This is a genomic window from Serratia sp. Ser99, from assembly GCF_024519545.1.
In the GTDB taxonomy this organism is placed as follows: domain Bacteria; phylum Pseudomonadota; class Gammaproteobacteria; order Enterobacterales; family Enterobacteriaceae; genus Serratia; species Serratia liquefaciens.
The window spans coordinates 340,338-397,171 of sequence record NZ_JALJRT010000004.1; the positions used below are offsets into that span (position 1 = coordinate 340,338).

53 protein-coding genes, 2 tRNA genes and 1 pseudogene (2 of these 56 cut by a window edge) are annotated in these 56,834 nt (G+C 54.6%); 29 read left to right on the plus strand and 27 right to left on the minus strand.

The features are described 5' to 3' along the window. From paaI to NR114_RS11420, 6 genes are all read left to right on the plus strand, one after another. Window positions 1-71: the end of a hydroxyphenylacetyl-CoA thioesterase PaaI gene (paaI, locus tag NR114_RS11395; protein WP_020827603.1), read on the plus strand. Its footprint begins 370 nt before the window's first position; 71 of the gene's 441 nt are visible here — the last part of the coding sequence; its start codon lies beyond the left edge, outside the window; it ends in the stop codon at window positions 69-71. Beyond that, a complete protein-coding gene (pcaF, locus tag NR114_RS11400; RefSeq protein WP_234530344.1) occupies window positions 68-1,273 on the plus strand; it encodes a 3-oxoadipyl-CoA thiolase in 1,206 nt (401 codons plus the stop codon). The genes paaI and pcaF overlap by 4 nt, the downstream gene beginning before the upstream one ends. Before the next feature lie 15 nt (window positions 1,274-1,288). Beyond that, window positions 1,289-2,596, plus strand: a complete 1,308-nt coding sequence (paaK, locus tag NR114_RS11405; protein WP_041414726.1) for a phenylacetate--CoA ligase PaaK — start codon at window positions 1,289-1,291, stop codon at window positions 2,594-2,596. Window positions 2,597-2,674: 78 nt separating this feature from the next. After that, complete coding sequence (gene paaX, locus NR114_RS11410) at window positions 2,675-3,613, plus strand: phenylacetic acid degradation operon negative regulatory protein PaaX (protein ID WP_020827606.1); 939 nt, start codon at window positions 2,675-2,677, stop codon at window positions 3,611-3,613. Between the two features lie 12 nt (window positions 3,614-3,625). Next, window positions 3,626-4,222: a phenylacetic acid degradation protein PaaY gene (paaY, locus tag NR114_RS11415; protein WP_020827607.1), complete on the plus strand. Its 597-nt coding sequence runs from the start codon at window positions 3,626-3,628 to the stop codon at window positions 4,220-4,222. Window positions 4,223-4,303: 81 nt separating this feature from the next. Then, window positions 4,304-5,785, plus strand: a complete 1,482-nt coding sequence (locus tag NR114_RS11420; RefSeq protein ID WP_234530343.1) for a PLP-dependent aminotransferase family protein — start codon at window positions 4,304-4,306, stop codon at window positions 5,783-5,785. 25 nt (window positions 5,786-5,810) lie between these two features. Here NR114_RS11420 and NR114_RS11425 read toward each other — a convergent pair whose 3' ends face one another. From NR114_RS11425 to NR114_RS11450, 6 genes are all read right to left on the minus strand, one after another. Beyond that, window positions 5,811-6,683, minus strand: a complete 873-nt coding sequence (locus tag NR114_RS11425) for a DMT family transporter (RefSeq protein WP_256813832.1) — start codon at window positions 6,681-6,683, stop codon at window positions 5,811-5,813. Window positions 6,684-6,823: 140 nt separating this feature from the next. Further along, window positions 6,824-8,224, minus strand: a complete 1,401-nt coding sequence (locus NR114_RS11430) for an amino acid permease (protein WP_234530342.1) — start codon at window positions 8,222-8,224, stop codon at window positions 6,824-6,826. A 17-nt stretch (window positions 8,225-8,241) separates the two neighbouring features. Beyond that, entirely contained in the window at window positions 8,242-9,429 is a 1,188-nt protein-coding gene (locus NR114_RS11435; protein WP_256813529.1) for an amino acid aminotransferase, read from the minus strand. 59 nt (window positions 9,430-9,488) lie between these two features. Then, a complete protein-coding gene (locus tag NR114_RS11440) occupies window positions 9,489-9,860 on the minus strand; it encodes a RidA family protein (protein ID WP_020827612.1) in 372 nt (123 codons plus the stop codon). Window positions 9,861-9,863: 3 nt separating this feature from the next. Then, window positions 9,864-10,658 (minus strand): alpha/beta hydrolase, encoded by a 795-nt coding sequence (locus NR114_RS11445; RefSeq protein WP_256813527.1) that lies wholly within the window; start codon window positions 10,656-10,658, stop codon window positions 9,864-9,866. Window positions 10,659-10,819: 161 nt separating this feature from the next. Beyond that, window positions 10,820-11,719 (minus strand): LysR family transcriptional regulator, encoded by a 900-nt coding sequence (locus tag NR114_RS11450; RefSeq protein WP_129940817.1) that lies wholly within the window; start codon window positions 11,717-11,719, stop codon window positions 10,820-10,822. Between the two features lie 98 nt (window positions 11,720-11,817). Between NR114_RS11450 and NR114_RS11455 the strand changes: the two genes are divergently transcribed. Beyond that, a complete protein-coding gene (locus tag NR114_RS11455) occupies window positions 11,818-12,435 on the plus strand; it encodes a glutathione S-transferase (protein WP_234530337.1) in 618 nt (205 codons plus the stop codon). A gap of 5 nt (window positions 12,436-12,440) precedes the next feature. Next, a complete protein-coding gene (locus NR114_RS11460; RefSeq protein WP_046373194.1) occupies window positions 12,441-13,361 on the plus strand; it encodes a pyridoxamine 5'-phosphate oxidase family protein in 921 nt (306 codons plus the stop codon). Window positions 13,362-13,391: 30 nt separating this feature from the next. Here NR114_RS11460 and NR114_RS11465 read toward each other — a convergent pair whose 3' ends face one another. Then, window positions 13,392-13,607 (minus strand): glycogen synthase, encoded by a 216-nt coding sequence (locus tag NR114_RS11465; protein ID WP_020827617.1) that lies wholly within the window; start codon window positions 13,605-13,607, stop codon window positions 13,392-13,394. A gap of 228 nt (window positions 13,608-13,835) precedes the next feature. Here NR114_RS11465 and gabD point away from each other — a divergent pair, with 228 nt between their 5' ends. Continuing rightward, complete coding sequence (gabD, locus tag NR114_RS11470) at window positions 13,836-15,311, plus strand: NADP-dependent succinate-semialdehyde dehydrogenase (protein ID WP_234530335.1); 1,476 nt, start codon at window positions 13,836-13,838, stop codon at window positions 15,309-15,311. Window positions 15,312-15,384: 73 nt separating this feature from the next. Further along, window positions 15,385-15,762: pseudogene (locus NR114_RS11475) on the plus strand (glyoxalase superfamily protein); the annotation flags it as partial. A gap of 12 nt (window positions 15,763-15,774) precedes the next feature. Here the strand turns inward: NR114_RS11475 and NR114_RS11480 are convergent. Together NR114_RS11480 and NR114_RS11485 are read right to left on the minus strand one after the other, a co-directional pair. Beyond that, a complete protein-coding gene (locus NR114_RS11480; RefSeq protein ID WP_041415485.1) occupies window positions 15,775-16,185 on the minus strand; it encodes a cupin domain-containing protein in 411 nt (136 codons plus the stop codon). A gap of 120 nt (window positions 16,186-16,305) precedes the next feature. Then, window positions 16,306-17,295 (minus strand): aldo/keto reductase, encoded by a 990-nt coding sequence (locus NR114_RS11485; protein WP_046373192.1) that lies wholly within the window; start codon window positions 17,293-17,295, stop codon window positions 16,306-16,308. A gap of 459 nt (window positions 17,296-17,754) precedes the next feature. Here NR114_RS11485 and NR114_RS11490 point away from each other — a divergent pair, with 459 nt between their 5' ends. Both NR114_RS11490 and NR114_RS11495 read left to right on the plus strand, forming a co-directional pair. Further along, complete coding sequence (locus tag NR114_RS11490) at window positions 17,755-20,130, plus strand: glucose/quinate/shikimate family membrane-bound PQQ-dependent dehydrogenase (protein ID WP_020827622.1); 2,376 nt, start codon at window positions 17,755-17,757, stop codon at window positions 20,128-20,130. Between the two features lie 321 nt (window positions 20,131-20,451). Next, window positions 20,452-20,646, plus strand: coding sequence for a hypothetical protein (locus NR114_RS11495; RefSeq protein WP_044552266.1), 195 nt, complete (start codon window positions 20,452-20,454; stop codon window positions 20,644-20,646). A gap of 12 nt (window positions 20,647-20,658) precedes the next feature. Here NR114_RS11495 and NR114_RS11500 read toward each other — a convergent pair whose 3' ends face one another. Both NR114_RS11500 and NR114_RS11505 read right to left on the minus strand, forming a co-directional pair. Next, on the minus strand, window positions 20,659-21,915 hold the full coding sequence (locus tag NR114_RS11500) for an MFS transporter (protein WP_256813524.1): 1,257 nt from the start codon (window positions 21,913-21,915) through the stop codon (window positions 20,659-20,661). A gap of 81 nt (window positions 21,916-21,996) precedes the next feature. After that, complete coding sequence (locus NR114_RS11505; protein ID WP_234530331.1) at window positions 21,997-23,304, minus strand: alpha-glucosidase/alpha-galactosidase; 1,308 nt, start codon at window positions 23,302-23,304, stop codon at window positions 21,997-21,999. 200 nt (window positions 23,305-23,504) lie between these two features. On the opposite strand from NR114_RS11505, the gene NR114_RS11510 reads away from it, so the two are divergent. Further along, window positions 23,505-24,362, plus strand: a complete 858-nt coding sequence (locus NR114_RS11510; protein ID WP_234530330.1) for an AraC family transcriptional regulator — start codon at window positions 23,505-23,507, stop codon at window positions 24,360-24,362. A gap of 3 nt (window positions 24,363-24,365) precedes the next feature. On the opposite strand, the gene NR114_RS11515 is transcribed toward NR114_RS11510, so the two are convergent. The 3 genes from NR114_RS11515 to NR114_RS11525 form a co-directional block, all read right to left on the minus strand. Then, on the minus strand, window positions 24,366-25,829 hold the full coding sequence (locus NR114_RS11515) for an EmmdR/YeeO family multidrug/toxin efflux MATE transporter (protein ID WP_234530329.1): 1,464 nt from the start codon (window positions 25,827-25,829) through the stop codon (window positions 24,366-24,368). A 145-nt stretch (window positions 25,830-25,974) separates the two neighbouring features. Further along, complete coding sequence (locus NR114_RS11520) at window positions 25,975-26,337, minus strand: diacylglycerol kinase (RefSeq protein ID WP_020827628.1); 363 nt, start codon at window positions 26,335-26,337, stop codon at window positions 25,975-25,977. A 228-nt stretch (window positions 26,338-26,565) separates the two neighbouring features. Beyond that, entirely contained in the window at window positions 26,566-27,690 is a 1,125-nt protein-coding gene (locus NR114_RS11525; RefSeq protein WP_116690213.1) for an N-acetyltransferase, read from the minus strand. A gap of 790 nt (window positions 27,691-28,480) precedes the next feature. Between NR114_RS11525 and NR114_RS11530 the strand changes: the two genes are divergently transcribed. Genes NR114_RS11530 through NR114_RS11545 form a run of 4 tightly spaced genes read left to right on the plus strand, consistent with a single transcriptional unit; the run spans window position 28,481 to window position 32,583 of the window. Beyond that, a complete protein-coding gene (locus NR114_RS11530) occupies window positions 28,481-30,220 on the plus strand; it encodes a fatty acyl-AMP ligase (protein WP_234530328.1) in 1,740 nt (579 codons plus the stop codon). Next, window positions 30,217-31,131 (plus strand): NAD(P)-dependent oxidoreductase, encoded by a 915-nt coding sequence (locus NR114_RS11535; RefSeq protein ID WP_129940822.1) that lies wholly within the window; start codon window positions 30,217-30,219, stop codon window positions 31,129-31,131. The genes NR114_RS11530 and NR114_RS11535 overlap by 4 nt, the downstream gene beginning before the upstream one ends. A gap of 32 nt (window positions 31,132-31,163) precedes the next feature. Next, window positions 31,164-31,424, plus strand: a complete 261-nt coding sequence (locus tag NR114_RS11540) for an acyl carrier protein (protein ID WP_020827632.1) — start codon at window positions 31,164-31,166, stop codon at window positions 31,422-31,424. Then, window positions 31,411-32,583: a pyridoxal phosphate-dependent aminotransferase family protein gene (locus tag NR114_RS11545; RefSeq protein WP_116690211.1), complete on the plus strand. Its 1,173-nt coding sequence runs from the start codon at window positions 31,411-31,413 to the stop codon at window positions 32,581-32,583. The genes NR114_RS11540 and NR114_RS11545 overlap by 14 nt, the downstream gene beginning before the upstream one ends. A gap of 127 nt (window positions 32,584-32,710) precedes the next feature. On the opposite strand, the gene NR114_RS11550 is transcribed toward NR114_RS11545, so the two are convergent. Then, window positions 32,711-33,442, minus strand: a complete 732-nt coding sequence (locus NR114_RS11550; protein WP_129983846.1) for a thymidylate kinase — start codon at window positions 33,440-33,442, stop codon at window positions 32,711-32,713. A gap of 373 nt (window positions 33,443-33,815) precedes the next feature. Here NR114_RS11550 and NR114_RS11555 point away from each other — a divergent pair, with 373 nt between their 5' ends. The 7 genes from NR114_RS11555 to lptG all read left to right on the plus strand — a co-directional run bounded on the left by NR114_RS11555 (window position 33,816) and on the right by lptG (window position 40,774). Further along, the gene (locus NR114_RS11555; protein ID WP_218167484.1) at window positions 33,816-34,526 is read left to right on the plus strand and encodes a hypothetical protein; all 711 of its coding nucleotides are present in this window, start codon (window positions 33,816-33,818) and stop codon (window positions 34,524-34,526) included. Between the two features lie 30 nt (window positions 34,527-34,556). Continuing rightward, the gene (locus NR114_RS11560; protein ID WP_046373183.1) at window positions 34,557-35,312 is read left to right on the plus strand and encodes a hypothetical protein; all 756 of its coding nucleotides are present in this window, start codon (window positions 34,557-34,559) and stop codon (window positions 35,310-35,312) included. A gap of 445 nt (window positions 35,313-35,757) precedes the next feature. Then, complete coding sequence (locus tag NR114_RS11565) at window positions 35,758-37,095, plus strand: lipopolysaccharide biosynthesis protein (RefSeq protein ID WP_046375017.1); 1,338 nt, start codon at window positions 35,758-35,760, stop codon at window positions 37,093-37,095. After that, a complete protein-coding gene (locus tag NR114_RS11570; protein ID WP_115058539.1) occupies window positions 37,092-37,928 on the plus strand; it encodes a hypothetical protein in 837 nt (278 codons plus the stop codon). Before NR114_RS11565 ends, NR114_RS11570 begins: the two co-directional genes overlap by 4 nt. A gap of 62 nt (window positions 37,929-37,990) precedes the next feature. Continuing rightward, window positions 37,991-38,557, plus strand: a complete 567-nt coding sequence (locus NR114_RS11575) for a YtfJ family protein (RefSeq protein WP_048762312.1) — start codon at window positions 37,991-37,993, stop codon at window positions 38,555-38,557. A 70-nt stretch (window positions 38,558-38,627) separates the two neighbouring features. Next, complete coding sequence (gene lptF, locus NR114_RS11580; RefSeq protein WP_020827640.1) at window positions 38,628-39,698, plus strand: LPS export ABC transporter permease LptF; 1,071 nt, start codon at window positions 38,628-38,630, stop codon at window positions 39,696-39,698. Further along, on the plus strand, window positions 39,695-40,774 hold the full coding sequence (gene lptG / locus NR114_RS11585; protein ID WP_234530327.1) for an LPS export ABC transporter permease LptG: 1,080 nt from the start codon (window positions 39,695-39,697) through the stop codon (window positions 40,772-40,774). Before lptF ends, lptG begins: the two co-directional genes overlap by 4 nt. A 59-nt stretch (window positions 40,775-40,833) precedes the next feature. On the opposite strand, the gene NR114_RS11590 is transcribed toward lptG, so the two are convergent. The 6 genes from NR114_RS11590 to NR114_RS11615 form a co-directional block, all read right to left on the minus strand. After that, on the minus strand, window positions 40,834-41,703 hold the full coding sequence (locus tag NR114_RS11590; protein WP_256813522.1) for a MipA/OmpV family protein: 870 nt from the start codon (window positions 41,701-41,703) through the stop codon (window positions 40,834-40,836). A gap of 435 nt (window positions 41,704-42,138) precedes the next feature. After that, window positions 42,139-42,723: a hypothetical protein gene (locus tag NR114_RS11595; protein ID WP_230090324.1), complete on the minus strand. Its 585-nt coding sequence runs from the start codon at window positions 42,721-42,723 to the stop codon at window positions 42,139-42,141. A 229-nt stretch (window positions 42,724-42,952) separates the two neighbouring features. Further along, window positions 42,953-43,780 (minus strand): phosphatase PAP2 family protein, encoded by an 828-nt coding sequence (locus NR114_RS11600; protein WP_234529481.1) that lies wholly within the window; start codon window positions 43,778-43,780, stop codon window positions 42,953-42,955. Between the two features lie 217 nt (window positions 43,781-43,997). Next, complete coding sequence (locus NR114_RS11605; RefSeq protein WP_115058534.1) at window positions 43,998-45,020, minus strand: DUF1254 domain-containing protein; 1,023 nt, start codon at window positions 45,018-45,020, stop codon at window positions 43,998-44,000. Between the two features lie 331 nt (window positions 45,021-45,351). Next, complete coding sequence (locus NR114_RS11610; protein ID WP_041414736.1) at window positions 45,352-46,332, minus strand: AraC family transcriptional regulator; 981 nt, start codon at window positions 46,330-46,332, stop codon at window positions 45,352-45,354. 270 nt (window positions 46,333-46,602) lie between these two features. Beyond that, complete coding sequence (locus NR114_RS11615; RefSeq protein ID WP_256813518.1) at window positions 46,603-47,289, minus strand: cysteine hydrolase family protein; 687 nt, start codon at window positions 47,287-47,289, stop codon at window positions 46,603-46,605. Between the two features lie 162 nt (window positions 47,290-47,451). On the opposite strand from NR114_RS11615, the gene NR114_RS11620 reads away from it, so the two are divergent. Continuing rightward, entirely contained in the window at window positions 47,452-48,414 is a 963-nt protein-coding gene (locus NR114_RS11620) for a GlxA family transcriptional regulator (RefSeq protein ID WP_256813517.1), read from the plus strand. 85 nt (window positions 48,415-48,499) lie between these two features. On the opposite strand, the gene NR114_RS11625 is transcribed toward NR114_RS11620, so the two are convergent. Continuing rightward, window positions 48,500-48,589 (minus strand) — tRNA-Ser (locus NR114_RS11625). A gap of 92 nt (window positions 48,590-48,681) precedes the next feature. On the opposite strand from NR114_RS11625, the gene mtfA reads away from it, so the two are divergent. After that, window positions 48,682-49,470: a DgsA anti-repressor MtfA gene (gene mtfA, locus NR114_RS11630; protein WP_130016389.1), complete on the plus strand. Its 789-nt coding sequence runs from the start codon at window positions 48,682-48,684 to the stop codon at window positions 49,468-49,470. A gap of 101 nt (window positions 49,471-49,571) precedes the next feature. Next, a tRNA-Asn gene (locus tag NR114_RS11635) sits at window positions 49,572-49,647 on the plus strand. A 198-nt stretch (window positions 49,648-49,845) separates the two neighbouring features. Here NR114_RS11635 and NR114_RS11640 read toward each other — a convergent pair. Beyond that, a complete protein-coding gene (locus tag NR114_RS11640; RefSeq protein WP_197821115.1) occupies window positions 49,846-50,463 on the minus strand; it encodes a dTMP kinase in 618 nt (205 codons plus the stop codon). 408 nt (window positions 50,464-50,871) lie between these two features. Next, window positions 50,872-51,789: a LysR family transcriptional regulator gene (locus NR114_RS11645; protein ID WP_234531077.1), complete on the minus strand. Its 918-nt coding sequence runs from the start codon at window positions 51,787-51,789 to the stop codon at window positions 50,872-50,874. Between the two features lie 103 nt (window positions 51,790-51,892). Here NR114_RS11645 and NR114_RS11650 point away from each other — a divergent pair, with 103 nt between their 5' ends. Next, window positions 51,893-53,089, plus strand: a complete 1,197-nt coding sequence (locus tag NR114_RS11650; RefSeq protein ID WP_256813515.1) for an MFS transporter — start codon at window positions 51,893-51,895, stop codon at window positions 53,087-53,089. Window positions 53,090-53,186: 97 nt separating this feature from the next. Here NR114_RS11650 and NR114_RS11655 read toward each other — a convergent pair whose 3' ends face one another. From NR114_RS11655 to NR114_RS11665, 3 genes are all read right to left on the minus strand, one after another. Next, window positions 53,187-53,561: a cell envelope integrity TolA C-terminal domain-containing protein gene (locus NR114_RS11655; protein WP_071888909.1), complete on the minus strand. Its 375-nt coding sequence runs from the start codon at window positions 53,559-53,561 to the stop codon at window positions 53,187-53,189. A gap of 333 nt (window positions 53,562-53,894) precedes the next feature. Beyond that, the gene (locus NR114_RS11660) at window positions 53,895-55,088 is read right to left on the minus strand and encodes an MFS transporter (protein ID WP_041415494.1); all 1,194 of its coding nucleotides are present in this window, start codon (window positions 55,086-55,088) and stop codon (window positions 53,895-53,897) included. A gap of 143 nt (window positions 55,089-55,231) precedes the next feature. Continuing rightward, window positions 55,232-56,368, minus strand: a complete 1,137-nt coding sequence (locus NR114_RS11665) for an alpha/beta hydrolase (RefSeq protein WP_234530960.1) — start codon at window positions 56,366-56,368, stop codon at window positions 55,232-55,234. A 174-nt stretch (window positions 56,369-56,542) separates the two neighbouring features. Here NR114_RS11665 and NR114_RS11670 point away from each other — a divergent pair, with 174 nt between their 5' ends. Beyond that, window positions 56,543-56,834: the 5' portion of a LysR family transcriptional regulator gene (locus NR114_RS11670; protein ID WP_020827655.1), read on the plus strand. It continues 593 nt past the right edge of the window; the window shows 292 of its 885 coding nt (coding positions 1-292); it begins with the start codon at window positions 56,543-56,545; its stop codon lies beyond the right edge, outside the window.

Consider the following 56,834-nt stretch of genomic DNA (forward strand, 5'->3'; position numbering starts at 1 on the left):
GCAAGACCGTCGCCTGGTTTCGCGGCCGCGCACATCGGCTCGGTCACGCCATTTTAGGGGAGCAAGCATGAACCAGGCTTTTATCTGCGACGGCGTCCGCACGCCGATTGGCCGTTACGGCGGCGCCCTGGCCAACGTCCGCGCCGATGACTTGGCCGCACTGCCGCTGCGCGCCCTGTTGGCCCGCCACTCGCAGGTGGACTGGTCAAGGGTAGACGACGTGATCCTCGGCTGCGCCAATCAGGCCGGGGAAGACAACCGCAATTTGGCCCGTATGGCAGCATTGCTGGCGGGCCTGCCGGTTAACGTTTCCGGCACCACCCTCAACCGCCTGTGCGGCTCGGGATTGGACGCGCTGGCGACGGCGGCCCGCAGCATCAAGGCCGGTGAAGCCGGTTTGGTATTGGCCGGCGGCGCAGAATCGATGACCCGGGCCCCGTTGGTGATGGGTAAGGCCGACAGCGCCTTCAGCCGTCAGACACAGCTGTATGACACCACGCTCGGCTGGCGGTTTATCAACCCGCTGATGCAGGCGCAATACGGCACCGAATCCATGCCCGAAACCGCCGAAAACGTAGCGGAAAAATTCAACGTCAGCCGCGCCGATCAGGACGCCTTCGCTCTGCGCAGCCAGCAACGGGCCGCGCGAGCGCAAGCGTTGGGGATATTCGCGCAGGAGATCGTGCCGGTCAGCCTCAGCGGCAAGAAAGGCGCGGTCACCCTGTTTGACCAGGACGAACACCCGCGTGCAGATACGCGGCTGGAACAGCTGCAGGCGCTGAAAACCCCGTTCCGCCAACCCGGCACGGTGACCGCCGGCAACGCCTCTGGCCTGAACGACGGCGCAGCGGCGCTGCTCGTCGCCTCGGAGGCAATGGCAGTGAGTCAGGGATTAACACCGCGTGCGCGCATCGTCGCGACGGCAACCTGCGGGGTCGAACCCGGTTTAATGGGCATAGGTCCGCTACCGGCCACCCGTAAAGTGCTGGAACTGGCCGGGCTGAGCCTGGCGCAAATGGATGTCATTGAACTGAACGAGGCTTTTGCCGCCCAGGCGCTGGCAGTATTGCGCCAGCTTGGGTTGCCTGACGACGCCCCGCAGGTGAACCCCAACGGCGGCGCGATTGCCCTTGGCCATCCGCTGGGCATGAGCGGCGCGCGTCTGGCGTTAGCTGCCCTGTTCGAACTGGAACGGCGTTCCGGCCACTACGCGCTTTGCACCATGTGCATCGGCGTCGGCCAGGGCATCGCCATGATTATTGAGCGAGTCTGACCCCCGAGGCTAACTATGACAATGAATCCACAGCCACTCGACGCCATTGAGTTCGCCTCGCGCGATGAGATTGAGGCGCTGCAACTGGAGCGCCTTAAATGGACGCTGCACCACGCCTACAACAATGTGCCGATGTACCGACGCAAGTTCGATCAGGCGGGCGTCCATCCCGACGATCTCAAACAGCTGAGCGATCTGGCTCGCTTCCCCTATACCACCAAGCAGGATCTGCGCGACAACTACCCGTTCGACACCTTCGCCGTGCCGATGGAACAGGTGGTGCGTATTCATGCCTCGTCAGGGACCACCGGCCGACCGACGGTGGTCGGCTACACCCAGCGGGATATCGATAATTGGGCCGATATCGTCGCGCGCAGCCTGCGTGCCGCCGGCGCTACCGCCAAAGACAAGGTGCACGTGGCATACGGCTATGGCCTGTTCACCGGCGGGCTGGGGGCTCACTACGGCGCGGAGCGACTCGGGGCGACGGTGATCCCGATGTCCGGTGGGCAAACCGAAAGGCAGGCGCAGCTGATCCTGGATTTCAAACCCGATGTGATCATGGTGACACCGTCCTACTGCCTGACGCTGATCGACGAGCTAGAGCGCAAAATGGGCGGCGACGCCCGTGGCTGCTCGCTGCGCCTCGGCGTCTTTGGTGCCGAACCCTGGACCGAAGCGCTGCGGCATGAAATTGAAAGCCGCATGGGCATCAAGGCGCTGGATATTTATGGCCTGTCCGAAGTGATGGGGCCGGGCGTGGCGATGGAATGCGCCGAAAGCGGCGGCGGCCCGACCATCTGGGAAGACCATTTCCTGCCGGAAATCATCTGTCCGGAAACCGGCGTGACGCTGCAGGACGGCCAACACGGCGAGCTGGTGTTTACCACGCTGACCAAAGAAGCGCTGCCGGTGATCCGCTACCGTACCCGCGACCTCACCCGCCTGCTGCCGGGCGACGCACGCCAGATGCGTCGCATGGGGAAAATTACCGGCCGTTCCGACGACATGCTGATCATCCGCGGCGTCAACGTGTTCCCGTCGCAGGTGGAAGAGCAAATCATGCAGTTCGAACAGCTGTCGCCACACTATCAGCTACAGGTCAGCCGCAGCGGGCACCTGGATACCCTGGCGGTGCGCGTTGAATTGAAGGAAGCGGCGCTCAGCCTCAGCCACCAGCAACGCTGTGAGATTTGCCACCAGTTACGCCACCATATCAAGTCGATTATCGGCGTCAGCACCGATGTCAGCATCGCCAACTGCGGCGATATCCCGCGTTCAGAAGGCAAGGCCCAGCGCGTGGTCGATCTGCGGCCTCGCTGATTGCCCCGGCGTCACGGATGACGCCCGAATGATTTGTGGTAATGTTGTGCTTCACCGTCGGCTAACCCATGGAAAAATATGGAACATAAACTGGATGAGTTTATCCGCCATGCTATAGAGGCTCAGCCGATCAGCGGCACCTCGCTGATTATCTCCCTCTACGGCGATGCGCTGAGCCACCGGGGCGGCGAAGTCTGGCTTGGCAGCCTGAGCGCGCTGCTGGAGGCCCTGGGTTTTGGTGACCGCTTCGTGCGTACCTCGGTATTTCGCCTGCAGAAAGAGGGCTGGCTGGAGGTTGAAAAAATCGGCCGTCGCAGCTTCTATCGGGTGACCGATCAGGGTATGCGTCAGTTCCGCCATGCCGAGTCGAAAATCTATCTCAGCGAACCGCCCGCCTGGGACGGGAAATGGGATTTGCTGTTGCTGGAAAGCGCGGAAAAGGAGGAGCGGGCACGGTTGAAAAAAGAGCTGGGTTGGCTGGGCTTCGGCCAAATAGCCAGCAATCTGATGGCGGCCCCCACCCACGCGCAAACCGACGTCACCGCCCTGCTCGGCGAACTTAACGCCAGCGAACAGGTGATCTACTTCCGCGCCGACTATCCCTATAACCGCTCGGAGAAAACCCTGCAACAGCTGGTGGCCAACTGCTGGGCGCTGGCTGACGTCGCTGCCGATTATCACGAATTTATCGTCTCTTTCCGCCCGCTGATGGCGCTGCTGCGCGAAGCCGATGAAGCGCTGCTGACGCCCCAGCGCTGTTTCCAGATTAAGCTATTATTGATCCACTTCTTCCGGCGCGTGGTGCTCAAAGATCCTCTGCTGCCGGACGCCCTGCTGCCGGCGCAGTGGGAAGGACAGATTGCCCGTAACCTGTGCATCAATATTTATCAGCGGGTAGACCGCGCAGCGACCGAGTATGTCAGCGCCATGGCCGAGACCACTATCGGTGCTCTGCCTGCCCCGGCAGCCGGCTATTATCGGCGCTTCGGCGGTCTGCCGCGCGACCCTACAGTATAAGGAAACTTTGCTATGCCCGTGTATCAGATTGACGGCCTGACGCCAGTGATCGATCCCAGCAGTTACGTACACCCTACCGCCGTACTGATTGGCGATGTGATCGTCGGCAAACGGGTTTATATCGGCCCCAACGCCAGCCTGCGCGGCGATTTTGGCCGGCTGGTGATTAGCGATGGCGCCAATATTCAGGACAACTGCGTGATGCACGGTTTTCCGCAGCAGGACACCGTGGTGGAGCAGGACGGGCACATCGGCCACGGCGCCATCTTGCACGGTTGCCGCATCCGGCGTAACGCCATGGTCGGCATGAACGCGGTGATCATGGACGGTGCAGAGATCGGCGAAAACACCATCGTCGGCGCCATGGCATTCGTCAAGGCCGCCGCGGTGATCGAGGCCAATAAGCTGGTGGTCGGCAGCCCGGCGCGGGTATTGCGTGACCTGACCGAACAGGAGTTGGCGTGGAAAGTCGCCGGTACGCGCGAATACCACGATCTGGTTGAGCGCTGTAAATCCTCGCTGCAGGAGGTTGCGCCACTGACCGCCATTGAACCGGGCCGTCAACGCCTGAGCTTTGGCGACCACCTGATCCCGAAAAGCCAGCTTTAATCCTGTCGAAAACCGCTATTCAGGCCAAAAGTGGTTTACAGTAAACACCCTGTTAACCCACTTTTATCTGGACCGGAATAGATGCCCAGAACGGCCAAAACGGTTGAAGTCCCCGCTATCGGCGAGCTTGATCGCCATGCGGGGCAGCTTAGCCTGCAACTTGCCCAGGCGCTGCGCGCTGCCATAGGCAAAGGCGAACTTAAACCGGGCGATCTGCTGCCCTCAACCCGCGTACTGGCGGGCGCATTACAGCTTGCCAGAGGAACGGTGCTGGCCGCCTTCGAGCAACTGACGGCGGAAGGATTTCTCGAAGCGCAGCCCGGTTCGGGCACTCGGGTGGCGTTGTCGCTCACCCGCCCGGCCCCCGCGCCGGTCAAACACCCGGACGCCGGCGACATGCCGCTTTCCGATCAGGCGCTGGCCCTGGAGCACTTTGCCGCCCAGTTGCGCCCTCTGCCACCGGTCCCCTTCACCGTCTCGGTACCGATCAACGATACCGCGCCCGACGACGTTTGGCGCAGGCTCGGCAACCGTATCCGCGCCAGAGGCCCCGGCGCCCCCGCCGGTTATGGCGAACCGCAGGGCGCATTGCCGCTGCGTGAGGCGATATGCGAATACGTTCGCAAGTCCCGTTCGGTGCACTGCACGCCGGAACAGGTGATCATCACCTCCGGCACACAGCAGGGGCTCTATCTCGCCACGCAGATTCTGCTGGATGCCGGTGAGACCGCCTGGGTTGAAGATCCCGCTTATCACGGCATTACCGCTATTTTTAATACCGTCTTCAGAGACCGGAAAATGGCCAGAGTGCCGGTGGACAGCGAAGGCATAGCGGTCGCCGCAGGCAGGAAAATCGCGCCACAGGCCAGAGCCGCCTTTGTCACTCCCTCGCATCAGTACCCCTTGTGTATGCCCATGAGCATGTCGCGCCGGCTTGAGCTGCTGGCATGGGCCAAAGCGCAGCAGGCCTGGATCGTCGAAGACGATTACGACAGTGAAATGCGTTATTCCGGCCACCCGTTTCCTTCGTTGCAGGGGTTGGATCCGGCCAGGGTTATCTACCTGGGAACCTTCAGCAAGGTGCTGTTCCCTTCGCTGCGCCTGGGCTACGCCATCGTTCCTCAGCCCCTGGTGAATGCCTTCTGCGGTGCGCGAGTGCTGATGGATCGCCACCCCCCCAGTGCCGATCAATACGTTCTGGCCAGTTTTATGGCGCAGGGACATCTGGATCGCCACATTCGTAAAATGCGCGGCGTGTATGCGGAAAAAAGGCGAGTGCTGACCGACGCCATCAACGCGCAGGTTTCTGCCGAGCTGGCCACTCTGCACCCCAGCGATCAGGGCATGCATATGCTGCTGTGGTTAAAAGCGGATGTGGACGATCGGCAGGTTGCCCGCAAAGCCGCCGAGGCCGGGATAGCCGTCGGTGCACTTTCGCCGATGTATAGCCCCGGCAGCGGGAAAAACGGATTGATACTCGGGCTGGGGGGCTACACGGAACAGCAGATCCACCAGGCGGCCCAAAAGCTGAACCGGGTGCTGGCGGCCTTGGCTACGGGGTAAGGCAGGCCTTACCCCGTCTTATTACTTACCGCGAAAAACGCTTGGCGCCGTACACGCACACCAATACGCCGACCATTATCGCAATCATTGAAGGTTGAATGCTTTCATGCAGCACCAGCCCGGCCAGCGCCAAACCAAAAAACGGCTGCAGCAATTGCAGCTGTCCCACGGCGGCGATGCCCCCCTGCGCCAAACCGCGATACCAAAAGATAAAGCCAATCCACATGCTGAACAGCGAAATGTAGCCCAGAGAACACCAGGCGCCGACGCTGACCTGTGGCCAGGCTGGCGGGGCCGTCACCACGGCCGCCGCTGCCGTCAACGGCAAAGCTACCACCAGCGCCCAGGAGATTACCTGCCAGCCGCCAAGCTTGCGCGTCAGCACGGCGCCTTCCGCATAGCCCAGGCCACAAAGCAGCACCGCGGCCACCATCAGCAGATCGCCAAGCCAGGAGCCAGTTGCCCCCTGACTTAACGCAAAAGCGCCAACCAGCAGGCTCCCCAACACCGAGAACAGCCAGAAAGCGGCTTTGGGCCGCTCACCGCCCCGCAGTACACCGAAGCAGGCGGTAGCCAGCGGCAACAGCCCGATATACACCAGCGCATGCGCCGAGGTGGTGTGCTGCAAGGCTAGCGCCGTGAGCAAAGGAAAACCGATCACCACCCCGAGCGCGGTGAGTGCCAACGGCGCCAGGTCGCGGCGCTGCGGCCAACGCTGGCGCATCAGCGTCAATGCACTCAGAGCCAGCAAGGCCGCTAGCACCGCGCGCATCGCGGTGAGAAACATGGGATCAAACTCTTGCACCGCCACGCGAGTGGCAGGCAAAGAACCGCTGAAAATCAACATGCCCAGAAAGCCGTTGATCCATCCCTGCGCCGAATGCCTGGCCACCGGCATACTGTTGCTACAGCCAATAAGGCGCCGTTTTTCTGTCCCACTGCTCATTGCAAACCACTCCATAACCCCAGAAAAGGCTTATTCTCCGGATAAAGTGGTTTATCACCAGAGCCACATATTCACATTTTCAGTGAACCGGTTTACTCCACGCTCGGTGTTTCCATTACCGCGGGTACGGGCTGATGACGGCTGTAGAAGAAGTAGATAGCCACCAACAGCAGGGTAAACGGAATGCCAAACCACAGCGTCATCCTGAAAAATTCGGTGAACGCCGTCGAGATCAGCAACGCGGCCATCAAACCGGCACCGGCCAGCGTGGTGTAAGGAAAGCCCCACATGCGAAATTTAAGGTGGGTTTGCCGGTGCTGACGGCGGAAAAACAGGTGCGTGACAAAAATCATCAGCCAGGTAAAGCAGGCACCGTACACCGAAATAGACATCATGGCGGCAAAGGATTTTTGCGGGTAGACCAGACTCAACACGATCGACACCACGATGCCGATGCAGGACATGGCCAGTGCGCTTACCGGGATGCCGCGTTTACTGACCCGGCCCAGCGCAGCCGGAGCTTGCCCGGCGCGTGACAGCGAGAACATCATGCGGGTGGTGATATACAGTTGGCTGTTCATCGCCGACAGCGCGGCCACCAGAACGATAAAGTTGAAGATACCGGCGGCGGCAGGCAGGTGGATGACGTTCATCGCCACCAGGAACGGACTTTCGCCGGTACCGGACTGCCGCCAGGGAACGATCGCCAGCATCAGCGCAATCGACAGCATGTAGAAAATGAACAGTCGTAAAATGGTGCCCTTGAACGCGGTTTTTACCGCAATCACCGGGTTCTTGGCCTCACCGGCGGCGACGGCGATCATCTCAATGCTCAGGTAGCTGAAAATCGACACGATCACCGCAAACCACATGCCTTTCACGCCAAACGGGAGGAAGCCACCGTTGGCAGTAAAGTTTTGCAGACCAAAGGCCGGGTTGGCAGAAAACATCAGAATACCGATGCCGATGGCGATAAAGGCGGCAATGGCCACCACCTTGATGGTCGACAGCGCATATTCCACCTGGCCGAACGATTTAACGCCAATCACGTTAATCAGGATCACCGCCGCAGAGAACAACAGCACCCAGGGCCAGATTGGCGTGGTCGGGAACCAGAACTGCATATACATGCCGATGGCTGTCACCTCGGTCCCCACCGCCAATACCACGCAGGACCAGTAAGAATAACGCACCAGAAAACCAAACAGCGGGCTGATGTAAAATTCGGCATAGTCGCCAAACGAGCCCGGCGTCGGGTGTTCGGAGGTCATTTCCGCTAGGCATCCCATCAGTAATAACGCCACGATGCCGCCGATAAAATAGCTCAGCAATACGCTGGGCCCGGCCATCTGAATGGCATAGGCGCTGCCGAGAAACAGCCCGGTACCGATAGCGCCGCCGATCGCCAGCATCGACATCTGCCCGGCGGTGAGCTGTTTCTGCAACCCGCCTTGCCGCCGGGCGATTTCGTCAAAACCTTTTATCTGTCTCATAGCAGTCTCCTACCTTTTCATGCAGTGCGGGTGACGTCCAGAATGGCGGCAGTAACGTAGTCGACATTGTTTTGGTTCAGGCCCGGCAGGCACATGCGGCCAGGCGCCACCAGATAGATGGCGTAATGTTGCCGCAGTCGTTCAAGCTGCTGTGGGTTCAGGCCGGTGTAGCTGAACATCCCTTTTTGGTCACGGATGCGACGGTAGTCCAGTTGCGATCCCCCCTGCTCAAAGCCGGCGGAAAGAATTTGGCGCATCTGTTGAATGCGTTGACGCATGCCTGCCAGTTCGCTCTCCCACTGTTGACGCAAATCGGGGTCCGTCAGCAGGGTTTCCACAATCTGGCTGCCATGGGTCGGCGGGCAGGAGTAACTGCGGCGTATCAGCGTTTTTAATGCGCCTTTGACGTTCTCCGCACTCTCTGGGCCGGCGCAACGAATCGAAAGCCCACCCAGCCGTTGACCATAGAGGGCGACATTTTTCGAAAATGAGTTGGCGACCATAAATTCCAGATCCGTTTTCAGCGCCTCACGCAGGGCAAAGCAGTCTTCATCCAGCCCCTCGCCAAACCCTTGGTAGGCAATATCGAACAACGGCAACAGGCGGCGGCGCTGCAGCACTTCGAGGGTAGCACGCCACTGTGCCTGGCTGAGATCGGTGCCGGTCGGGTTATGGCAGCAGGGGTGCAGCAGCACCACGCTGCCTTCCGGCAGACTGCCTAACGTATCCAGCATCGCGTCAAAGCGCAGCCCGCCGTTGGCCTCATCGAAGTACGGATAGGTGTGCACCGTCAGCCCGGCCCCCTCAAAGATGGCCCAGTGATTGGCCCAGGTGGGATCAGAGACCCAGATGTCACGGCGCGACAGAAAGTGATGAATAAAATCCGCCGCCAGCTTCAGTGCACCGGAGCCGCCGACGGTTTGTACCGTAGCTATCGACGCTGTTGGCGCCTCGCCAAACAACAATGCCTGCACCTGTTGGGCAAACAGCGCTGAACCTTCGATTGGCGGATAGCCGTGCGGGCTGCGCCGCTCAAGCAGGCGCTGCTCCGCCGCCTCTACCGCCTGCATCAGCGGGATCCTGCCCTGCCGATCGTAATAAAGGCCAATGCCCAGATTCACTTTCTGGCTATTTTCATCCTGTAAATAAGCTTCCATCAACGACATAATAGGATCGGCCGCCGAACGGCCAATGTGATTAAACATAGCGATTCCTTTATTCATTATTGAATGAATGAGCAGGTGGGAATTAAGTAATAGATAAATCAGACGGTGGCGCTAACGGTTATTTCTATTTTCATTCCTGGCACCACCAGTTTATCGACTATCACCGTTGAACGATTGGGGTAAGGGAAGTTAAAGTATTTTTTGTAAATTTCATCGAGTAATTTAACGTCATTGACATCGGTCAGATAAATAATGACCTGTAATACCTTATCGCTGTGGCTATTTGCCGCTTTCAGGGTTTGAGCCAAATTATCGAATGTCAGGGCGATCTGCTTTTCCGGCGCGCCGGTTTCAATACTGCCGTCGGCTCTGACCGGGCCATGGGCGGTGAACAACATGCCGCCGCCCTGGGTGGCCCAGGAGAAAGGTTGACCGATTTCCGGCAGGCCGGTGTCAATGATGGTGCGCATGGTTTATTTCCCCGTAGTGGTTAGCAGGTGAGTCAGGGCGCCATCCCAGGCGAACAAGGCATCCAGCACGTTATAATGGTTGGCGCCGGCGACGGCGACCAGGGTGACAGGCTGGCCTTTTTCCTTCAGCGCAGCGTAATAGTGCCTTGACTGACCAATCAATTCCGGCAGCTCATTGGCACCGTAAAACAGCGTCATCGGCTTGATACGCTGCGGAATATGCCGCACCGGACTCAGTTGGCTAATTTGTTGCTTGGTCAACTGCAGTCGTCGGTTAACGTAGCTGTTTAATAGCGGCTCCAGTTCGAAAATGCCGCTGATCGGTAAGGTCGCGTCGACCACCGGGTGATGCTGCCAGACGCTGGCCAGATGCCCGCCGGCAGAGTGGCCGCACAGGTACACTGGCGCCGGGTGACAGACGGAAAGCCGTTGTTGAATCGCGTCCAGCGCCGCACCGGTTTGCCGGCAAATATCGTCAAGCCGGGCCTCGGGCGCCAGCGTATATTCCACCAGCACGACGTCAAAACCTAACGACAACGGCACCTGCGCAATAAAAGCAAAATCATCCTTACGACAAAACTGCCAATAGCCACCATGAATAAATATTAAGGTCCCTTTACCCGGTTTGTCGGAATATAACCAGTCAAAAACTTCTCGCGGTGAATTTCCATAGGCAATATTGCACTCATTGCGAGTTTTTTGATAAACCGCCTGACTGCGGATTTGAAATGAGTTGAGGATCTCATCTTCATTATCCACCGTGCTACCGTTGTCGTAACTCCCCGCAACAAGTTTCATATATTAAACTTCGTTTATTATTTAAGATATGCGTTAACTATTAGCAGTCGTCAAAATATTGTCAAGAGAGGCGTTACAGCAATGCGCGCCCGGTAATATAAATCTTTTTTCGCGCCAAATAAGTTTAACCAGTGAAACTTATTTGGCGCCAATACCTATTTTTATCGCGCCTGAATTTGCGCTAATTGGCTTAATTCCTGCCAGGCATAATCCCAGAAGGTGCGTACCTTGAGCGGCATGCGCTGCATGTTTTGCGCCACCAACTGCACCGGCATCGGCAAAGGTTCAAACGCCGGTAACAGGCGTACCAACGTCCCCGCGGCCAAATCGTCTGCCACCTGATACGACAATAGCCGGGCGATGCCCTTGCCCGCTCGCACCGCCAGTAACTGCGTTTCGACGTCATTGAGCAACAAACGTGGCGTTAGCCGTACCCGCTCGCCATTCTCCTGCGGGCCAAAGCGCCATTCGCGCAGCGATGCCCGCTGGGTACCCACGATGGTGTCATGCTCCGCCAGTTGCGCCGGCTCCTGCGGTTCACCGCGCCGCGCCAGATAGTCCGGGCTGGCGACGGTCACCCGGGACACCTGCCCCAACCGGCGCGCCACCCGCGAAGAATCCTGCAAATGACCAATGCGCACCGCGACGTCCAGCCCCTCGTCAATCAAGTCCAGGTTGCGATCGTTGAGGACCATTTCAATCTGCATCTGCGGATACCGGTCAAGAAACGCCATCACCACCGGTGCCACATGCTTGCGTCCGAACTGCACCGGCGAGGTAATACGCAATAATCCGGTGAGCTGAGTGTCCGCCGTGTCCAGCACCGCGGCCTGATAGTCAGTAAGCAGCAAGAGCGCACGCTCCGCCAACCGCAACCCTGCCTCTGTCGGCGCTAACCTTCGGGTGGTGCGTTCGACCAATCGGGCACCAAAGCGCTGTTCCAGCGAAGCGATAGCCCGGGTGACGGCTGGTGCGGAGCGTCGCAGCTTGCGCCCCGCCGCCGCTAGGCTGCCGTGCTGGACTACCGCCACAAAAATAGCCAATTCGTCCAGACGATCCATAGACTGTTCCAAAAAGTGAAATTATCAATTTCTACATTGCCGGATTCCGCTCGCTGACTGCAAGAGTATGCTGGTAAAAATTCTTCAGGAGTCTGACCATGCACAAGCTCAAACTGTACGGCACCCCGCTTTCCGGCCACGTCCACCGCGTGGCATTACTGCTAAGCATGCTGGAGCTGCCCTACGAATTTATTGAATCCCCGGCCGAGGTTCGCCAAAGCGAAGCGTTTCGCCGCCTGAACCCTCTCGGCCAGATCCCGGTACTGGTGGACGGCGATTTAACGCTGGCCGACAGCAATGCCATTCTGGTTTATCTGGCGAAAAACTACGCGCCGGGCAGCCACTGGCTGCCGGAGACGCCACTGGCGGCGGCGCAGGTGCAGGCGTGGTTGTCCAAAGCGGCCGGAGAAGTACGCTACGGTCCGGCGTCCTGTCGCCTGATCGCCCAATTTTCCGCACCGGAGGACGACAGGGTTGCGTTGGCGATTAGCACGCGCTTCTTGCCGCAGATGGAGCAGCATCTGAGCGACCGTGATTACCTGGCGACAGAGCAGCCCACCATCGCCGATCTGGCCTGCTACAGCTATGTGGCGGTGGCACCGGAGGGCGGTATCTCCCTGGCGCCCTATCCGGCCATCCGGCGCTGGGTGACGCGCATCGCCGCACTGCCCGGTTTCTTTGCGATGCCCGCATTGCCGCACCCTGCGCAAAGGTAAATCCTATGACCCAGCCGATGTTTCACCCTGACGAACTGCGCGCCCAGGCATTGGCCGGTTTTGACCGCGTCGGCGGCAACATTTACACCAGCATGCCCGAGCAGCACCGCGAATTTTTCGCCGCGCTGCCTTACCTGTTCGTCGCCACCCTGGACGAGCAGGGCTGGCCGGTGGCCACGCTGTTCAACGGCCCCCCTGGATTTTTACGCACGCCGGACAGCAACCACCTGCGCATCAGCGCCCCGCGTCGCCAGGACGACCCGGCGCAGGCGGCCTTGCAAACCGGGAGTCTGGTGGGAGCGTTAGGGCTGGACTTCAGCAACCGCCGACGCAACCGAGCCAACGGGCACATTACGCGCACCGATAAAAACCGCCTGGAAATTGCCGTCAGTCAGAGCTTCGGCAATTGTCCGCAGTATATCCAGCAACGCGAGCTGTATCCGGTAGCCACCCATCCCGCGCCGATTGAGCATCTCGCGACGCTGGACGCGGCGGCCCAGGCATTGATTCGCCAGGCGGATACCTGCTTCGTCGCCAGCTGCGCCCACAGCTCACTGGAACAAGGTGGCGTGGATATCTCACACCGGGGTGGCAAACCGGGATTTATCCATCTTCAGGATCGCAGCCTGTGGATACCGGATTTTCGCGGCAACCGCTATATGAACACGCTGGGGAACCTGCTGGCGGAACCCAGGGCTGCGCTGCTGTTTATCGATTTTGAGCGCGGTGATGTTCTGCACTTGCAGGGAGAAACGCAGATCCTCTGGCAGGCGCAAATCGGCCAGGGAGTCACGGGGGCGGAACGTTATTGGCGCTTCGATATCCGCAGCGCGTGGCGTTTTTCACAGGCCCTGCCGTGGCGCGGGCGCAATCTGACGTATTCGCCGGCCACGCTGAGCACCGGCGTGTGGTCACAACCGGCATAAAAAACCCCGCAGAGGCGGGGTTAGCTAAATTTATACGCTGTGTTCCGCCGTCGCGGCGGCCTGATAAAGCTGGCGGAAATAGCTCAGGCGTTCAAAGAACAAGCGGCTTTGCGCTTCGGACATGTTGCCCGCCACCTTGCCGGCGTCGATCTCACGCCCCTGCCACTCCATCAGCGCAATGCTGGAAGCCAAAAAATCCATGTTGCTGCTGTAGGCCGCAAGGTGCCGACTCACTGAAGTCATCATGCTGCACGCTCCTTTCAGGGTCTTAGGGTCATTTCAAAAAGGGTCATATGCCTGCTGATTTCAGTATCGGCCTGAGCGCGGGCATTTTTTGTACAGAAGGTGCGAATGGCGATAAATTGATCGGTTGCCAAGGATCGGGCAAATGAAGGCGGAAAAATTTGCTAGGGTAAAGGGTAGCCGTTTGGGGTAGGTCAACCCGTGTTGAATTCTGAAAAAGGAAGATAACCGATGAGCACTAACTTCTCCGCCCGCCTGAAAGATCCCATGCTGTTCCGCGAAGCCAACTACATCGATGGACAGTGGTTGGCGGCCAAAGGCGACCAAACTATCAAGATCCACAACCCCGCCACCGGCGAGCTGGTCGGTCAGGTGCCGGCTTTGGGTGCCAAAGAAACCGCGCAGGCGATCGCCGCCGCCAAAAAAGCCCAGCCTGGTTGGCGCGCGCTGACGGCCAAAGAGCGTGCCGGCAAGCTGCGCAAACTGTTCGAACTGATGATGGAAAACCAGGAGGATCTGGCCATCATCATGACCGCCGAGCAAGGCAAGCCGTTGGCAGAAAGCCGGGGTGAAATTGCCTACGCCGCCTCCTTCATCGAGTGGTTCGCCGAAGAAGGCAAGCGGGTTTACGGCGACACCATCCCGCAGAATCTGTCCGGTCGCCGCATTATCGTGCAGAAAGAGCCGATTGGCGTTTTCGCCGCGATTACGCCGTGGAATTTTCCGGCGGCAATGATCACCCGCAAGGCCGGTCCCGGCTGGGCGGCAGGCTGTACCGGGGTGATCCGTCCCGCCAGTCAGACCCCCTTCTCGGCGTTGGCGCTCGCCGTGCTGGCCGAACGTGCAGGTTTACCGGCCGGCGTGTGCAATGTGATCACCGGCCCAAGCCAGGCTATCGGTGGCGAACTGACCGCCAACCCGGACGTACGCAAACTCTCCTTTACCGGCAGCACCGAAGTGGGTGCGCAACTGCTGGCGCAGTGTGCCCCGACCATCAAAAAAACCAGTATGGAACTGGGTGGCAATGCGCCGTTTATCGTGTTTGACGATGCCGATCTGGACGCCGCCGTCGCCGGTGCCGTCGCGTCCAAATATCGCAACGCCGGCCAGACCTGCGTTTGCACCAACCGCTTCCTGGTACAGGACGGCATTTACGACGCCTTTGCCGAAAAGCTGAAGGTGGCAGTGGCCAAGCTGAAAGTCGGTAATGGCATGGATGATGGCGTCACCATCGGCCCGTTGATTAATCCGGCCGCCGTGGAAAAAGTCAGCGAGCATATCGCCGACGCGGTGCAGCACGGCGCCTCAATACTACTGGGCGGCAAGCCCCATGAGCTGGGCAATAACTTCTTTACGCCGACCATTCTGACCAACGTGCCGCGGCAGGCCAAAATCTTCCATGAAGAGACCTTTGGCCCGGTAGCGCCGCTGATCCGCTTCGACAGCGAAGCCGAAGCCATTGAGTTGGCCAACGATACTCCTTTCGGTCTGGCTTCTTATTTCTACAGTCGCGACATTGGCCGGGTAATGCGGGTTGCCGAAGCGCTGGAATACGGCATCGTAGGCATCAATGAAGGGCTGATATCCACCGAAGTGGCCCCCTTCGGCGGGGTTAAAAACTCCGGACTGGGGCGTGAAGGATCGAAGTACGGTATCGAAGATTATCTCGAGATAAAGTATCTGTGCCTGGGCGGATTAGGGATCTAGCCACCCGACGCTATTATGCGGCCCGCTCACGCGGGCCGGTCAAGCCCGATTACCTTTAGCAGCCGCTCAAACGAGGTCAACAATGGAGTTATCCGCTGCCGTTCCCATTCTTCGCATCTTTTCGGTTGAAAAGGCCCGGGAATTTTATCTGGATTTTCTCGGTTTCACGTTGGATTGGGAGCACCGTTTCAGTGAAGATCTGCCGCTGTACATGCAGATCACGCGTTCCGGTCTGAGATTGCATCTCAGTGAGCACTATGGTGACAGCACGCCGGGTTCCGCAGTGTTTATTCCCACCGAGGATATCGACGCGCTGCACCAGGAGCTATCAGCCAGGCAGTACCGCTATGCCCGGCCAGGCGTTGAAACCCTCGACTGGGGGAAAGAGCTGAACCTCACCGACCCCTTTGGCAACCGGCTGCGTTTTTGCCAGCAAATCGGCGACGCCTGACCCTTTTGGCGGCTAGCCGTTCAGGGCAGGCTTCTGGTACTGCGCGTCGCTGACCTTCTCCATCCAGTCTACCGGGCTGCCGTTTAACGATTCGGCGATGGCGATGTGGGTCATGGCGGTGTCCGGCGTCGCACCATGCCAGTGTTTGACGTCTTCCGGGATCCACACAATATCGCCCTGGTTCATTTCCTGGATCTCTTCGCCCCACAGCTGGATCCAACCACGCCCCTGAGTCACGATCAGCGTCTGGCCGAGCGGATGGGTGTGCCAGGCGGTACGGGCTCCGGGCTCAAAGGTCACGGTGGCGCCGCCCACCCGGGCCGGTTCGCTACCGGCAAAAGGCGCATCGATGCGAACTTTGCCGGTAAAGTACTCTTCTGGCCCCGGACGAGAAGGCTGGGAACCGCTGCGTTGAATTTTCACTTGTTTCTCCAGTTCGGCAGAGGCTGCCGACGTTAACATTGACAGGATAATTGTAGAGCGTGCGCGCCTTTTCGCCGGTCGGTGACGGCGGTTCAAAAGCTACCGCGGGCAACGGCCGCATCAACGTCCGACGTTTTGTTGCAAATGCGCCGGATAGCGATCGCCCTGAACCTCAATAACCGCGAGTGCCGCTTCAATGCTGCGCAGTTCTTCCGACGACAATGACAGCGACGCGGCCCCGAGGTTTTCCTGCAGGCGATGCTGTTTGGTGGTCCCCGGGATCGGCACAATCCAGGGTTGCTGTGCCAGCAGCCAGGCCAGCGCTATCTGTGCCGGGGTGACCCCTTTTTGCTGAGCTATCTGCCCCAGCACGTCCACCAGCCCCTGGTTGGCTCTGCGCGCCTGCTCGCTGAAACGCGGCACCACATTGCGGAAATCGCTGCTGTCGAAGGTGGTATTTTCGTTGATCGCCCCGGTGAGAAAACCTTTCCCCAACGGGCTGAAAGGAACAAACCCAATGCCTAACTCTTGCAGCGTCGGCAAGATTTCCTGCTCGGGCTCCCGCCACCACAGCGAATATTCACTTTGCAACGCCGTCACCGGCTGCACCGCATGGGCACGGCGCAGCGTCTGTGCCCCCGCCTCGGACAGGCCAAAGTGCTTCACCTTCCCTTCCTGGATCAGCGCCTTCACCGTACCGGCGACGTCTTCAATCGGCACATTGGGATCCACCCGGTGCTGATAAAGCAGATCGATCGTTTCGACGTTAAGACGCTTTAACGACCCTTCCACCGCCTGGCGGATATGTTCCGGCCGGCTGTTGAGCACCTGTTTGCCATCCGGCTGCGGCAGTTCAAAACCAAACTTGGTGGCTATGACGACCCGATCGCGTACCGGTGCCAGCGCCTCGCCCACCAGTGACTCATTGGTGAAGGGGCCATAAACTTCTGCGGTATCGAAAAAGGTCACGCCCTGATCCACAGCGGCTCGGATCAAGCCAATCGCCTGCTGTTTGTCGGTGGCCGGGCCATAGCCAAAGCTAAGCCCCATGCAGCCCAGTCCCAACGCTGATACCTCCAGCCCACTGTTACCCAGCTTACGTTTTTGCATTTTTCCTCCGATGTGTACGAATGGGTCACCGCTTGTGCGGGGCGACCAGGTGCGATCACTGTAAGAGGCAACCGGGCAAATAACTACGCGCTGAATATGCATGAGCTTATGAGCTCAATTCATAAACCCGCAAGGCGCTAAAAAAAAAGCACAAGGTATTCAATAAAAGCAGAATAATTAGAGTAACCTAGCCGCGCTTTGGGCGGCGCCGTCACATCCGTGCAACATCATCGAAACGGCTACGCCTGATTCAGCCCGTTTGGGCTTTATCTCTGACGAGAGCGTTTATTCAACGTCCAAAACTGTCCGCCTTATTTTTGATTGCCGCTGCCTTTTAGCCTTGGCAACAGGGGGATATGCCAGACACCGGGGATGGATTTTTGGGGAGAAACCGCGTGTTTTTTTGGATATGGCTTAATCTCTAAATCGGGGACTTTTCATTTTGGTAAGGATAATACTATGCAAAATAAAGCGTCATCATCGCCGCTCATCATCATCACGGCACTGTTCGCCGCGTTGAGTGGGCTCTATCTGCTGGGAGGCGGCATCTGGCTGGCCAAGCTCGGCGGTTCGCTGTACTACATCATCGCCGGCCTGGTACTGCTAATCACCGCCTGGTTACTGGTCCGCCGTCGTGCAACCGCTCTGTTGCTGTACGCGATCTTTTTACTCGGCACCACAATTTGGGCGCTGTGGGAAGTGGGGCCTGACTTCTGGGCACTGACGCCGCGTCTGGACGTCACCTTCTTCTTCGGCCTGTGGCTGGTACTGCCTTTTATCTATCGCAAGCTGCACGCCAGGGGCAAACTGGCCTACAGCGCGCTGAGCCTGGCGCTGGTCGTCACCGTGGTGGCGCTGGCCTATGCGGTGTTTAATGATCCACAAGAGATCAACGGCACCCTCGAACCTGCGCAGGTAAAAGTCGAACCTCAGGCGTCAGACGCCGACTGGCCGGCCTATGGCCGCACCCAGGAAGGCACGCGTTACTCTCCACTGAGCCAAATCAATGATAAGAACGTCGGCAAACTCAAGGAAGCCTGGACTTTCCAGACCGGCGACCTGAAAACCGCCAACGATCCGGGGGAAATCACCAACGAAGTGACCCCGATTAAAATCCGCGACACGCTCTATCTGTGCACCCCGCACCAGAAGCTGTTCGCACTGGACGCCGCCACCGGCAAACAAAAGTGGCAGTTCGATCCTCAGTTGAAATTTAACCCGACCTTCCAGCACATCACCTGCCGTGGCGTTTCGTATCATGAAACGCCGGCCGCCACAGGTGCAGCCGCAGATGCCTCCCCGGCTCTGTGCGCACGACGCATTATCCTGCCGGTGAATGACGGTCGTTTGTTCGCTCTGGATGCCGATAGCGGCAAGCCTTGCGCCGACTTCGCCAATAACGGCGAGCTCAACCTGCAAAGCAATATGCCGTATGCGACGCCGGGCCATTATGAACCAACGTCGCCGCCGGTGATCACCGACAAGGTGATTGTGATAGCCGGTGCAGTGACCGACAACTACTCCAACCGCGAGCCTTCGGGCGTGATCCGCGGTTTTGACGTCAACAGCGGCAAGCTGCTGTGGGCCTTCGATCCGGGCGCGAAAGATCCGAACGCCATTCCGGCGGACGAGCACCACTTCACCCCGAACTCCCCTAACTCCTGGGCCCCTTCAGCCTACGATGCCAAGCTGGATATCGTTTACCTGCCGATGGGCGTCACCACGCCGGACATCTGGGGCGGCGATCGCACGCCGGAAATGGAGCGTTATGCCAGTGGCCTGCTGGCGCTGAACGCCACCACCGGCAAACTGGTCTGGTTCTATCAGACGGTGCACCATGACCTGTGGGATATGGACGTACCGGCACAACCGACGCTGGCGGACATTACCGATAAAAACGGTAACAAGGTGCCGGTGATTTATGTGCCGACCAAAACCGGTAACATTTTCGTTCTGAATCGCACCAATGGCGAGTTGGTGGTTCCGGCGCCGGAAAAACCGGTTCCTCAGGGGCCAGCCAAGGGCGATCGTCTGTCACCGACCCAGCCTTTCTCTGAGCTGACTTTCCGTCCAGAGAAAAAGCTGACCGGCGCGGACATGTGGGGTGCCACCATTTATGACCAACTGGTTTGCCGGGTGATGTTCCACAGCCTGCGTTACGAAGGCACCTTCACGCCGCCTTCCGAGCAGGGCACGCTGGTGTTCCCGGGTAACCTGGGCATGTTCGAATGGGGTGGTCTGTCTGTAGATACCGACCGTCAGGTGGCTATCGCCAACCCTATCGCCTTGCCGTTTGTTTCCAAACTGATCCCACGCGGTCCGGGCAACCCGATCGAGCCTGACGAAAATGACAAAGGCGGATCCGGCACCGAGTCCGGCGTTCAACCGCAGTATGGCGTGCCGTTCGGCGTAACGCTGAATCCGTTCCTGTCGCCGTTTGGCCTGCCGTGCAAACAGCCGGCCTGGGGTTATATTTCCGCCGTGGACTTGAAAACCAACGACATCGTGTGGAAAAAACGTATCGGTACCGTACGCGACAGTTCTCCGCTGCCGTTACCGTTCAAAATGGGCATGCCGATGTTGGGCGGGCCGGTGTCCACCGCCGGTAACGTCTTCTTCATTGGCGCAACCGCGGACAACTATCTGCGCGCCTTCAGCGTGACCAACGGTGAAAAACTGTGGGAAGCGCGGCTGCCGGCCGGTGGCCAGGCAACGCCAATGACCTATGAGGTCAACGGCAAGCAGTACGTGGTGATTTCCGCCGGCGGTCATGGTTCGTTCGGCACCAAGCTGGGTGACTATATTGTCGCTTACGCCTTGCCAGACGAGAAATAATCGCAGAGGATAGTCTTGTCACAGAGCACGCCGGATGGCGTGCTCTGTCACTTTAAAACCACAGTAAAAGCTTTCCCACCGCCCATCCTCATCCTGCAATAAAATTTCACGCCAAGTATTGATAATGATTATCATTCGCAATATTATATCTGCGTTGGCCCCGGCAGTGGCCGGCAATCATCTTCATATCGCAAGCAGTAACCGGCGGCCGCCTTCGGGCGGCCCTATTTGGAGGCACATGGTCGAGCACAAACACCGGCAAGAAAGTAGCATCGCCCCCCTGCGGGCCCCCCCTGTCTACCTCAGCACGGAGACGCCAGAATGAGCCAACAGCCGTTAACCGCCATGCTGATGTTGATTTACGTACTGCTGATGGTTCCGGCACTGTTCGCCATCGATAGTCGTCTGAGCGCCACCCGCTGGGGCCACAGTCGCCTGATGCGCAAGACGCTGCAAACCGGGTTTATCATTGTCCTGACGCTGCTGTTTTTTAGCCTTATGACGCTGCTGTATTGAGTTGAGCCGGCACTAATTCGCCGCAACCGGCAGTGTGCCCTCCTGCTTGACTACCGCGACCTTACCGCTAAGGGCAAAGGCTGAAATCAACGTGAACAGCAACGCAATGCAGCCGAGGATCAGGTAAGAGGTTTTGAAACCGTAATTGACGTACATCAGGCCTGCCGCATAGGACATACCGATGGCCGAGAGCTGCTTGAAGAAGCAAAAGCCCCACAGGTATATCGACGCCGAAAGGTTAACGTTAAACTGGGTGGTGATGTATTTGAAAATGCCCACCAACAGGAACGGCACCTCAAACATATGCAGGGTTTTGAGAATAATGACCGCGGTGACCGAATCCGCCTGCGATGAACCAATAATCCGCACCGACATAATCACCCCAGCGATCAACAGCGCGTTCTTGCCGCCAATGCGATTAATGATCAACGACGCAAAGAACATGATGAAAGCGTTAAGAAACTCGCCCAGCGTCGTTACATAACCAAACGCCTGCGTTCCCGCATGTCGGTCGCTGAAAAACGACGTAAAGAAGTTGGCGAACTGCTGATCAAAGACGTCATACACGCAGGCCACGCCCACGATATACATCACCAGACACCAGAATTTGCGCATTTTCAGCAGGTTCAACGCCGCCTTTAACTTGATGGGTTTGTGGTTTAATGCCAAGCCGTCCGCCACCGCCAGCGTGCTGCTCTGATCGGGTTTAAACAAATACAGCAAACCGGCCAGGATCAGCGCAAAGCTGGAGGCCAACCAAAACGCGAACTGGTTGTTGATGGTAAACATATAGCCGACGATCGAGGCGCAGATGGCCCAACCGATACAGCCGAACAACCGGGCGCGGCCATACTCGAACTGACTGCGTCGGCTCACTTTTTCGATATAAGCTTCAATGGCCGGTGAACCGCCGCTGCACACCAGCCCCAGGTAAACCCCGCACAGCAAGGCCCCCCAAACAAAATGGCTTTGCAGCAGCGGCGAAAACACATAAATAAACAGCGGCGCCAGAAACAGCAGCAGGAAGATGATCATCCACAGCAGGTGTTTCTTCAGGCCAAATTTGTCGGTGACGAAACCGAAAATCGGCTGAAACACCAGGGCAAACAGCGCCATACAGGCAAACACCAATCCGGTTTGCTGCTGGTCAAGCTGGTTGACGTCATGCAGCCAGATAGGAAAGAACGGCAGCACCGCCCCCATGATGAAAAAGTAGAAAAAACAGAAGGCCCCAAAGATCCAAAAATTCTTGTTTCTCAAATAAAACATGGCTCACCACCCTATTTTTGATGGCGCAGGAAGCCCCGCGCCTTGTGCGTTTTGAGGAGGTAATACGGTTAAATTCGGCGATCAGTGATAGGCAGGGAGCCAGTTGCCGTGAGCCTCAATCAGCTCGTCGCACAGCTTACGTATATCATCAATGGAAAGTTCGGCGGAGGTATGTGGGTCCAACAGCGCCGCATGGTATATCGCGTCGCGTTTGCCCGTCACTGCCGCTTCAATGGTCAATAGCTGGGTATTGATATTGGTGCGGTTCAGCGCCGCCAGTTGCTCAGGTAAATGGCCAACGTAACAAGGGCTGATCCCCTGCCCATCCACCAGACAGGGCACTTCTACGCAGGCCTCTGCCGGCAAGTTGGTGATGAGACCGGTGTTGAGCACGTTGCCGCCAATCTTGTACGGCCGGTCGGTCTCCATCGCTTCGATAATGTATGAGGCATATTCGTGGGTACGGGAATGCGTCAGGTTAGCGTCGTGGGTCAACGCCAGCTTGCGTTGCTGCCACTGGTCGATTTGCTCGATACAACGGCGCGGATACTCGTCGAGAGGAATATTGAAGCGCTCAATCAGTTCCGGATAATGACGTTTAATCCAATACGGCATGTATTCGGCATTATGCTCGGAAGATTCAGTGACGTAATAACCAAAGGTTTTCATGATTTCATGGCGTACCATGTCGTCATGCTTGCCCTGCAGCGCGTTGGCGCGACGCTTGATTTCCGGGTACAGATCCTCGCCGTGACGGCGAACGTCCAGCAGCCAGGCCATGTGGTTGATGCCGGCAATGTGAAACTGTACGTCGTCGGTAGGCATATCGACGCTTTTCAGCAAGGTCTCCGCACACACCTGAACGCTGTGACATAACCCCACCGTTTTCACCCCGGTATGGCGCAGCATGGCTCCGGTTAAGGCCGCCATTGGGTTGGTGTAGTTCAGCAACCAGGCATCCGGACAGACCGCCTCAATGTCACGGGCAAAGTCAAACAGCACCGGAATGGTACGCAGCGCGCGGAAGATGCCGCCGATGCCCAGGGTATCGGCAATGGTCTGCTGCAGGCCGTACTTTCTGGCAATGGTGAAATCGGTGATGGTGCAAGGATCGTAGCCGCCGACCTGAATGGCATTTACCACGTAATTAGCGTTTTTCAGTGCCGCCCGGCGGTTTTCTACCCCGAGATAAGGGGTGATCTTCGCCCTGCCCGCATTAATATTGCGGTTGATATTGCTCAGCATGGCGAAAGATTCATTGAGACGAGCGCTGTCAATGTCGTACAGCGCAATATCCACCTCTTTCAGGGCCGGCGTTGCCATGATATCGCCGAGAACGTTCTTGGCGAAAATGGTGCTGCCTGCTCCCATAAAAGTCACTTTAATCATCGTATTTCTCCGCTGCTGTGGTTTTCGATAAGCTGAAACTACGCGGCAACGCATTCGCAATATAGGGATAAATGTGACCTTGTTATGGCGAAAAATGACGCAGCATGAAAACTGTGAGCCAGGTCTGGATCTGAAGATCGCCCCACCGCCGTGCCACGACTACACTGCTACAGTAAGCGAAAACACAGGGGCCATGACTGATGCATAAGAGTTTTACTCTGAGTCGTACCGACAATATCGAGCTGAACCTTTACCAGTATGGCGAGGAGAACTGTGACAAGGGGCACAGCTTTGGACCGGCGGTACGCCAACACTATTTATTTCATTATGTGATAAGCGGTACCGGGGTACTGAGCAGCGAATATGGCTCTTTTCCGGTGGTGGCCGGAGAAGGTTTTTTGATCCACCCGCACGACGTGACCACCTATCGCGCCGACTCAAAAGATCCCTGGCATTATATGTGGCTGGAAGTCGACGGGCTGGTGGCTGGCAAGATTTTTGAAGAGTGCCGCCTGAGCCGCCAGTTGCCGATTTATCGTCCCCGCCAGAACGAAGACTCCCCTCTGGCGCTGCGCTATCTGCGGCAACTCATTAGCCATGGTGATGAACATCGGTTAAAAACGCTGGGCCTGAGCTATCTGTTTTTTTCTTCGCTGATTGATAACGCTTTGCAAAGCATCGCCGAGCCGCCAAGCGACAAGGCGCAGCATCTGCGCAAGGCGGTAAAACTCATTGAAAACCGCTACCATGAACCCCTCACCATTGAGCGCCTGGCCGCCTACTGCAACATCAACCGCAGTTACCTGTGTCGGCTGTTTAAAGGCACTTACGGCATTGGGCCAAAGGAATATCTGCTGAACTTCCGCATGAACATCGCCGCCAGCCTGCTGTGCAATAGCCAGACGTCAATCAAGGTGGTGGGAATTTCGGTGGGGTATGAAAACCAACTGCACTTCTCCAAGGCCTTTAAACAGGTCCACGGCCTCTCGCCGGCCAAATGGCGTCTGGAAAATAGTCAGGCATCATCGGTGCCGGGCGAAGTAACAGCGAACGCCTGATGCTTACTCGCCCCTTTTCTCTGCGCGGATATTTTCCGCCAGCGAGTTCGATTTTATGCGCGGGTATTTCCACAGCCACCGTCCGCTGACCATACGCCAGTAGAACAAGACACCGCGTACCGCCCAATCCATAAACATCCCCAGCCAGACGCCAACCACGCCCATGCCCAGCATGATGCCCAGCGTATAACCGGCAACCACGCGGCAACCCCACATGCCCAGCATCGACACCCACATCGCAAAACGGGCGTCGCGCGCGCCCTTCAAACCGGCGGGCAACACCCATGACGCCGCCCAGATAGGCATAAAGGCGGCATTGAGCCAGAGCAACACCTTTACCACCTCCTTCACGTCGTCTTGTTGGGTATAAAACGAGGCAAACACCCCCGCCAGGGGCGCCGTGCCCCAGGCAATCACCGTCAGCCCAATCGTTGCCAGCCAGAAAATGTGGCGCAATTGGCGCTCTGCCTGAGCTATTTGCCCTTTGCCCAGCCGTTTTCCCACAATAATGGTCGACGCCGACCCCAGGGCGTTGCCCGGAAGGTTAATCAACGACGCGACAGAAAAAGCGATGAAATTGCCGGCGATAACGTTGGTGCCCATGCCGGCAACAAACATTTGGGTCAATAACTTGCCGCCGTTGAACAACACCGATTCGATGCTGGCAGGAATACCTATCCCCAGCACTTCCCACAGGATGGTCAGCTTCAACGGGGTAAAGTAACTTTTCAGCGTGATGTGCAGCGCCGGATTAAAGCCGATCATCAGGACATAAACGATCGCGATGGCGCCAATATAGCGGGAAATGGTTAACCCCAGCCCGGCCCCGACAAACCCCAGCCCGTGCCAGCCCAGCATGCCGTAAATCAGTATGCTGCTGATGATGATATTCAGAATATTCATGCCGCCGTTGATCAACAGCGGGATTTTGGTGTTGCCGGCACCGCGCAACGCCCCGCTGCCAATCAAGGCAATGGCGGCGGCCGGGTAGCTCCACACCGTGGTTTGCAGATAAGACAGCGCCAACGCCTTTACCTCCGGCGTGGCGGCACCGGCGATCACATCAATAATCTGTTCGCCCGCCAAATGAATGCCGATCGCCAAGGCAAAGGCCACCAGGGTCATTAGCACCAGCGACTGGCGTGCAGCCGCTCGCGCTCTTTTTCTGTCCCGCTTGCCGAGGCTAAAGGCCACCACCACCGTGGTGCCCAGATCCACCGCGGCGAAGAACGAGATGATTACCATGTTGAAGCTGTCCGCCAGCCCCACCCCGGCCATCGCCTCTTTGCCGATCCAGCTCACCAAAAAGGTGCTCAGCACCCCCATCAGCAGGACGCAGGCATTCTCCATAAAGATCGGCACCGCCAGCGGCGTGATCTCACGCCAAAACAGCACGCGATAGCTTTTGCGTTTAGGATACCAGGGCGTATTTTCCACGCGCTGGCGCAGGGCGGCGTATAAGTTCAAGATCGGCTCATGAGATAAAAGTGAAACAACATTTCAAATAATGAGCGACAGAACGTTATCCTGCAAAGAATATTTTGCTTCCTTGATGAAGGCAGCCGAAAGCTGGCGTTTCTTCCGGAAAATCTGGGTGCCCCGCGGGTATTAATCAGCCCAACAAGACCACCAGCCAAAGCATTATCGTCATCACCACCGCAACCAACTGCGCAGCGCCGCCCAAATCCTTGGCCCGCTTGGATAAGGGATGTATCTCCAGAGAAATGCGATCGACAACGCTCTCAATGGCAGTATTAAGCAACTCAACAACCAGTAAAATGAAGCTGCTGGCAATCAATAACATCCTTTCTACTTTTGTAATATCTAAAGTAAATGTAACAACCAGTAATATTACGTTAATCACCAGCAATTGGCGGAAAGCATCTTCGGTAAAAACGGCATCGACAAGACCCGCCAGTGAGTTTTTTATGCTACTTATTAAGCGATTTATTCCTTTTTTCTTTTCAAAGGACATGCATCTTACTCTTATAAAAACCGGGTGATTTTTAATACCAATCAATAACGCACAGTAACTTATAACGAAATTGGTTAATGAAATTAAATAATCACCCGTGTGACATTGTTTTTCCGGCAACGTTGAATCGCCAACAACCAAAAGGCAATTTTGGCCATAGGTATTCTCTGAGCGCAGTGCGTTTTACATCCTGTGAAGGGCCGATAAAATCAGCGTCTTGCAGAGGGGTTAGAGTTGTTTTTCATATAAGCGATAACGCTTGTAAGGCACCGCGCCAATTCGCTCCAGGATGGTGCGCATGCCGGTATTCGACTCTAATATCCAGGACATCTCCAGCGCATCAATACCGCGTTTCTCGAAGGGGTCATGTAACGCTTCGATCAGCAATAGTGCAATAATCGGCCCTATTCGGCTGAATTGATATTCCTGGCGAACGCCCATCAGCGGCACCCTCGCGGTACGCACCCCGCTCACTTTCAAACGCCACAACAGCTTCGCCCAGCCAAAGGGAAATAAACTGCCGTTGAGATCGGCAATTGCCTCGTTGATATTGGGCAAACCGACGATGAAGGCGCAGGGTACTGAATCGACCTCGGCAATATAAATCATGTCATCAGGCACCAGGAACTTCAGCTGATCGCCCATGGTGGCAAACTCATGTTTGGTGAAAGGCACAAATCCCCAGTTATCCTGCCAACCGGAATTGAAAATTTCGCGCAGCACCTGCATTTCCTCGCTAAACCTTTTGCGATTGAGGCGGCGAAGGGTCACTTTTTTACGAACCTGACTCATCATTTTGGCCAGAGAAGGCGAAAAATGCAGGTCCGTGCGCTTCATCCAATAAGCCAACAAATCTATGCCCTGCGTATACCCCTGGCGCTCCAGATTGGCTGCGTAGTAGGGTTTGGCATGCGTCATCAGCGCCGACGGCGGCGTATCAAACCCTTCGACCAACAGGCCACTTTCCTGATTGATATTAAGACTGAAGGGACCGGTGATTTTTAATGCGCCCTTAGACCTCAGCCAAGCTTCTGCCGCGGCAAATAACGCGCTAAAAACCGCCGGATCCTCGATGGCATCGATCATGCCAAAGTGACCGGTATCCTCGCCGTAGCGTTCGCGGTGCAAAGCGTCAATTTGAGCGGTTATCCGCCCGACCACCTTGCCCTCTTTTTTGGCTACCCATGCCTGCCATTCTATATGGTCAGTCCCAGGATTCTTCTTAGAGAGATGTTCTTCGCGCTCTAAATACAAAGGGTCAATCCAATTAGGATCGTCACGAAACAGGGAGGAAGGAAAAGCGATAAATGCCTTAAGATCACGCTTATCGAGGACTTGCTCAATATGAATCATAAATAACCTTACAATTTAGTGACATGCTCAAAAAAAGAACGTTATAACGCCAGTGATATTTTCTGAAATGAGATCCGCTCTCGGTTATGACTTATCCCTTTAAGAGATAAGAAAAATCAATTAATACCTATTATCCTGCAGGATGTTACCCGAGCAGAGTTTCCACTGACACGTGCTGTTCTTTATCAAAAGTGATGCCAGACAGAGGCGTGAGTGATCTGAGCAAATTATGCTTTTTATTATTTCGTGCTATTTCCAGCAAAGAAAAACCAATCGTTTTTTAGTTTACTAATTCTGGTCTGGAGACGCATTGGCATATTTTAACATTAAATGCTTTTTCTATCCCTGGGGTTAAATGAGGCTTTCACTTTTGTCCGTCTTCCGGATACTGTTTAGGATATGTTTAAGTACGGAGATAGCCATGCGCAAGATCAGATCATATGAATCGCCGATTATTGCCTTCCGGAAATGTGTCGATAACAGGCACCCGGTCAAGGCTGTCGGGCAAAGGATGGAGATATCAAGAGCTGGCTGTGACAGCACCTATATCCGCCGTTCTTCTGTCATGGTCCTCACGTGAAAAAGACTAGGTAATATCCACGGCTAATCCCTCGCCTTTAGTTCTAAGTAGACATGCTGGTTATTAATTCCAGGGTGATCTGTTTGTGGAATGAAAGAAAATGATTGAATAACAAATATATTCAAAACATTTTCATTGTAAAAACATTAACTCTCTCGCCAATAGTCGTTTATCTCTTTTGGTGATTTTTACTCTATGGCTAATTTGTATATGTCTGAAACAAGCTCCACTCATTCTCTTCCAATGCGTTATGCAGATTTCCCCACTCTGGTGGAGGCATTAGATTATGCAGCGCAGGGCAGTACAGGAATGAACTTTTACGATCGTCGTAATCAGCTCGTGGCCGTACTGGAATATCGCACGCTGAAACAGCGCGCGATAGTGGGTGCGCGGCGCCTGTTATCCCTGAACCTCAATAAAGGCGATCGGGTTGCACTTATCGCGGAAACCAGCGCCGGTTTCGTTGAGGCTTTTTTTGCCTGCCAATATGCCGGTTTGGTTGCCGTGCCCCTGGCCATTCCTATGGGGGTCGGGCAACGGGACTCTTATACCATTAAGCTTCAGGGCCTGATCAACAGCTGTAAACCTGCCGCCATTATCAGCAGCGAAGAATGGGTACCGCTGATCAGCTCTGCGACCCTGGATGCACCGCCAACCCATATTCTCAGCGACGCAGATTTTAACGCTCTGCCCGAGCGGGATGTGGAGCTGCAGACACCGTCGCCCAACGATATTGCCTATCTCCAATACACGTCGGGCAGCACTCGCTTTCCACGCGGGGTGATCATTACCCAGCGTGCGGTGATGTCTAACCTGCGCGTGATTAGCCATGATGGGATCAAACTGCGCGCGGGCGATCGCTGCGTTTCCTGGCTGCCCTTCTATCACGATATGGGCCTGGTCGGTTTCCTGCTTACCCCAGTGGCGACTCAGCTGTCCGTCGACTATTTGCGTACGCAAGATTTTGCCATGCGTCCAATGCAATGGTTAAAACTGATCGCCAAAAATCGCGGCACCGTGTCCGTCGCTCCGCCGTTTGGCTACGATTTATGCCTGCGCTACAGCAACAACAAAGAGATCACCGAGTTGGATCTCTCCAGTTGGCGCGTGGCCGGCGTAGGGGCTGAACCTATTCCGTCAGATTTACTCTCTCAGTTCGCTGAGCACTTCGGCCATCTTAACTTTGACCGCAAGGCGCTGATGCCCTGCTATGGTTTGGCCGAGAACACCCTGGCGGTCAGTTTCTATGACGAAGCTTCCGGTGCGCCCATCAACCAGGTCGACCGCGACATTTTGGAATACGAAGGTAAGGCGGTAGCACCCGGCAAAAAAACGCGGGTCACATCGACCTTTGTCAATTGCGGCAAACCACTGCCCGGTCACCGTATCGAAATTCGCAGCGAAACCGGGCTCCCGCTGCCTGAGCGGCAGGTCGGCCGTATTTGTATCTCCGGCCCCAGCCTGATGAATGGCTATTTCCGCGACGATGCGTCTCAACAGCAAATCCAGACAAGCGGCTGGATGGATACCGGTGACCTGGGCTACCTGCTGGACGGCTACCTGTACGTCACCGGCCGCAAGAAAGATTTGATCATCATTCGCGGTCGTAACATTTGGCCGCAGGATATTGAATATGTTGCGGAGTCCGAGCCGGAAATCCGCTCTGGCGACGCCATTGCCTTCGTGACCGAAGAGCACGGTGACGGCGCCAGAATCATTCTGCAAATCCAGTGCCGGGTCAGCTCTGAAGATCGTCGGGAGCAAATCGTCCACACGCTGAGCGCCCGAATTCAAAGCGAGTTCGGCATTGCGGTGGATATTGAGCTGTTGCCGCCCCACAGCATTCCCCGCACCTCCTCGGGGAAACCTGCCCGTGCGGAGGCCAAGAAGCGTTGGCTGACCACCTCCATCTGCCCGCCGATGCAACAACTGGCAGGTTTTGCGCAATGACAGGCACCGTGGCAGTCACTGGCGTAACCGGCTTTATTGGCCGGCATATCGTTCAGAATCTGCTTTCCCGTGGTTTTACCGTGCGCGCCCTCACCCGGCGCGCAGGTCAAATCGCCCCCCCTAACCTGACCTGGATCCAGGGGGCGCTGGAGGATCAGGACTCGCTCATCGAGCTGGTTCGCGGGGCTGAATTCGTGGTGCATTGTGCGGGCCAGGTGCGGGGAGGCACGGAAGAAACCTTCACCCGGTGTAATGTCAGCGGCAGCCAACACCTGATGCAGGCGGCCAGACAAAGCGGCAGTTGCAAGCGCTTCCTGTTTATCTCTTCTCTTGCCGCTCGCCATCCGGAGCTGTCCTGGTATGCCAATTCAAAACACGTTGCTGAACAACGGCTAACCGCTATGGCTGCGGATATTTCACTGGGCATTTTTCGCCCCACCGCGGTTTACGGGCCCGGTGATAAAGAGCTTAAGCCGATATTCAGCTGGCTTCTGCGCGGCGTGCTTCCACGGCTGGGCGCAGCGGAAGCAAAGCTGACGTTCCTTCACGTGAGCGATTTAGCCGAAGCCGTAAGCCAGTGGCTATTGGCCCCTGGCCCGCAGACGCAAACGTATGAACTTTGCGACGGGGTTGCCGGCGGTTATAGCTGGCAGCGATTACGGGAAATAGGGACCGCCGTACGCAATGGCCCGGTGAGGCTGGTGGGGATCCCGCTGCCCCTGCTGAAAATTTTGGCCGATGGCAGCATGTTGCTGAGCCGGTTGACCAACAAAGAACCGATGCTGACCCACAACAAAATACGGGAATTAACCTATCCGGACTGGTCTGCAAACAATCGAAGCCTGTCCGAGGATACTCATTGGGTCCCCAAGGTCAGTTTGAAGCGCGCACTGCGTGAAGGTTTATTTTAATTATCTAAATTAGAGGTTTGCCAAAAATTTTTATGCGAAATCGCGACGCTGTTATGAATTATATTCTGACTTGCCTGCAAGGTCTGGTCGAAGGCGGATTAGAAATCAAACCTGATAGCGATCTCGTCAACGATCTTGGCCTGGAGTCCATCAGAGTCCTGGATCTGCTGATGATGTTAGAAGACGAATTCGATATTTCTATTCCTATCAATATATTGCTTGATGTCAGAACGCCAGAACAGCTGCTTGACGCTCTACTCCCTCGCCTGGAGAAAACCAATGGGTCTTTATGATAAATTTTCGCGGCTTACCCAGGATCGTAAGCAATTCCAGGCCGATGGCCTGAACCCCTTTGGCACCTGTATCGATGAGGTTTACTCGGCAACCGAAGGGCGCATTGGCAATCAGAAAATTGTTCTGGCGGGGACCAATAACTACCTGGGCCTGACCTTCGATGCGCAGGCTATTGCCGAGGGTCAGGCGGCATTAGCCGCTCAGGGCACCGGCACAACCGGCTCACGCATGGCGAACGGCAGCTATGGCTCTCACTTGCAGTTGGAGCAAGAGTTGATGGCGTTCTTTGATCGCCCTACCGCCATCGTCTTTTCCACCGGCTATACCGCGAATCTGGCGGTCATCAGTACTCTGGCAACCCCCGGCTCGGTCGTGCTGATCGACGCGGACAGCCACGCCAGTATTTATGATGCCTGCGCCCTGGGCGGCGCTGAAATCATTCGCTTCCGCCACAACGATGCCAAAGATCTGGAACGTCGCATGGTGCGCCTTGGCGAACGTGCCCGAGACGCGATCATCATCGTCGAAGGCATTTACAGCATGCTGGGCGACGTTGCTCCACTGGTTGAAATCGTCGACATCAAACGGCGGCTCGGCGGTTATTTGCTGGTAGACGAAGCGCATTCATTCGGCGTGATGGGGGCTCACGGGCGAGGTCTGGCTGAAGAGCTGGGCGTTGAGCAAGATGTTGATATTATTCTGGGCACGTTCAGTAAAAGCCTGGCCTCTATCGGCGGCTTTGCCGTGGGCGGCAAAGATATGGAAGTGCTGCGCTACAGCAGCCGTCCTTATATTTTTACCGCTTCGCCTTCGCCATCCAGTATCGCTTCGGTGCGCGCTTCTTTGAAAAAGATCGCGCAACATCCTGAGCTGCGGAAAAAACTCTGGAGCAACGCGCATCGGCTCTATCAGGGACTGGCCAAGCTGGGCTACGAGCTGGGGCCGCGCATCAGCCCGGTGGTACCGGTGATGATTGGTTCGAAAGAAGAGGGTTTGCAATTCTGGCGCGACCTGATCGCCAAAGGTGTTTATGTCAATCTGGTGTTACCTCCGGCAGCACCGGCCGGCATAACGCTCCTGCGATGCAGCGTTAACGCCGCGCACAGTGATGAAGAGATTGATAAGATCATTGGGGCTTTTGCCGCGCTAAAAAAATAATGACGTCCCGCTGCTCATAAAACTCATGGGCAGTGTTCCTATCGAAAATACTCTTCACCTTGCCTGCCAGTGCCGAAAAAGTTATCGGCACTGGAATCAAACTTTCTGATTGCGAGAACTGAAATAATCAGTGGGTCGCTACCGATTCGCCTTCGACTACAAAGCTATATCCCTGCGCTTGCATAAATTCCGCGACGGCTTTTTCAGCGGCGGATAACACTTCATCGAGCGGTTTATTGGCATCGACATCCGCAATTTCCGCACCTTCAAAAGTGAGCAGTGGCGTAACGGCAATCTTTTTGGCTAATGCTTCTTTGCGATGATCGGGTTTACGTGCGCAAGCGACGTCCAGATCCACATTCAACTTGATCACCAGGTCTGGCTTATTATCCGCCATCCATTGAAAAGCTTTGCGTTCGCGCCCCGCCAACCATCTGACAAAATGGCTGCCTTGAGTATTTTCGGGAAATACGGTGCCATCGTAGGCGCCGGGGATTTGTACCTGCGGGAAACGGTCGGTTAATACGATCAGACCTTGTCGACGAAAAGCCAACATCCGGCGAAAACGCAGCAGCCGACGCAAAACGAAAGTGATGATGACCAAACCCGGCAACAGCCCCACCGTGGATTTTTTGGATTTCACTTTTTTAGTATTTCGTTCGATGGCCTTGCCAACAGAATTTCCCATCAGCGGGAGTTGCGAAACCGCACGCCCGACATTTCCTGCCTGCTTACCCAGATGCACCTTCACTGCAGGACCGTATTTTTTCACATACTCAATGAGATATTCACAAACGGTAGACTTACCCGAGCCATCGCTGCCAATTACCGCAATAAGCGGCGGGAATTTTGAATTCATAATAAGATTCTCTTCTAAGACACCTGTAAAAATGTACCATTTCGAAAACAAAAAGTCGCTTAATGACGTTATCAAAGCCATGGGGAATAAATATTGCCACCCCCAGACTAAAGCACACAAAAGATTAAGAAAACAATGAAGAAACCTGTTCCATTACCCGGTGCGGCAACGCCTAATTAGCATTAAGAGCTATAAGAACAATCCCAGCTGTGGTTAGCACAAAAAAACAAGACGGGCTCACCAAAACATAATCACAAATAACAAACAAATTTGAATAGCACTGAGATAATACTCAATAAATATCTTGAACCCAAGGCTGGTTATAATACAATAGTTTCTTTGAGTTGGACCAATTATTGTGAGTCAAAAGACAATGCCCATTGCTAATCATCCCCCCGTGCGCGTAATTGCAATAACGGGTTGTGATGGCTCGGGAAAATCGACCTTGGCTGCCAGTCTGGTCAATCATCTCTCATCGCAAGAACCGACAGAATTACTTTATCTCGGCCAGTCTTCGGGACGTATTGGGGAATGGATCAGCAACTTGCCGATTATTGGCGCGCCCTTTGGTCGTTATTTACTGGCGAAGTCCGATCGCGTTCATGAACATCCTTCAACACCGCCGGGTAATCTGACCACGCTGGTGATCTTTTTGTTGTCATATTGGCGCGTTTATAAGTTTCGCCGCATGCTAGCAAAAAGCCGCAGAGGGCAATTACTGGTCACCGATCGCTATCCGCAAGCGGAAGTGGCGGGTTTTCGTTTTGATGGGCCGCAGCTGGCAAAAACGGATGGCGGTAATCGCTGGGTACGCTGGTTGAGAAAACATGAGAAAAGGCTGTATCAGTGGATGGCATCATATCCACCTTTCTTATTGATTCGTCTGGATATTGATGAAGAAACCGCATTCTCGCGCAAACCCGATCATAAACTTTCTGCGCTGCGCGAAAAGATTGCCGTCATTCCGCATCTTACTTTTAACGGCGCGAACATACTGGATTTAGATGGGCGAGAGCCGGCGGGTAAAATTCTTGATGAATCGCTGCGTGCCATTCGAACCTCCCTGGCGACACCCAAGGTTTAGTCTGCCGATAACTTATTAATACTGAAAAAAATGCAAACAGATAAATCAAATACCGCCAGCGATGATTCATCGACCGTGATTACCGGCCTGATTGCGGTCGTGGGCAGTGACGGTACGGGGAAATCCACGCTTACCGCCGATTTGGTCAAAAACCTGCAAAAATACCGGGCAACGGAACGGCGTTATTTAGGGCTGATCTCCGGTGAAGATGGCGACAAAATTAAGCGCCTGCCGGTTATTGGTGTCTGGCTTGAACGCCGCCTGGCCGCAAAGTCCGACAAGACTCAGCGCATGAGCAATAAACCGCCGGCACTCTGGGCAGCCCTGATTATGTATGGTTTTTCAGTGTGGCGTGCGGCTAATTTACGCAAAGTACAGCGTCTGGCAGAGAGCGGCGTGCTGGTAATTAGCGACCGTTTCCCGCAGGCCGAGATTTCCGGTTTTTATTATGACGGGCCGGGCATTGGCGTAGAGCGGGCAAAAGGCTGGTTAATGACTCGCTTAGCCGCACGCGAAAAACGTTTATATCAATCAATGGCCTTATGCCGCCCCGAACTTATCATTCGCCTCGATATTGATGTCGATACCGCCTTTTCGCGTAAGCCCGATCACAGCTACGAAGAACTGAAGGACAAAATCTCTGCCATGGTTCGGCTGCAATATAATGGTTCCAGAATTATAGAGTTGGATGCTAAAGCGCCTTACGATGAAGTACTGGAAAAAGCGCTGAATGCAATATCCTCCGTCGCAATGATCCCTTCGCGTCCCCAGGCTTCTCTCGGATAGCGAATTCATTCATCTACAGACATGTCGATAATATCGTTCACTATTAAGATTCAGGGGTAAACAACGCTAATGTTTATTACCAAAAAATCAGGAAAACGCACTTTTTGATCATGTTTTAAAATGAATGCCAGTACCGGAAGGATGACTAAACAGCATTGAATGGTAAAATTTTCTCAGCCTGGAAAAGTATTATCGGTGAGATTTTCATGATTATATTTCAGGTGTGAAAGTTTTACCCGAGCCTGTCGCTCGCAATGTAAAATAGGGATTGAGCCGCTATCAATCCTGGTGAGAGTGTCGCCAAGCAAAACGGGCGATTCTTTACTTTTCACTCCATGAACGGATACATATCTTTGAGTTTCGTCGTACCGGATATGTATGCAAGGCCAGCTTATGTCCGCTGAGCTATTGATAACCTGAAGTGGTCAGTATGGCTGGTTTTACCATGAAGCATTGGTTTTCCGATGGGGCTTTTCGTTCCATCTTACGTAACGCCGCTTATTTAGGTTCCGGCAGTGTAGCCAGCGCCCTGCTCGGGCTGCTTGCGCTTTCTTGCGCCGGCAAAGGCATGTCGCCTGAAATGTTCGGTGTTCTGGTTGTTATTCAAGCCTATACCAAAGCAGTCAGCGACTTTATCAAGTTTCAGACGTGGCAATTCGTTGTCCAATTTGGGACTCCGGCGCTGGAACGTCAAAACATTCAACGCTTTCGTGACGTCATTTCATTTTCGTTCGGTCTGGATATTGCCAGCGGCACCATTGCGGTACTGGGCGGCATGTTGCTGCTCCCTTTCCTTTCGCACGCCTTAGGGTTGGATACCGAAAGTTTCTGGCTCGCGATCCTTTACTGCACCTTAATCCCGTCGATGACGTCGTCCACCCCTACGGGAATTTTACGCGCGTTTGATCGCTTCGACCTGATTGCCGTTCAGCAGGCCATCAAGCCCTTCCTGCAGGCCGTCGGCAGCGTGCTGTCCTATTATTTTGATTGGGGATTTCCAGGGTTCATCGTCACATGGTATGCCTCCAACTTGATCGGCGGCACGCTATTTTGGTGGTTCGCCGCGCGTGAACTGCACCGCAGAGATATCCATAACGCATTGAAACCACGCCTATTCAAAACCGCACGTCGTATCGAAGGCGCCTGGAATTTCGTCTGGACCACCAATTTTGCCCATACTATTTGGGCTACCCGTAACTCGTGCAGCACGGTGTTAGTCGGCGTCGTTTTGGGGCCGGCCGCCGCCGGGCTGTTCAAAATCGCGATGACCTTCTTTGACGCCACGGGGACCCCGGCCAAGCTGCTGGAAAAAAGCTTCTACCCTGAGATCATGCGTCTGGATCCCCGAACCAGCAAACCCTGGATGCTGGGCCTCAGATCGGCGTTGTTGGCTGGAGGCATAGGTCTCGCCGTGGCGCTACTGGTCATCGTCGTAGGTAAGCCATTAATTTCCTTTGTGTTCGGCCAGCAGTATTTGCAAGCCTATGATTTAATCCAAATCATGCTGGGCGCCATTATCGTTTCCATGCTGGGCTTCCCACAGGAATCCTTATTGTTCATGGCGGGCAAACAGCGGGCCTTCTTGATTGTGCAGACTTTTTCTGCGATCGCCTATATAGCGCTGCTGGTGGGCATGTCTCATCTGTTTGGTGTGCAGGGTGCGGCCTTCGCTTATCTGGCAGGCCAATGTTTGGACGTTTTATTGACGCTCATACCGACGATAGGCGCTTACCGTAATCGCTATTTACTGGGATTCAATGTATCCAGAGAGAGTAATCAATGATGAATAGCAGCAACGGGAAAAAATTCTCTGCTGAAACTACGCAGTTACTGTTTATTGCCGTAGAGACGGATGACATTGTTGATGCAAATATCAGTTTGCCACAACATATTGATTTGCAATGTTCCTATGAGAGCATTCAGGATAATTACGCCCTGTGCCTGCAATTTTGGGAGGACGGTTTCACCCGACGAGAACTCCTGGGCTTAGTGAATGATTTTCTTAAGGATTCAGACTTACCCGCCGCGACGCGCATGCGCTACAAATATATTCGCGCGCGCTATAAACATTTACGCTTTGCCCAGCGTCTTTACAGCAAAAAGCACAGTGCCGGCCGCCTTTTTCACACCACCACCGTGGTGCTCGGCCATTTTCAGGACGCGTTTCGCAATGGCAACCAACAGAACCTGAAATTCTACGGCAATCTTCTTCGGCTGCTGCTCAGCAGGCCGATCTGGTCGCTGGTGAATTATGCTTTGCGGCATATTCAGTTAGAAACCGAGAGTGATTTTATTGCCTACCGGCAGGAACAAATGCGCGCGCTCCAGGAGCTCATTGTCAACCCAGAGCTCACGGGAAAGCAGTTCCACGACGTGCGGAAAATCGTCAGCCAGCAAGTCTCTTTTTATGACACGCTGAGGTCGATAGATCCAGGCAACCGCGAGGCTCTGCAGATCTCCAGATTCCTGGCCGCGATTAACGGGCTAATGGGAGATCGCCACGATGTGATGGTGGCGGACAAGCTGGCGGGGGGGAAATCCTATGACGAACCCACAATGCTGGATGTCGATATCCGCCAACGCCTGGAGTTACTTCTCGAGCGCTATCCTATGTAACTGTTACTGGGGGGAGATTACCGCTCCTCCGCCGCAGCCATTGATAAATTAGGGTTATTTTCATGATGCTACGCAGGTTACTGCCCTTGCCACTGCTGCTGTTGCCGCTGATGGCATCCGCGCATAATTTTGTTCAGGGTAAGCCTGTCGTACCGGTTGTCATCGCCGATCGGGGTGAGTTGCTGCTTGAAAATGACACTTTCAGCTACAAGAAATGGGACAGTGCAGAACTGGCAGGCAAAGTGCGGGTCATCCAGTGCATCGCCGGCCGTACCTCGGCCAAAAAGAAGAACTCGATGCTGATTACCGCCGTCAAAGAGGCCAACTTTCCAAACGACCGTTTTCAGCCCACCACCATCGTCAATACTGACGATGCGATCCCCGGTACCGGTTTTTTCGTCCGCGGCAAAATTGAGAAAAACAAAAGGCATTATCCCTGGGCGCAATTTATCGTCGATAGCGATGGGCTGGTACGTCAAGCCTGGCAACTGCCAGAAGAGAGCTCAACCATTTTGGTGCTGGATAAACAAGGCCGCGTCCAATGGGCAAAAGACGGTGCTCTGACCCCTGATGAGGTTAACCAGGTCATCGCCCTGCTGCAAAAGCTGATTAGCCATGATCAATCATGATGAAACACAGGCTGAAAGCCGGTCTTCCTCTGCAAAACATGCGTTTGATAATAAGGGACGTCTATAACTTATGGTGTTGATTGAGCGCTATATCATGGTTGAAATCCGCCGATTGGTGATGATCATCGTGGGTTTTCTGATTTTCATGTTTGCCAGTTATTCGGCCCAGCGCTATCTCACCGAGGCCGCCAACGGCACACTGGCGCTGCATATCGTATTCGACGTTGTCTGCTATAAAATATTGATTGCCCTGGAGATGCTGCTGCCGGTAGGCCTCTATGTTTCCGTCGCGGTGGCGCTGGGGCAGCTCTACAGCGATTCCGAAATCACCGCCATTCACGCCTCAGGTGCCAGCCCATGGCGGCTGTACAAAGCGGTGTTGGTACTCGCCATTCCGCTGGCCCTGTTTGTCACCCTGCTGTCCCTGTATGGCAGACCCTGGGCGTACGGCAACATTTATCAGTTGGAACGCCAGTCGCAATCGGTGCTGGATGTCAGCCATCTGCAGGCGAACAAGTTTAACGTTAATGGCAGCGGCCGAATGATCATGGCCTCACGCATTGACCCGGCCTCAAACCACCTGACGGATGCATTGATTTATTCACGTTCGGCCAATAATACCAGCCTCTATCGGGCTCATTCCGTCGAGGTCATAGATCCTTCGCCTTCAAGCCCCTCCGTGATACTGAAAACGGGCACGGCCTATGTGCTGGAGCGCAAAGGTACCGACGACAACATGCAGAATTACAATAACTTCAAAATATCACTGAAGCCCTTTATCGAAAGCCTGGAAGTGAAGCGCAAATCAGCCTCGCTGGGGGAATTATCGCGCTCATCGGATCCCGCGGACCGGGCTGAATTACAATGGCGAGAAAGCCGCGGCGTCACCACTCTGTTGATGGTGTTATTGGCGATCCCCTTTAGCCGCATCAAACCTCGTCAGGGGCGTTATGCTACCTTGCTGCCCCTGACGGTGCTGTTTACCGCCATTTTTTATGGCGGGAATATCTGTCGGACATTGGTCGCTAACGGGACCCTCCCCACCACGCCGGGCGTCTGGCTGGTGCCGATACTCATGCTGGCTGGGATGCTGATCCTGATTGCGCGCGATTTTTCCCTGCTGCGGAAGCCCTTGCGATGAACATCTTCAGCCGTTATTTGATCCGTAATCTCTTTATCGGCTTTGCCGCCGCGGCCGGATTGTTAATCCCGTTGTTTACCACCTTCAATCTGATCAATGAACTCGAGGACGTCACCCCTAACGGCTACCATTGGAACCAGGCATTACTGGTGGTGTTGATGACATTGCCCCGAAGCCTGGTGGATCTGGGGCCTTTTATCGCGCTGCTTGGCGGCATCATCGGGCTGGGCCAAATGTCGAAAAGCCTGGAATTAACGGCAATCCGCACCGCCGGTTTTTCAATTTTCCGCATTGCTCTGGTAACGCTCTACGCCGGCCTGTTTATCAACCTGTCGTTAGGCGCACTCGATGAATGGGTCGCTTCTCCTCTGCAACAACGCGCATTGCAGCTTAAAGACGGCGCCCTGGCAAAAACCGGCAATGCCACTGATGCGGGTAACGCCCTGTGGGCCCGAAAGGGCAATGAATTTGTTACCGTGAAATCTCTGGACGAGCATAGCCAACCCGTCGGGATTGAGATATTCCGCTACCAAGACGACCTCACGCTGGAGTCTTATGTGTATGCGGAGACGGCCATCACGGCCGATAACGGACAGTGGACGCTGCATAAAGTTATGCAGAAAAAATGGGACAACAAAAAAGAGAGCGTACAAACCCAAGATACTTTGCTCTGGCAATCCCTTTTTGCCGGAATGAACCTCAAAGGGCTGACCTTGCCTGCCGACAGCTTCTCCATCAAACAGTTGAAACAGTACATCACCTACCTGCAAAGTTCGCAGCAACCCAGTACCGAATACCGGATCGCGTTATGGCAAAAATTGGGCCGCCCCCTGTTGGTCCTGGCGATGATTTTATTGGCCATCCCCTTCACCTTCAGTATTCCTCGTGCCCCCGGGCTAGGCAGCCGTTTAGCCGTAGGGGTGATCGTGGGGTTGCTGACCTACATTATCTACCAGATTATCCTTAACCTCGGGCTGCTGTTTTCGCTTAATGTTCCACTCACGACGCTGGCCCCACCGCTGTTGCTGCTGCTGATAGCTTTAGCCTTGGTTTACCGCTTCGATAAACACCACTAGGGCCTGTCCCTCAGTCCACCCTGAAGGTGGCGAGGGACAGGATTCAACCAGCGACAGACTCAGAATTGATACAGGGCATTCAGGTAAAAGCCTGCGCCGACGCTGTTATCGGTCAACGGGCTGCGGCGGGCCCCTGCGGTCAGGGCATAGAGCTTCATCCCGCCCTGCAACGCCAGCTGAGGCTGCAGTTGCCAGGTCAGACCGGTTTTGAGCGTCACATCCCGCATGCCCCCACCGGTGTGATACTCACGAAAATCGGTACGTGCCGCCTGTTCGCCTGTCACCCCGAAGTGAGCCATCATGTCGTCCTTATCACCCCAGGTGCCGTATAGCGCGGAGTCCAGCGTCAGCGCAGAAGACAGCGGCAATGCGCTGGAGGCCCCCGCTTCAAGATACGCCGTGTGCCCCAGATCCTCGCCATCGTATTCACGGCTGCGGGTCGCTTGCCAGCCGCGAACAAACAATCGGCTGGCGGAGAGCCCCCAGTAGGCTTCCGCCCCCACCATCGCTGAGTTGTCCAGATCCCCCATCCCCTTCAGGTAGCTGTTGTGGCCCCCCAGGGTACGGATTTTTTCCTTGCGGCCAGGATCATAACCCACCAACAGCGCTACGCCGAACGTCGACAGGTTCGGCAGATCCCACCGCAGTCCTTCAGGAAATGCTGCCGTAAACGTGCCCCAGTTCTCCGTCGGCATCACGGCTTTCGCCACCAGTGAAGGGAAAACCGCGTAACGCGAGGAGCCTTCATACAGCGGGCTGACCACCACCCCGGCCCCCAACGCAAAGGTAGGGATCGCCTCGCTTGCAGCCGAATGTGGCGCAACAGAGGTACTGACCGCCTGCTCCACCGGCGCAGCTGTCTTTGCACACAGCGGTAGCGCAGCCATCAACCAAAAAGCATGGACCCGCTTTCTTTTGCTAATTGCCATAATGTCATTCTTCCTTAAATACTCGTCTGTTTCGCGGTCTGGTCGCCCTCTATTCCGGCAAGCGAAAATAAGCGCCGAACACGCCGCATCCGGTTATTGTTTTAAATATGTAAAATTAAAATCCGAGTTTACCCAACCCCATTAGTAATGGTTTTCACCTTGCTAGCAGTTTCTTAAATAGCCCCCTTATTCTCTGCCTGTAAATAGAAGCAAGCCAAAAAGCCACTAAACATGTGAAAGTGGCTTGCAAAACAATTCAATGATAAACAATTACTCAAGCTGTTAATTTAAAATCACAACTTAATTCACGCTGCCAGTGGCACAGTGATATTATTTTTAAATTAAGGTTTTTTATTCCACTCTCTGAGCTGTATTAATTATTTTTGGCGGCACGCAGGCTGACAAGCCTTCAGAGAGATCGTTATATTTCCCCTGTTAAAATCTGCCGCTCACCCCCAATATTGGCCCCTGCTGCACCACGTCATACACGAAGCCGTCATGACGATAGTCGACCCCCATCGCCCGGTAACCGGCCACCGCAGAGAAACCCGACATAAATTCCCATCCCACCAATCCTGCCACATCCCAGTCCAATCGGGACTGCCCGCCCCCGGCCAATCCCCAGGCCGACAGCCAGACTGTCGGCGTCAGCGCATAGTGCCCGCGCAATCCCGCGACCGCATCTATCCAGGTCGCTCGATCGCTACCCGATATCCCGCCGGCATCTCCCCCCTGGAAAGTTAACCGGGTGCTGCTGTACCAGACCCTGGCACCGCCCGCGGCATCAAGCCGGCCACCGCCTTTTTCCAGCAGGGTATATCCCCCGCCCAGGAACCCGGACACCGTCCTGTTATCCACTTTCAGGCGATCTGCCGGCGCGCCATCGGGTAAATCGTTACGGGTCGTGGTATCGATGTACATCAAGTCCACCAGCAGGCTGTAACGCCCTTTACGCGCCTCCCCCATGCCCATCACCGCCACATCGAGATCGCGGGCGATGTCGGAGAAATCGGTTTTCATAAACTGCGTTCCGGTCGACCGGTGGCCGATATCTCCCCGGATCCCTGCGGCCCATACATAAGGCGCGAATGTGAACTGCCATTCGTCCGCCGCCTGATAGCCCGCAGATAACGGTTGAACCGCCTCTGCCGGAAAGCTGATAACGCCAGAAACTAATAACGCAGCGGGCAGGAAGCGTCCGGCACACCTGTTTGATCGATTGTCACCGTTCATCATGACCATGGCCCTCTCAATGCATACTCAGGGAGAGCGCAACACGTTCAGCCGCGCAGGATTCGGTAGGTTTCAGGTTCGCCCTGGTTGCCTCCTGCACCTCGCGCTTCGCGGCAGCCAAATCCGCCATAAAAGCGGGATTTCCGTGCAGAACGGCTACCGTGGCGGCGCCCATGATGCGGCCCGCGTCCACGTCACTTTGCCAATGCGCATCACAAATCACACGGCTTTGGCCAAAGGCCAAACCGCGGGCCAACAGCTCTGTCGCCCGTGCCGGCTGGATTTCGGCCAATACCAATCCCCACGCCCAGCCTGCCGCCGAGTGCCCGGACGGCCAGGAACCGTCATTTTTCAACAGGGGCTCCATGTCCTTGCGGCAAGTTCCCTCGTTGTGCTGTACAAACGGGCGAGTACGGTTATAGGCGTTCTTTCCGGCATAGGTTGAGCCACCGGCATCCGTCAATACGCGCTGCATCATAGAGTAGAGGTGCGGGGTATTTTTCTGGTTGATGTCAGTGCCCAGCGCGCACGAAAACGCCTGAGCCGGGGCCGGGAACGTCAACTCGGCATCCGTCGCGGCCAGCTTTTCACGAGCGCTGCCGCGTAAAGCCAATGCGGCCCACCGGGCTTCTTCATCGCGTGCGAAAGCCGCAGAGTCCGGTTTTGGCGGTGCCCCCAGCAAGGCTAAATGCACCGGTAGGCTGGCGGGTTCCAGGTAGCCTGGCGCCAGCTTAAAATGGGGGTCGGTAATCACCGGGCCCGTGTCATTCGCCGCCGCAATGCCGGAATACAACAGACCGGCTAACGGCGCGATCAGATATAAGGGATGACATGATTTTTTCATTGTTGCCTCCAGATTCGGTTTATGCCGCAGGGGGAATGGCACTCTCATTGCCTCGCAGTAATTCCCCCACCGTGTTATTCGGTTCAGGACGGAATTCTCTGCCGCGCCAAAACAGCCAAATCATGAATACTTGCCCCGGCCACGTTATAAATCCACCGCTACCGGGGGCGATTATTTTCGACCATGCAAGCTGGCCGCCTCGACTAAATAAAACGGATCACTGCGGCTGTGGGAAATGCCATTTACCGTTAAGAATTTCGTTACCAGGCTGATAAAGCCTGACGGTATAATTCCAGCCTGGCATTGTCGGCAAACAGTTGGCAATCTTGCCGTCGCAACCCCCAAATTGGATCATAATCGAGCCATCATCACTTTTTTTAGCGGTGAGGTTATTTAACGAATAAGCATCATAGGGGTTCTTTTCAAAATAACCGGCGGCGTTATAAACGCTCACGGACCAGAAACTTTTAACCGGAACCTGCCCGACCTTGAGCCGATAAACGGTTTTCCCATCATTCTTCGGCATCACGCCGCCGAGATAGATGGCGTCCTTGCTCGGATTGCCGCCCCAGCCGGAAGCTGTGGCAATCAAATGCTGAATAGGATCAACCGAGCTCTTGGTACCAAAAGCCTGGTTATAGTTAGGGAGCGTAGCACCGAGTACCAACAGGGCATCGCGCATCTTTTTCTGACTCACCGGATCCCATTTCGGTACGACGAATTCCCCTGCCCGTGCCTGACTGACCTTGATGGCATCCTGCAGTACATGTACCTGCTCAAGGTCTTTGCGATCGGAGGGATCGACCAGCGTACGGATCGCGACAAAAACATAGCGAGTACCGACCGCATCTTTGGTTAAAGTACGGCTGCCGGCGCCGTAAAAGACGGCGGGTACGTAGTGATCTTCATTGACCACCAGCATCGACATGAATCTTTTACCCGCTTCAGGCAAGCTGATGGTGACCGGGCCGGCATCAAGATCGAATACCGCACTCGAATAAAGCGTATCCCGATTCATGCGGATGACACTTTGCGCGTCAATGGCAACGGGTTCGCGACTATGCACAAACCGTCCCAGACCGCCCTCCTTCACCATATTGCCCATATAGAGATCGGACTCGGCACGGATAAAATTATCGACGCCCACCGGCATCACTTCGCCCGCGACGGATTGAGCGTTCGCACTTGCCAATGTTGCCAATGTGAGTGCGACCACGCTGGCCGTGGATAGATAAGTCATGTAACCCCCCTGATGGTATGAATTAATACAGTTTCCCAATGCCAATCCTTTCTTATTTTGCGATCTCTGAACACATCGCCAGCGACGCTAGGAATTGTCTTAGCGGACTGTATAAGAACGCCTCGAAAGAGACTTGCCATTTGACGCCAAAGATAAAGCCAGCAGGCATAAGGGACGCAAAATACAGGGGAGATGGGCTTTATTGTTGCTGAGCGTTATCGATTGGGAGAAATTGCTGGTGACGCAAAGCACCCAGAGTCGGATGACCCCAGGAGGCATTAAAATGAGGGAGAAATCTTTGGCGTGTTTGTGGCTGCGAGGAAGTTGACGCTCACCCTTTCTTTGAGGCTGAGCGGTAAAACGACGGTGTGCTTCCGGTCCAGCGTTTAAAAGCGCGAGTAAAGTGCGCCTGATCGCTGTAACCGACCATATAGGCAATTTCGGTCGCCGAGTATTTGCCGCTGGCCATGAGCTGCAGAGCTTCGCAGCGACGCGTTTCATCACGCAGGGCTTCGAATTCGACACCGCAATACTTGAGACGACGCTGCAGGGTTCTCGGTGACAGCCTGATGCTTTTGGAAATAACGGTAAGTTTAGGCTGCTCCGGATCGGCGATCCGCTTGATTAACGCGCCTGCCGTTTCAACCGTTGTCCGCAAGGCTTCGGTAGTTTTCCAAGCCTCATCACGGATATTTTTCAGCGGGATCTCGAGCAAATCGCGGTCGAACTCAATCATGTTGTAGTTCGAATTCATCACCAGATTCGGCCCCAGGCACTCTTCAAGCGCGTCGTCCCCTCTTTCCCTCGAGGACTTGATGTGAACACGGATGGAAGAAGGCTCGCCGGACATCAGCGGGACTTTTCTGAGCACCGCCAAACTGCCGAGGATAAATTGCCTCGGATCGGCTTCATATTGCCCGGTGAATTGGTGGATAAGTTTCGTCGTGCGGCCTTCGGTGACAATGTTTACTTCTCCCCCCTGATGCAGCATGGCCGCGTGGGTTGCCGCCAGCGCACAGGCCTGGGCGATATTCGTTGAGTTCATGATCATTTCGCCCCAAACGCCAAGCGAGCGAATTTCGGTCAGGTGCCCCACATAGGCGCCACCAAAAGGATCCTGCGTGATGGCAGCCATTTCATTGGCAATACGAAAACAGGCCGATCGCGGGATCCAGATATCGGGGTTTTGGAAAATGTTTGGGGAAATGCCAAGGCGTTGAAAGAACTCCAACGACGATACCCCTCGCATGGCCAGATAAGGGGCCATCTGGAGAAAACTTCTCAGCTTGATGGAAGGCGTAATATTCGTCATCGGCGTTCGCACCTGTTATTAAGGCCTACGAAGAGAAACTGTTTGAGCGCACAGAGCAGCGTCGGAGCAAAAACATTGCCCAACCCAGGCTTCTGATCGCGGCGTTATGTACGACGGATAACCAATTTTGAGGAGTATATCTGACCTTGGAGAAAAAACTATATCTTCGCGTAACGCGTTTCATTCGTAGTCCCCCAGCTCCATTCCCCTCCCGCGCAGAAGCCGCAATGCCGCTGTCTGTTTGAGCACAGCGGCACTCCATTAAGCCGCTCAATTCACCGGCAGCGCCAATACCTGATCGGTGGTTTTGATTTCGGCAAACACATCGGCTACCCCGGCCAGCGCGGCACGTTGCAGCACGGCGTGGTCGACAATTTGGTTGTCCCAGGTAGCCAGATCGCGGGTGGCGGTGGCATCTTCAGGAATAATCACCGTATACCCCAGCGGTACCGCGTCGCGCGCCGTTGATGAAACACACATATGGGTCATCAAACCGCCGATCACCAGCTGCTTGATACCGGCCTGCTTAAGTTGACGATCCAGATCGGTACCGACAAACGAGCTGGGGGTGGCTTTGGTAATAACACGATCGCTGCCAGAGGGCTGCAGGTCAGGATGGAATTCGGCGAACTTGCTCCCTTCGGCAAACAGAGGGCCATTCGCCGGGCCAAGATGACGCACAAAAAACACCGGCATCTTATGCTGATGGGCGAAACTGACTAAGCGCTGCGTATTTTTCAACGCCTTAACGCCGTCGGGGATCGGCATTTTGCCTATAAAATATTCATTTTGATAATCAATCACTAACAGCGCCGTGGCATTGGCTGATAAAGATTGCGTTGGCTGGGCACCACTCAGGGTACGAATGGTCGGTGCGGCTGGCGTGTCGGCGGAAAAAGCCAGGCTGGAAGCCACCATCGAGAGCGTCAATGCGCTGCAAGCCATCAGTTTTTTCATTCTCATTTATCCTTGTTAGAGCAGAAAACAGCAGGCAATATCCTGCCAGGGTCGGGATAAATTCTGTGGGTTTTGGGGGCGTGATAACAGATAGCGCAACACCCAAAAGCGATACCATCAGGCCAAATTTCCTGCCGGCGTTTAACCATCAAAGGAAGCCGTATGTCGCCACTTAAAGTGGGTATCGTGGTTTTTAACAATATCATCCCGTTTCACCTTTCGGTCCCCTGCGCGGTCTTTGAGAAGGCGTTAAACGGCAAAGATGAACCGGCGTATCAATTATTGATTTGCGCCACTGAGCCTGGGCCATTGAAAACCAACGCCGGCTTCTCGATTATCGCGGAGTATGGGCTGGCGGCGCTGGCACAAACCGATATGGTGATAGTGCCGAGCTGGAGCGATCCCGAAGTTCTGCCACCGAGACCGTTAATCGATGCCTTGCTCAGTGCCCATGCGCGCGGTGCTACTCTGGTTGGGTTGTGCATGGGGGCGTTTGTTCTGGCGGCAGCCGGGCTGCTCAATGGACGACCGGCAACCACCCATTGGCGCTGGATGTCGGACTTCCTGCAGCGCTATCCGCAGGTCTCCGTAGACAAGAACGTGCTGTACGTGGATAACGACGATATCGTCACTTCGGCAGGAACCGCCGCCAGCATCGACTGCTGCCTGCATCTGGTACGCAAGCGTTGTGGCGCAGAGACAGCCAATGCAGTAGCCCGGCAGTTGGTGGTGCCGCCGCATCGACAAGGGGGCCAGGCGCAGTTTATCGAGCAGCCGGTGTATAACACCGCCGGAGGGGACAGATTTATGCAAACGCTGAATTGGGCGACAGAAAATCTGCAGCAGCCGCTGACGCTGGACCAACTGGCGGAAAGAGCCTGCATGAGCCGCCGCAGCTTTACCCGCCGTTTTCAGCAAACCACCGGCACCAGCGTGATGCAGTGGCTGTTGAACCAACGACTGGCGATGGCGCAGCGCTTCCTGGAGAAAACTGACCAGCCGGTTGAACGCATCGCACAGGCTGCAGGTTTCGCCACTGCGCTGTCAATGCGCAGGCATTTTCAACGGCAGTTCAAAACGTCCCCGTCCTTATATCGCAAGGAGTTTCGGGTGACGGATCATTAAGAATAACGGCAGCGGTGTTTTTTTATCGCGTGAGGACGGGTGAGGCGTGGATCACAGACAAAATCATCTGTAAGTGATTGAATAATGGCGGAGAGAGGGGGATTTGAACCCCCGGTAGAGTTGCCCCTACTCCAGTTTTCGAGACTGGTCCGTTCAGCCGCTCCGGCATCTCTCCTTCAAGTGCTTGCTATCATGCCCCTTTTTGCGGCATTTTTACAGAGTTAGCCTCCAGCCGAATGTTCAAGTGACGATTTTACGAGCAACGCGATGATTAAATGGCCGTGGAAAACGCAACAACCGCAGGCGGAAACGCTTGCCCAGTGGCAAGACGCGCTGGCAATCCCTCTGCTTTCTCCTTTGGATGAGCAGGAACAACAGCGGCTGATTGCCGTTGCCGGGCAGATTTTACAGCAAAAAAGCATCGTCCCCTTGCAGGGGCTGCAGTTGACGTCACAGATGCAGGCACGCATCGCCCTGCTGTTCGCCCTGCCGGTGCTTGAGCTGGGTGCCGAATGCCTCGACGGTTTCAATGAGATCCTGCTCTACCCGACGCCCTTTGTGGTAGAGGACGAATGGCAGGACGACTTCGGCCTGGTGCACACCGGGCCGGTGGTGCAGTCCGGTCAAAGCTGGGAACAGGGGCCGATCGTGCTTAACTGGCAGGACGTGCAGGACTCGTTTGATCTTTCCGGCTTTAACCTGGTGATCCACGAAGCCGTCCACAAGCTGGATATGCGCAACGGCGGCAGCGCCACCGGTGTGCCCCCTCTTCCGCTGCGCGACATTGCCGCCTGGGAACATGACTTGCACGCAGCAATGGAAAATCTGCAGGACGAGATCGACATGGTGGGCGAAGAAGCCGCCAGCATGGACGCTTACGCCGCCACCGATCCGGCCGAGTGCTTCGCCGTACTGTCGGAGTATTTTTTCAGCGCACCCGAGCTGTTGGCCAACCGCTTTCCAGCGCTGTACCAACATTTCACCCGCTTCTATAAGCAGGATCCGCTGGCGCGTTTACAACGGCTTCAGGCCGATACCGGTACGGAACTGCCTTAAGTCGGCCGCATTGCTCAGATGCTGAGCAGTCACACCGAATCGGCGAATTTAGCGTTGACACACTCCAGGTGGCTGGATATGATGCGCCCCGTTCAGACAATTCCTCTGTAGTTCAGTCGGTAGAACGGCGGACTGTTAATCCGTATGTCACTGGTTCGAGTCCAGTCAGAGGAGCCATATTAGAGAAGCCCGCTTAAGGAAACTTAAGCGGGCTTTTTGCTGTTCGGGATTACTGAATCTTTGACAGAATCCGATTTTATCCATAACGATGCCGCGTTAACGGTGTTCAGTGCTTTCGGCCAGGAAGCACTATAGCTTTTCTGAGGCTCACACAGAGTTGAAGAGTAGCGTAAGCTCTGCCCGCCAAACCGATGGCTATGGGCATCCAGACACTTTGTAGATCTCAGTAATCACCTGCATCGTTGCGTCTTCGAGCAGGCCTTCATTACGGCATAAAAACCAGCCGTGGTTTGCAATTTCTCGCTCGAACGCATGGGTACAAGCAACATGCTCTTCCAGCTTATGAATCACCGTACTGCTTAGCCCACGCGGCCGAGCCGCCGCTCTCGCCCATGAGATCTCAGGCGCAGTAACAACCCCGACATGCAGGTCTGGCGCTCGCACGTTTCGTTCAATGTTGAGCTGTAAAATCTCGGCAAATGGAAGCATCCGACGAAACGCGGCATCCGAGGGATACCAGCGATCCATCAAGATAATGCTGTCCGGTGGCTGTTTAGTCAGCACATGCTGGGAAATCCATGCACGGCTCTCCGCAAAGCGCGCACAGACCTCCAGTTCCAAATCCACAGTGGGATTTCTGGCGAGTTTGTTAACAAGGGCCATGGTTTCCGCCCTGTAGGGATCGCTTTTTTTCTCACAAAGTCGGATCACCTTCTTGTTGTCTGCCCTTAGTCTTTTCGTAATGGCTTCCAACAGTGTGGTTTTACCGGCGCCCTTGGGCCCATCCAGAGCAACAAACAGCTGACGACTCATTCTGCAAATGACGATTGATAAACGGTTTTAGTAAAGCTTGAATCTGGCAAAAACATCTTACTTCCTTGGTATGAATAGCTGCCCTCCCTCTTGGTTCGTCGGGGCACCTGGCACGTCAGCGCGAATCGGATCGAGGGATTCTATCAACAGACACCGATGAACATTCCGGCAATGGCGCTAACTCACCCGTTTAAAAACCCAGAATTACGGCCGTGCATGGTCATAGCCCATAGGTTGTGACCTGCGCGAGGTAGTTTAAGGGATCCGCTGACAAAACGGAAAGCATCCCCCGCCAAGACTGTTTTTAAAGCAGACAGACGTTGATGTGCAGCTTTGAGGGGAAGCAGGCGTTCTGTGTTTTGAGGCTCATTGCGCCAACGGGGCTCTCTGTGACTATTCAATGCTGCCTTATGTTGCGAAGGATATGTTACTCAATTTCTGATGCATGAAATCAATGAGCGCTCTTGTTTTAGCGGGTAAGTAACGCCGATCTGAATAAAGTGCGAACAATTGCAATGGGGCTGCCGATTGTTCAAAATCAATCTCGATTAACCGTCCATCGTTGATGTAGGGTTGGCAGGCTTGTTTCGATAGAATGGCAAAGCCGACACCTGATATCGCCGCTCGTCCAGCCATCTCTCCGCTGTTTACCCGATAATGGCTTTTGACCTTAATAGTCTCGAATCCCCCCTTGTTATTAACAAACTGCCAGGGAGCACCTTTCAGTGCACTTACCGTTGTAATACAGGGTAATTCTTTAAATTGCTGTATACGCGAAGGGGTGCCATAACGCTCAATGACGGAGGGGGCTGCAACGATGCTGCAAGGGATAGTCACCAGATGACGGGCTATATAGTCACTGTCGTCCATCTGACCACGGCTGACAATGATAGCTAAATCCAGATCATCTCGCAGGGATTCAAAACCGGACAAATTTGTGACGCAGCTGATCTCCAGATCCGGGTACAGGCAGGCAAAATCGGCAACAACAGAACCCAGCAATGCAGGACCTATTTCATTGGGAATACAGATGCGTAATGGACCCTTGAGTTGCATTTGCCGCAAGGTTAATTCTGTCTCAGTTTGCTCAAGCGCCTCCAGTAATGGCTTCGCTCGGGTATAGAGCAAGTGCCCCGCCTGGGTGAGTTTCATATGTCGGGTGCTGCGCTCAATGAGCTGAAGATTCAGTTTTTCTTCTAACTGAGAAATACAACGACTCACATTGGATGTCGGCATTTCGAGGACTTTCGCTGCCCCAACAAAACTTTCTCTTTCAACCACAGCAATGAGCACTTTGAGGGTATTAAAATCAAGAGCAGACCGCATTAATTATCCCACATATGATAATAATAAATGCCATTTTTACCATCTAATGAGCACTATTGATAGCAGTTAAACTCGGATATCTTTCATCTATAGGTCGCTTGCTATGCTACTGCTCTCAAAGCCATTTAATCATAAAACCCTCATACGGATAGCTATTGTAATGGCTTTTATCCAGTTCACTAATGCACTGGAATATATGATGTTCAACCCTGTTTTTGCTTTTATGGCAGCAGATTTCTCAGTTCCTGTATCATTCTCAGGCTATGTATCTGGTATGTACACATCAGGGGCAGTCCTGTCGGGAATTATCGCCTTTTACTGGATTGGTGGTTTCAATAAGAAACGTTTTTTAATCGCCAATATGGCACTACTCGGCCTGCTGACACTTTTGACTACATTCACCTCCAATTTTAGTCTTCTGCTTACATTACGATTCTGTGCAGGATTGGTTGGAGGTACGACTATGGGGGTGGGTATCAGTATATTGATAAATCACGCACCGACTAACTTGCGCGGAAAAATGTTGGCAACGGTGATTGCGTCATTTTCGATGGTAAGCATTGTAGGAATGCCCACTATATTATTTTTGTGCACTCATTATGGTTGGCATGTCGCTTTGTGGTTAATCAGCACACTGTGTTTTTTGGCATTACCACTGATTGTCTCCATCATCCCTAAAGACCCAGTCTATTTCGACACACACCACGCGCTGCCTCTCGATGCGGATACTTTACTGTTTGCTTCCAGTAATGCGCTGGTACAGTTTAGTCCAATGCTGGTCATTCCCATTCTGGTACCATTAATGACACAGCAATTGGGCGCTTCTCAAGACCTGTTGCCTTGGCTGTTCTTCGGCGGAGGTGTTACAGGGTACCTGTCTACAAAAATGACAGGCGCGTTAACCTCCCGTGTTTCTACTTTGATTCTGGCTACAGGGTCAACCATCGTCTTTATACTGAGCTTGCTAATACCCATCCTTGGCTATCCGCATGCGGCGCTATTTATCACTTTGTTTCTCGGCGCATCTTACAGTCGCCTGGTTTCATCTTCGGCGGTTACGATTCAGTTTCCTGATGACGGGCATCGAGCGGGATTCTCTTCATTACAGACATCAATAATGTATCTGATTGCAACTGTCGCATTTTTCCTGTCCGCTTTTCTATTACCTGATCAAGGCATGACGCCACAAAATATAAACACGTTGCTGGCGATATGTGCAATTTCCGCATCAGGGTTCCCAATTATCGTTATCATTCTGCAAAAGAAACTGGCTAAACGCACGCTCCAACCTGATCATTGATTAGCATAATGTCCGCTGTTGGCACGCGGCAGACAAACACGTGACGCTGAAGGTCTGGTGAGAGCGAGGAGCGGACATTTAGATGATCATTATGTGGTTAACCACGCATATCGAAGCCGGATTTTTGAAAATCTCGATATAGCTCCGGGTTGGTGAAGACTGGGAATTTTGCATTTTGGGCCGCTGATTTTACCGCCTCGCAATATGCTTTATCGCCGTTACTAGTTGATATGTTTGAAGCCGAGCCATCCTGTTCAAATTCTATATGCAACCGGCATTTCCTTCCCTTCCACTTTTCTGGCTCAACAAGTTTGGCATTAACTGCAGCCCTGATTGCACGCGCTTGCGCGCCCCATTCATCCTGATCATCCCAGCGGCCAGAACTGCAACTTCCCGTCGCCGTAGTCTTATGGCAGCCGGAAGGATGTAACGGCACGCACCCCGTAGCAAGGCTGCCCACAACTACCAGCATAACGATTTTATTTACTGTTTCAGACGCTCCCACTTATTGCTCCAAATTCACCTAAATATCAATAGAACAGGAATATTATTCAGACATTCCTGGCACCTTTTCAACCAGTATTTATCTATATCAACTGGATGTTTCAAATGCGTCTTCTGAGCATGTAGAGGGGGCTAATAAGCTGTGATTGTTCCCTAATGATTAGTACAACCGGTTTTTACCTCCGCCCAGGTACCAAACGGTCTGGCCCGAGGGACATGGCGTCTGCTATGAGCGAGAGCAGACATTCGGCTCTCTGCCATATCCCATGACAAAGAGCACGCCAGAAATAAATGGATTATGCTAGTACGCTTTACTGCTTTGACGGGATGTGACAAATGTCATCGCGACCGCCCCCAGAAGTAAAAAACCACTCAAACCAAAAGTACTTCGCCATCCCAGACTGTCGAATATCAGACCTCCAGCCGTTGAACCAAGCGCAATCGAGAACTGGATCACCGCAACCATGAGACCACCACCCGCCTCTGCATCTTCGGGCAACGCCCGTGCAATCCACGTCCACCATCCCGTTGGCGCAGCCGTCGCCAGCAGCCCCCACAGGCTTAGCAAAATGGCAACAGCCCAGATGCTGTGTCCAACCAACAGTAACGTGCCGGCAGTCGCTGCCATAAGCAGGGGGATCATGATTAAGGTCTGATAAAACCTGGCGTTCAGGAACGTCGATACAAACATTGTACCGACAAAACCTGCTACGCCTATTGCGAGCAAAATCAGAGAGAGCCCGGAAGGACCTACGCGGGCTACGGTCTCAAGAAAGGGACGCACGTAGGTAAATAAGGCAAATTGTCCCATGAAAAACAGTCCGCAGGCCATCAGTCCCGTTGGTACGATAGAAACTCTGAACAGACGAAGCACAGATCTCTGTGGCTTTTGTTTTTTATCGATATCCATCATAGGTAGGCTGACCCATAGCCATATGAACGCGGCCATCGCAAGGGGGACGAGGCACAAAAAGGCCCCACGCCAACCGACGGTCGTCCCCAGGTAGCTACCAAGTGGGGCAGCCACAACGGTAGCCAGCGCGTTGCCGCCGTTAAAAATCGCCAGCGCGCGGGTAACCTGGTGCTGCGGCACGAGCCGAATGGCAGTTGCAGCCGACATTGACCAGAATCCACCGATGACGACGCCAATCAGAGCCCTCCCCAGCATATAAACCGGATAGTTAGGCGCCATGGCGATAACTATTCCCGATATGGCCATTAAGACCGTCAGCCCCAGCAGAAGATATTTTCGATTCAGATCTCCGGCAACATGGGAGATAGTCAGGCTGGTCAGTACCGCCAGCGCGCCAGATATGGCAATTCCTTGCCCTGCCAACCCTTCAGTAATGTGTAAATCACTGGCAATGAGCGTAAGCAGACTGACCGGCATAAACTCGGAAGCGATCAGCACAAACACGCAAAGCGTCATGGCAAATACGCCCCCCCAGTATGCATCTGTTTTATTGGGTGATTTTTTCAGACTTACTATGGACATTATCAGCATCTCTTTATATCACCCCGGCGAGATACAGCCGCAGCCGGGACAGACGTTATTCAGAGAATAACGACAAAAACGTGGTTGAGAATGAAGTGCGGGCGATGAACAGTCGCCTGCAAATATCAGACGGCTTCAGGCCATTATCTTAAGTTTGTTTTGAAAAAGTGCTCAAATTTAGCAAACGGGATCTTACCCGCAACGTTGTCGTACAGATCGACGTGGTTTGCCCCAGGGACAATCACTAACTCTTTCTCTTTGCTGCCGATCGCCTTAAAGGCATCTTCAGCAAAATAGCGTGAATGGGCTTTTTCGCCGGTCACGATGAGTGTAGGGATAGTGACTTCATTCGCATAACTCAGCAGCGGCATACTCATAAATGACAGCGGCATGGTTGCATTCCAGGCACCGGTTGAGTTGACCGAACGCGGATGAAAACCGCGAGGCATGCGATAATAATCGAAGAACTCTTTCAGAACAGGATTGGGATTGGCGGGTAACGTTTCCGGCAAAATACGATCCGACGCACTGACGTTGCCCTTCTCATCCACATAGATATCATGCCCGCCGGGCGCGAAAGTACCATTTTCCGCATCCTTCCAGCGCTGGGCGTTCAGGTATTGCAGAACGGCACGGCGATCGGCGGTGGTATAACGGTCTTTGCCATCGCCCACGCCATGCCCCATCGCGCGGCTCATGTCATACATCACGCTGGTCGCCACCGCTTTGACGCGGGTATCCATCACGGCGTCGTTTAAGGCCATGCCGCCCCAGCCGCAAATACCTAGCAGCCCGATACGATGGCGATCCACCTCATTTTGCAGGCCTAAGAAATCAACCGCCGCGCTGAAATCCTCGGTGTTGATATCGGGAGACGCGACATTGCGCGGGTAGCCACCGCTCTCGCCCGTATAAGAAGGGTCGAACGCCAGGGTAACAAACCCCTGTTCCGCCAGCGTCTGCGCATACAGGCCGCTGGACTGCTCTTTCACCGCACCGAAGGGGCCGCTGACGGCAATAGCCGACAGCTTACGTTCGCCACGATCCTTCGGCATGTAGAGATCTCCGACCAAGGTGATCCCGTAGCGGTTCAGAAAGGTCACTTTACGGTGATCAACTTTCGTGCTTTCAGCAAAGCTTTTATCCCATTTAACGATCAGCGAAACAGGCGCGTTAGGATTAGTTGTATCGGCATAACTCATATTTGTGACTCCACTTAATGATGCGCATAGCAGCATGGCGGGTATCGCGGCTGTCAGTTTTTTGGTGAAAGCAGTCATCAAAATTCCCTCATAAAACGTAATAGATACAGGTGTCATACGGACAGCGCTGCTGTGCTTTGCTGCTAATGCGCACATTATAGTTAGCAGTAATAGTGCTGATTAGGGGGTGAAAAATGCTAAGATTAATACCATTTCGTTCTAAATATTAACGCCGGTAGCGTGGGAGGGATGATGGCTAAACGGGGAAACTATAACGATTTATACCTGTTCATGCAGGTGGTGCGGGAAGGGAGTTTTACCGCCGCGGCACAACGCCTTGGCCTGGCACAATCAGGAATCAGCCGCTCTGTACGCGAACTTGAAGAACGACTGGGCGTTCAACTTCTGGTGCGCACCACGCGCAGATTATCGCTTACCCATGCCGGTGAACAACTCTACCGGACCCTTGAGTCAGGATTCGATGCTTTAGATATGGGGCTCGCCACGCTGGCCAATTATCGCCAGTCCCTATCAGGTACGGTAC

What these genes read in the sequence shown, in the direction of transcription:
- pcaF (WP_234530344.1), top strand. Translation starts at nt 68, where the DNA reads ATGAACCAGGCTTTTATCTGCGACGGCGTCCGCACGCCGATTGGCCGT.
- paaK (WP_041414726.1), top strand. Translation starts at nt 1,289, where the DNA reads ATGACAATGAATCCACAGCCACTCGACGCCATTGAGTTCGCCTCGCGC.
- paaX (WP_020827606.1), top strand. Translation starts at nt 2,675, where the DNA reads ATGGAACATAAACTGGATGAGTTTATCCGCCATGCTATAGAGGCTCAG.
- paaY (WP_020827607.1), top strand. Translation starts at nt 3,626, where the DNA reads ATGCCCGTGTATCAGATTGACGGCCTGACGCCAGTGATCGATCCCAGC.
- NR114_RS11420 (WP_234530343.1), top strand. Translation starts at nt 4,304, where the DNA reads ATGCCCAGAACGGCCAAAACGGTTGAAGTCCCCGCTATCGGCGAGCTT.
- NR114_RS11425 (WP_256813832.1), bottom strand. Translation starts at nt 6,683, where the DNA reads ATGCCGGTGGCCAGGCATTCGGCGCAGGGATGGATCAACGGCTTTCTG.
- NR114_RS11430 (WP_234530342.1), bottom strand. Translation starts at nt 8,224, where the DNA reads ATGAGACAGATAAAAGGTTTTGACGAAATCGCCCGGCGGCAAGGCGGG.
- NR114_RS11435 (WP_256813529.1), bottom strand. Translation starts at nt 9,429, where the DNA reads ATGTTTAATCACATTGGCCGTTCGGCGGCCGATCCTATTATGTCGTTG.
- NR114_RS11440 (WP_020827612.1), bottom strand. Translation starts at nt 9,860, where the DNA reads ATGCGCACCATCATTGACACCGGCCTGCCGGAAATCGGTCAACCTTTC.
- NR114_RS11445 (WP_256813527.1), bottom strand. Translation starts at nt 10,658, where the DNA reads ATGAAACTTGTTGCGGGGAGTTACGACAACGGTAGCACGGTGGATAAT.
- NR114_RS11450 (WP_129940817.1), bottom strand. Translation starts at nt 11,719, where the DNA reads ATGGATCGTCTGGACGAATTGGCTATTTTTGTGGCGGTAGTCCAGCAC.
- NR114_RS11455 (WP_234530337.1), top strand. Translation starts at nt 11,818, where the DNA reads ATGCACAAGCTCAAACTGTACGGCACCCCGCTTTCCGGCCACGTCCAC.
- NR114_RS11460 (WP_046373194.1), top strand. Translation starts at nt 12,441, where the DNA reads ATGACCCAGCCGATGTTTCACCCTGACGAACTGCGCGCCCAGGCATTG.
- NR114_RS11465 (WP_020827617.1), bottom strand. Translation starts at nt 13,607, where the DNA reads ATGATGACTTCAGTGAGTCGGCACCTTGCGGCCTACAGCAGCAACATG.
- gabD (WP_234530335.1), top strand. Translation starts at nt 13,836, where the DNA reads ATGAGCACTAACTTCTCCGCCCGCCTGAAAGATCCCATGCTGTTCCGC.
- NR114_RS11485 (WP_046373192.1), bottom strand. Translation starts at nt 17,295, where the DNA reads ATGCAAAAACGTAAGCTGGGTAACAGTGGGCTGGAGGTATCAGCGTTG.
- NR114_RS11490 (WP_020827622.1), top strand. Translation starts at nt 17,755, where the DNA reads ATGCAAAATAAAGCGTCATCATCGCCGCTCATCATCATCACGGCACTG.
- NR114_RS11495 (WP_044552266.1), top strand. Translation starts at nt 20,452, where the DNA reads ATGAGCCAACAGCCGTTAACCGCCATGCTGATGTTGATTTACGTACTG.
- NR114_RS11500 (WP_256813524.1), bottom strand. Translation starts at nt 21,915, where the DNA reads ATGTTTTATTTGAGAAACAAGAATTTTTGGATCTTTGGGGCCTTCTGT.
- NR114_RS11505 (WP_234530331.1), bottom strand. Translation starts at nt 23,304, where the DNA reads ATGATTAAAGTGACTTTTATGGGAGCAGGCAGCACCATTTTCGCCAAG.
- NR114_RS11510 (WP_234530330.1), top strand. Translation starts at nt 23,505, where the DNA reads ATGCATAAGAGTTTTACTCTGAGTCGTACCGACAATATCGAGCTGAAC.
- NR114_RS11520 (WP_020827628.1), bottom strand. Translation starts at nt 26,337, where the DNA reads ATGTCCTTTGAAAAGAAAAAAGGAATAAATCGCTTAATAAGTAGCATA.
- NR114_RS11525 (WP_116690213.1), bottom strand. Translation starts at nt 27,690, where the DNA reads ATGATTCATATTGAGCAAGTCCTCGATAAGCGTGATCTTAAGGCATTT.
- NR114_RS11530 (WP_234530328.1), top strand. Translation starts at nt 28,481, where the DNA reads ATGTCTGAAACAAGCTCCACTCATTCTCTTCCAATGCGTTATGCAGAT.
- NR114_RS11535 (WP_129940822.1), top strand. Translation starts at nt 30,217, where the DNA reads ATGACAGGCACCGTGGCAGTCACTGGCGTAACCGGCTTTATTGGCCGG.
- NR114_RS11540 (WP_020827632.1), top strand. Translation starts at nt 31,164, where the DNA reads ATGCGAAATCGCGACGCTGTTATGAATTATATTCTGACTTGCCTGCAA.
- NR114_RS11545 (WP_116690211.1), top strand. Translation starts at nt 31,411, where the DNA reads ATGGGTCTTTATGATAAATTTTCGCGGCTTACCCAGGATCGTAAGCAA.
- NR114_RS11550 (WP_129983846.1), bottom strand. Translation starts at nt 33,442, where the DNA reads ATGAATTCAAAATTCCCGCCGCTTATTGCGGTAATTGGCAGCGATGGC.
- NR114_RS11555 (WP_218167484.1), top strand. Translation starts at nt 33,816, where the DNA reads ATGCCCATTGCTAATCATCCCCCCGTGCGCGTAATTGCAATAACGGGT.
- NR114_RS11560 (WP_046373183.1), top strand. Translation starts at nt 34,557, where the DNA reads ATGCAAACAGATAAATCAAATACCGCCAGCGATGATTCATCGACCGTG.
- NR114_RS11565 (WP_046375017.1), top strand. Translation starts at nt 35,758, where the DNA reads ATGAAGCATTGGTTTTCCGATGGGGCTTTTCGTTCCATCTTACGTAAC.
- NR114_RS11570 (WP_115058539.1), top strand. Translation starts at nt 37,092, where the DNA reads ATGATGAATAGCAGCAACGGGAAAAAATTCTCTGCTGAAACTACGCAG.
- NR114_RS11575 (WP_048762312.1), top strand. Translation starts at nt 37,991, where the DNA reads ATGATGCTACGCAGGTTACTGCCCTTGCCACTGCTGCTGTTGCCGCTG.
- lptF (WP_020827640.1), top strand. Translation starts at nt 38,628, where the DNA reads ATGGTGTTGATTGAGCGCTATATCATGGTTGAAATCCGCCGATTGGTG.
- lptG (WP_234530327.1), top strand. Translation starts at nt 39,695, where the DNA reads ATGAACATCTTCAGCCGTTATTTGATCCGTAATCTCTTTATCGGCTTT.
- NR114_RS11590 (WP_256813522.1), bottom strand. Translation starts at nt 41,703, where the DNA reads ATGGCAATTAGCAAAAGAAAGCGGGTCCATGCTTTTTGGTTGATGGCT.
- NR114_RS11595 (WP_230090324.1), bottom strand. Translation starts at nt 42,723, where the DNA reads ATGAAAACCGATTTCTCCGACATCGCCCGCGATCTCGATGTGGCGGTG.
- NR114_RS11600 (WP_234529481.1), bottom strand. Translation starts at nt 43,780, where the DNA reads ATGAAAAAATCATGTCATCCCTTATATCTGATCGCGCCGTTAGCCGGT.
- NR114_RS11605 (WP_115058534.1), bottom strand. Translation starts at nt 45,020, where the DNA reads ATGACTTATCTATCCACGGCCAGCGTGGTCGCACTCACATTGGCAACA.
- NR114_RS11610 (WP_041414736.1), bottom strand. Translation starts at nt 46,332, where the DNA reads ATGACGAATATTACGCCTTCCATCAAGCTGAGAAGTTTTCTCCAGATG.
- NR114_RS11615 (WP_256813518.1), bottom strand. Translation starts at nt 47,289, where the DNA reads ATGAAAAAACTGATGGCTTGCAGCGCATTGACGCTCTCGATGGTGGCT.
- NR114_RS11620 (WP_256813517.1), top strand. Translation starts at nt 47,452, where the DNA reads ATGTCGCCACTTAAAGTGGGTATCGTGGTTTTTAACAATATCATCCCG.
- mtfA (WP_130016389.1), top strand. Translation starts at nt 48,682, where the DNA reads ATGATTAAATGGCCGTGGAAAACGCAACAACCGCAGGCGGAAACGCTT.
- NR114_RS11640 (WP_197821115.1), bottom strand. Translation starts at nt 50,463, where the DNA reads ATGAGTCGTCAGCTGTTTGTTGCTCTGGATGGGCCCAAGGGCGCCGGT.
- NR114_RS11645 (WP_234531077.1), bottom strand. Translation starts at nt 51,789, where the DNA reads ATGCGGTCTGCTCTTGATTTTAATACCCTCAAAGTGCTCATTGCTGTG.
- NR114_RS11650 (WP_256813515.1), top strand. Translation starts at nt 51,893, where the DNA reads ATGCTACTGCTCTCAAAGCCATTTAATCATAAAACCCTCATACGGATA.
- NR114_RS11655 (WP_071888909.1), bottom strand. Translation starts at nt 53,561, where the DNA reads ATGCTGGTAGTTGTGGGCAGCCTTGCTACGGGGTGCGTGCCGTTACAT.
- NR114_RS11660 (WP_041415494.1), bottom strand. Translation starts at nt 55,088, where the DNA reads ATGTCCATAGTAAGTCTGAAAAAATCACCCAATAAAACAGATGCATAC.
- NR114_RS11665 (WP_234530960.1), bottom strand. Translation starts at nt 56,368, where the DNA reads ATGACTGCTTTCACCAAAAAACTGACAGCCGCGATACCCGCCATGCTG.